Annotated in this window: 41 protein-coding genes and 3 tRNA genes; 21 read left to right on the top strand and 23 right to left on the bottom strand. The window is 69.9% G+C overall.

What is annotated here, in order from left to right:
- Positions 1–309 precede the first annotated feature (309 nt).
- From ACGFNV_RS41550 to ACGFNV_RS41540, 3 genes are all read left to right on the top strand, one after another.
- Positions 310–675: a hypothetical protein gene (locus tag ACGFNV_RS41550; RefSeq protein WP_393630197.1), complete on the top strand. Its 366-nt coding sequence runs from the start codon at positions 310–312 to the stop codon at positions 673–675.
- Positions 676–809: 134 nt separating this feature from the next.
- Positions 810–1,400, top strand: coding sequence for a bifunctional DNA primase/polymerase (locus ACGFNV_RS41545; protein ID WP_393630195.1), 591 nt, complete (start codon positions 810–812; stop codon positions 1,398–1,400).
- A tRNA-Lys gene (locus tag ACGFNV_RS41540) sits at positions 1,391–1,464 on the top strand. The genes ACGFNV_RS41545 and ACGFNV_RS41540 overlap by 10 nt, the downstream gene beginning before the upstream one ends.
- Before the next feature lie 59 nt (positions 1,465–1,523).
- Here the strand turns inward: ACGFNV_RS41540 and ACGFNV_RS41535 are convergent.
- The gene (locus ACGFNV_RS41535; protein WP_393630193.1) at positions 1,524–2,786 is read right to left on the bottom strand and encodes a M6 family metalloprotease domain-containing protein; all 1,263 of its coding nucleotides are present in this window, start codon (positions 2,784–2,786) and stop codon (positions 1,524–1,526) included.
- 325 nt (positions 2,787–3,111) lie between these two features.
- Here ACGFNV_RS41535 and ACGFNV_RS41530 point away from each other — a divergent pair, with 325 nt between their 5' ends.
- Positions 3,112–4,944 (top strand): putative bifunctional diguanylate cyclase/phosphodiesterase, encoded by a 1,833-nt coding sequence (locus ACGFNV_RS41530; RefSeq protein WP_393630191.1) that lies wholly within the window; start codon positions 3,112–3,114, stop codon positions 4,942–4,944.
- Here the strand turns inward: ACGFNV_RS41530 and ACGFNV_RS41525 are convergent.
- From ACGFNV_RS41525 to ACGFNV_RS41515, 3 genes are all read right to left on the bottom strand, one after another.
- Positions 4,923–6,017 carry an LLM class flavin-dependent oxidoreductase gene (locus ACGFNV_RS41525; RefSeq protein WP_393630189.1) on the bottom strand — a complete coding sequence of 365 codons (1,095 nt, stop codon included), beginning with the start codon at positions 6,015–6,017 and terminating at the stop codon, positions 4,923–4,925. The genes ACGFNV_RS41530 and ACGFNV_RS41525 overlap by 22 nt on opposite strands.
- An 88-nt stretch (positions 6,018–6,105) precedes the next feature.
- Complete coding sequence (locus ACGFNV_RS41520; RefSeq protein ID WP_393630187.1) at positions 6,106–6,837, bottom strand: aspartate/glutamate racemase family protein; 732 nt, start codon at positions 6,835–6,837, stop codon at positions 6,106–6,108.
- Complete coding sequence (locus ACGFNV_RS41515) at positions 6,834–7,619, bottom strand: aspartate/glutamate racemase family protein (RefSeq protein ID WP_393630185.1); 786 nt, start codon at positions 7,617–7,619, stop codon at positions 6,834–6,836. Before ACGFNV_RS41515 ends, ACGFNV_RS41520 begins: the two co-directional genes overlap by 4 nt.
- 142 nt (positions 7,620–7,761) lie before the next feature.
- Between ACGFNV_RS41515 and ACGFNV_RS41510 the strand changes: the two genes are divergently transcribed.
- Positions 7,762–8,709, top strand: coding sequence for a D-2-hydroxyacid dehydrogenase (locus ACGFNV_RS41510; protein ID WP_393630183.1), 948 nt, complete (start codon positions 7,762–7,764; stop codon positions 8,707–8,709).
- An 18-nt stretch (positions 8,710–8,727) separates the two neighbouring features.
- Complete coding sequence (locus tag ACGFNV_RS41505; RefSeq protein ID WP_393630181.1) at positions 8,728–10,119, top strand: amidase; 1,392 nt, start codon at positions 8,728–8,730, stop codon at positions 10,117–10,119.
- On the opposite strand, the gene ACGFNV_RS41500 is transcribed toward ACGFNV_RS41505, so the two are convergent.
- Entirely contained in the window at positions 10,100–10,594 is a 495-nt protein-coding gene (locus ACGFNV_RS41500; protein ID WP_393630179.1) for a DUF3830 family protein, read from the bottom strand. The two genes, ACGFNV_RS41505 and ACGFNV_RS41500, sit on opposite strands and share 20 nt — an antisense overlap.
- A 107-nt stretch (positions 10,595–10,701) precedes the next feature.
- On the opposite strand from ACGFNV_RS41500, the gene ehuB reads away from it, so the two are divergent.
- From ehuB to ACGFNV_RS41470, 6 genes are all read left to right on the top strand, one after another.
- On the top strand, positions 10,702–11,628 hold the full coding sequence (ehuB, locus tag ACGFNV_RS41495; protein WP_393630177.1) for an ectoine/hydroxyectoine ABC transporter substrate-binding protein EhuB: 927 nt from the start codon (positions 10,702–10,704) through the stop codon (positions 11,626–11,628).
- Positions 11,625–12,332: an ectoine/hydroxyectoine ABC transporter permease subunit EhuC gene (gene ehuC / locus ACGFNV_RS41490; RefSeq protein WP_393630175.1), complete on the top strand. Its 708-nt coding sequence runs from the start codon at positions 11,625–11,627 to the stop codon at positions 12,330–12,332. The genes ehuB and ehuC overlap by 4 nt, the downstream gene beginning before the upstream one ends.
- The gene (ehuD, locus tag ACGFNV_RS41485; protein WP_393630173.1) at positions 12,329–12,979 is read left to right on the top strand and encodes an ectoine/hydroxyectoine ABC transporter permease subunit EhuD; all 651 of its coding nucleotides are present in this window, start codon (positions 12,329–12,331) and stop codon (positions 12,977–12,979) included. The genes ehuC and ehuD overlap by 4 nt, the downstream gene beginning before the upstream one ends.
- Entirely contained in the window at positions 12,969–13,751 is a 783-nt protein-coding gene (gene ehuA / locus ACGFNV_RS41480) for an ectoine/hydroxyectoine ABC transporter ATP-binding protein EhuA (RefSeq protein ID WP_393630171.1), read from the top strand. Before ehuD ends, ehuA begins: the two co-directional genes overlap by 11 nt.
- 219 nt (positions 13,752–13,970) lie before the next feature.
- The gene (locus tag ACGFNV_RS41475; RefSeq protein ID WP_393630169.1) at positions 13,971–14,729 is read left to right on the top strand and encodes an IclR family transcriptional regulator C-terminal domain-containing protein; all 759 of its coding nucleotides are present in this window, start codon (positions 13,971–13,973) and stop codon (positions 14,727–14,729) included.
- Between the two features lie 88 nt (positions 14,730–14,817).
- Positions 14,818–14,891: transfer RNA gene (locus ACGFNV_RS41470), tRNA-Lys, on the top strand.
- Between the two features lie 106 nt (positions 14,892–14,997).
- Here the strand turns inward: ACGFNV_RS41470 and ACGFNV_RS41465 are convergent.
- The 6 genes from ACGFNV_RS41465 to ACGFNV_RS41440 form a co-directional block, all read right to left on the bottom strand.
- The gene (locus ACGFNV_RS41465) at positions 14,998–16,665 is read right to left on the bottom strand and encodes a long-chain-fatty-acid--CoA ligase (protein WP_393630167.1); all 1,668 of its coding nucleotides are present in this window, start codon (positions 16,663–16,665) and stop codon (positions 14,998–15,000) included.
- Between the two features lie 39 nt (positions 16,666–16,704).
- Positions 16,705–17,172: a DUF3592 domain-containing protein gene (locus ACGFNV_RS41460; RefSeq protein WP_393630165.1), complete on the bottom strand. Its 468-nt coding sequence runs from the start codon at positions 17,170–17,172 to the stop codon at positions 16,705–16,707.
- A gap of 88 nt (positions 17,173–17,260) precedes the next feature.
- The gene (locus ACGFNV_RS41455; protein WP_393630164.1) at positions 17,261–17,692 is read right to left on the bottom strand and encodes a DUF3592 domain-containing protein; all 432 of its coding nucleotides are present in this window, start codon (positions 17,690–17,692) and stop codon (positions 17,261–17,263) included.
- A 40-nt stretch (positions 17,693–17,732) separates the two neighbouring features.
- Positions 17,733–18,338: a lytic polysaccharide monooxygenase gene (locus tag ACGFNV_RS41450; protein WP_393630162.1), complete on the bottom strand. Its 606-nt coding sequence runs from the start codon at positions 18,336–18,338 to the stop codon at positions 17,733–17,735.
- A 157-nt stretch (positions 18,339–18,495) separates the two neighbouring features.
- Positions 18,496–19,608: an SPFH domain-containing protein gene (locus tag ACGFNV_RS41445; RefSeq protein ID WP_393630160.1), complete on the bottom strand. Its 1,113-nt coding sequence runs from the start codon at positions 19,606–19,608 to the stop codon at positions 18,496–18,498.
- Positions 19,609–19,694: 86 nt separating this feature from the next.
- The gene (locus ACGFNV_RS41440; RefSeq protein ID WP_393630159.1) at positions 19,695–21,026 is read right to left on the bottom strand and encodes a peptidoglycan-binding protein; all 1,332 of its coding nucleotides are present in this window, start codon (positions 21,024–21,026) and stop codon (positions 19,695–19,697) included.
- 185 nt (positions 21,027–21,211) lie between these two features.
- On the opposite strand from ACGFNV_RS41440, the gene ACGFNV_RS41435 reads away from it, so the two are divergent.
- From ACGFNV_RS41435 to ACGFNV_RS41420, 4 genes are all read left to right on the top strand, one after another.
- A tRNA-Lys gene (locus tag ACGFNV_RS41435) sits at positions 21,212–21,285 on the top strand.
- Between the two features lie 66 nt (positions 21,286–21,351).
- Positions 21,352–22,065, top strand: a complete 714-nt coding sequence (locus ACGFNV_RS41430) for a FadR/GntR family transcriptional regulator (protein ID WP_393630157.1) — start codon at positions 21,352–21,354, stop codon at positions 22,063–22,065.
- A gap of 330 nt (positions 22,066–22,395) precedes the next feature.
- The gene (locus ACGFNV_RS41425; RefSeq protein WP_393630155.1) at positions 22,396–24,402 is read left to right on the top strand and encodes a glycosyltransferase family 2 protein; all 2,007 of its coding nucleotides are present in this window, start codon (positions 22,396–22,398) and stop codon (positions 24,400–24,402) included.
- Positions 24,399–26,336, top strand: a complete 1,938-nt coding sequence (locus ACGFNV_RS41420) for a galactose oxidase-like domain-containing protein (protein ID WP_393630153.1) — start codon at positions 24,399–24,401, stop codon at positions 26,334–26,336. Before ACGFNV_RS41425 ends, ACGFNV_RS41420 begins: the two co-directional genes overlap by 4 nt.
- Positions 26,337–26,465: 129 nt before the next feature.
- Here ACGFNV_RS41420 and ACGFNV_RS41415 read toward each other — a convergent pair whose 3' ends face one another.
- From ACGFNV_RS41415 to ACGFNV_RS41405, 3 genes are all read right to left on the bottom strand, one after another.
- A complete protein-coding gene (locus ACGFNV_RS41415; RefSeq protein WP_393630151.1) occupies positions 26,466–27,893 on the bottom strand; it encodes a Yip1 family protein in 1,428 nt (475 codons plus the stop codon).
- Between the two features lie 253 nt (positions 27,894–28,146).
- Positions 28,147–28,911, bottom strand: a complete 765-nt coding sequence (locus ACGFNV_RS41410) for an IS5 family transposase (protein ID WP_393630149.1) — start codon at positions 28,909–28,911, stop codon at positions 28,147–28,149.
- 151 nt (positions 28,912–29,062) lie between these two features.
- Positions 29,063–29,419, bottom strand: a complete 357-nt coding sequence (locus ACGFNV_RS41405) for a MerR family transcriptional regulator (protein WP_329272090.1) — start codon at positions 29,417–29,419, stop codon at positions 29,063–29,065.
- Positions 29,420–29,580: 161 nt separating this feature from the next.
- On the opposite strand from ACGFNV_RS41405, the gene ACGFNV_RS41400 reads away from it, so the two are divergent.
- On the top strand, positions 29,581–30,000 hold the full coding sequence (locus tag ACGFNV_RS41400) for a hypothetical protein (protein WP_393630147.1): 420 nt from the start codon (positions 29,581–29,583) through the stop codon (positions 29,998–30,000).
- A 162-nt stretch (positions 30,001–30,162) separates the two neighbouring features.
- On the opposite strand, the gene ACGFNV_RS41395 is transcribed toward ACGFNV_RS41400, so the two are convergent.
- The 5 genes from ACGFNV_RS41395 to ACGFNV_RS41375 form a co-directional block, all read right to left on the bottom strand.
- Positions 30,163–31,179 carry a glycoside hydrolase family 6 protein gene (locus ACGFNV_RS41395; RefSeq protein ID WP_393630145.1) on the bottom strand — a complete coding sequence of 339 codons (1,017 nt, stop codon included), beginning with the start codon at positions 31,177–31,179 and terminating at the stop codon, positions 30,163–30,165.
- A gap of 114 nt (positions 31,180–31,293) precedes the next feature.
- On the bottom strand, positions 31,294–31,965 hold the full coding sequence (locus tag ACGFNV_RS41390) for a class F sortase (RefSeq protein ID WP_393630143.1): 672 nt from the start codon (positions 31,963–31,965) through the stop codon (positions 31,294–31,296).
- Between the two features lie 3 nt (positions 31,966–31,968).
- Complete coding sequence (locus tag ACGFNV_RS41385; protein ID WP_393630142.1) at positions 31,969–32,562, bottom strand: hypothetical protein; 594 nt, start codon at positions 32,560–32,562, stop codon at positions 31,969–31,971.
- 98 nt (positions 32,563–32,660) lie between these two features.
- Positions 32,661–33,440, bottom strand: coding sequence for an HAD-IIA family hydrolase (locus tag ACGFNV_RS41380; RefSeq protein ID WP_393630140.1), 780 nt, complete (start codon positions 33,438–33,440; stop codon positions 32,661–32,663).
- A 124-nt stretch (positions 33,441–33,564) separates the two neighbouring features.
- Positions 33,565–34,329 (bottom strand): hypothetical protein, encoded by a 765-nt coding sequence (locus ACGFNV_RS41375; RefSeq protein WP_393630138.1) that lies wholly within the window; start codon positions 34,327–34,329, stop codon positions 33,565–33,567.
- A 297-nt stretch (positions 34,330–34,626) separates the two neighbouring features.
- Between ACGFNV_RS41375 and ACGFNV_RS41370 the strand changes: the two genes are divergently transcribed.
- Positions 34,627–35,175 carry a DUF1062 domain-containing protein gene (locus ACGFNV_RS41370; protein ID WP_393630136.1) on the top strand — a complete coding sequence of 183 codons (549 nt, stop codon included), beginning with the start codon at positions 34,627–34,629 and terminating at the stop codon, positions 35,173–35,175.
- A gap of 113 nt (positions 35,176–35,288) precedes the next feature.
- Here ACGFNV_RS41370 and ACGFNV_RS41365 read toward each other — a convergent pair whose 3' ends face one another.
- Positions 35,289–36,479, bottom strand: a complete 1,191-nt coding sequence (locus ACGFNV_RS41365) for an ROK family protein (RefSeq protein ID WP_393630134.1) — start codon at positions 36,477–36,479, stop codon at positions 35,289–35,291.
- A 57-nt stretch (positions 36,480–36,536) separates the two neighbouring features.
- Here ACGFNV_RS41365 and ACGFNV_RS41360 point away from each other — a divergent pair, with 57 nt between their 5' ends.
- The 3 genes from ACGFNV_RS41360 (at position 36,537) to ACGFNV_RS41350 (ending at position 39,102) form a co-directional block, all read left to right on the top strand.
- Positions 36,537–37,625, top strand: coding sequence for a Gfo/Idh/MocA family oxidoreductase (locus tag ACGFNV_RS41360; protein WP_393630132.1), 1,089 nt, complete (start codon positions 36,537–36,539; stop codon positions 37,623–37,625).
- On the top strand, positions 37,622–38,125 hold the full coding sequence (locus ACGFNV_RS41355; RefSeq protein ID WP_393630130.1) for a heme-degrading domain-containing protein: 504 nt from the start codon (positions 37,622–37,624) through the stop codon (positions 38,123–38,125). The genes ACGFNV_RS41360 and ACGFNV_RS41355 overlap by 4 nt, the downstream gene beginning before the upstream one ends.
- Positions 38,126–38,235: 110 nt before the next feature.
- Positions 38,236–39,102: an LLM class F420-dependent oxidoreductase gene (locus ACGFNV_RS41350; RefSeq protein WP_393630128.1), complete on the top strand. Its 867-nt coding sequence runs from the start codon at positions 38,236–38,238 to the stop codon at positions 39,100–39,102.
- Between the two features lie 111 nt (positions 39,103–39,213).
- On the opposite strand, the gene ACGFNV_RS41345 is transcribed toward ACGFNV_RS41350, so the two are convergent.
- The 3 genes from ACGFNV_RS41345 to ACGFNV_RS41335 form a co-directional block, all read right to left on the bottom strand.
- Entirely contained in the window at positions 39,214–40,071 is an 858-nt protein-coding gene (locus tag ACGFNV_RS41345) for a fumarylacetoacetate hydrolase family protein (protein WP_393630126.1), read from the bottom strand.
- A gap of 113 nt (positions 40,072–40,184) precedes the next feature.
- Positions 40,185–40,949 carry a YidC/Oxa1 family membrane protein insertase gene (locus tag ACGFNV_RS41340; RefSeq protein WP_393630124.1) on the bottom strand — a complete coding sequence of 255 codons (765 nt, stop codon included), beginning with the start codon at positions 40,947–40,949 and terminating at the stop codon, positions 40,185–40,187.
- A gap of 99 nt (positions 40,950–41,048) precedes the next feature.
- Positions 41,049–41,360, bottom strand: coding sequence for a DUF6412 domain-containing protein (locus ACGFNV_RS41335; RefSeq protein WP_393630122.1), 312 nt, complete (start codon positions 41,358–41,360; stop codon positions 41,049–41,051).
- Positions 41,361–41,476: the final 116 nt, after the last annotated feature.

The raw sequence follows: 41,476 nt of genomic DNA, 5'->3' as shown, positions 1-41,476 counted from the left end.
GGGAACATCGGATCGCCTGGAAACCCTGAGGCAGACCGAGAGGACCGCCCATCGGCTCCGACCTCCCCGGCCCCACCGCCGGACGGAGTCCGGCACGCCGCCGGAGGCGGCCAATGAATACAGCCCCGACGGTTGGGAGGCGAATCACGCTGTGTTGGCGCACCTGGGGGAACATCGGGTGGGCTTCAGGCCTTGAAAGTGCGGGGCGGGTCTCGCTCAGCCATGCCCCCTTGCGCCCCCGGGCGACAATGGAAGACGGCCCAGCCACCCGGCGGCGCCGTCCGAACCGTATGAGGAGGAGATGAAGACATGGCGGAGCCCACGCCGCGTCGGAACGAACCGCGGCTACGCCCCGCGCCCCTGCTCTTCGAGCCCGCGGACGCCGCCGCCGACCCGGAGCACTTCTTCGATCTGGAGTCGATCGACGACCCGCGGGACCTGCTGGCCCGTGCGACGGAGCTGACGCACGCGTTCCGTGCCGCGACCGACCGGGCGATGGAGTTCCAGGCGATCGCCGCGGCCCAGCTCGCCGACCCCCGGCGCTTCGACCGGCTGACCGCGGCGGACATCGCCGAGCGGGCCGAGTGGACCGAGGACTACGCGAAGAAGATGGTCGAGTTCGGCCGGGAGCTGCTCACCGGTGGGGAAGGGACGGGGCACGCCGACCCCGTCTGAGCCCACTCCGCCCGAGCCGCCGCATCTCGCCCTGGCATATGCCGGGCGGGCAAGATACTCCCTCCGGCCCCACTCTGTCCGCGTTTCCCGCAACCCTCGGAGAGTGAACGCTCACGGCCGGTAGACCTGTCGACATGAGCAGTGCATGGGTCACCCCGGACGGCGCCGCCTGGCTCGCCTCGGCAGGAACGTACCCCCGCAGCACACTGGCCCTCTGGGACGAGCGCCCGGACGCCCCGGCCGTGCTGCCCTGCGGCGCCGTCTTCGACGTCGTCAACGCACCCGCGCTCTTCGGACGCAGGATGCTGGACCGGCTCTGGGACGAGGGCCCGGGCTCCGGCCCGGTGGCGGAGTACCGGGGCCGGATGCTGCTGTTCGCCGCCCCCGGTACGGCCCAGCGGCTGCCGACCCTGCTGGAGTGGGAGGAGTGGGGTTCCCGCGGCCGCTCCGGTCACTCCGGCGGCCGTACGGCGGACATCCCGCCCCTGTTGTGCCACGGCACCGGCGACGCGGTGACCGTGCCGCCTCCTTCACCGGCGGGCCCCGCCCCCCACACCCCGTCCACCCGCTGGCTCGTCGCCCCCGACACCCGTCACCCCTGGCTCCCGGGCCCCGAAATCCTGCTCTGGGCGGCCGTCCGCGCCGCCCGAGCGGCGGTGCGGATATCGATTTTTCCTCCCGCCGACCTGGATGCTAAGGTCTACGACGTCAGCAGGCGCCGCTAGCTCAGTTGGTTAGAGCAGCTGACTCTTAATCAGCGGGTCCGGGGTTCGAGTCCCTGGCGGCGCACGACAACGAGAAGGCCCTTCGCAAGAGCGAGGGGCCTTTTCACATGGATCCGGTCGGTGCTATCCGACAGCGATCCGCACCGTCCACGCCCCCGAAGCCGTGCGCCCCTCCACATCCACCCGTACGCCGTCCCCCGGCACCGTGAAACTCTCGCCGAGGCCGACCGGGGCGTCGGCGAGGGATGGATAGACCGAGTCCTCCCAGCAGGCCTCGGTGTGCGGGTGGGCGTCGATCACCTCGACGGGGCCGTGACCGGACTCGGTCTCACTGCGGACCCGGTACACGAGCACCCCGGCGCGACAGGCGGCCCGGTCGTTGCCCACCGGTCCACGTGCCTCGAAGGCGAGCGCGCTGTCCGCCCCCGTGCGCACCACCGCCAGCTTGGTTCCGGCGCCGAGGCCGAACACCGGGGCACCGGCGACGCCCGGCACCGGCACCCCAGGACCCGCGCCCAGCGGCTCCAGGGTCAGCCGGGCCGGCTCCGGCCCGCCGACGCACACCACCTGGCGCGGGTCCAGCCAGCCGAGCTTCCACTTGTGCCAGGCGAAGAGATCCGGGGCGAGCCCGAACTGGCTACCCATCAGGTCCCAGTCACCCACATGGGTGTCCCAGTCCCCCTTGCCGTCCGTGGGGCGACGGTAGAGGTCCGGCAGGTCGAAGACGTGCCCCGTCTCGTGGGCGAGGACCAGCCGGTCCGGCGGATGCTGCTCGAAGACGGTGACGACCCTGCGGATGTCCGTGCCGTCGGCGCGCAGCGGGCTGTCGAGGTTGACGACCTTGGTGGCGTCGGAGTCCACACCGGGCGCGTCCGGGTCGGCGACGAGGTAGACGATGTCGTAGCGGGAGAAGTCGACCTGGCCGTCGGCCGCGGCGAGGGCGTCGCGCAGGTAGGCGGTGCGGTGGTCGGGGCTCCAGTCGCGCCGTATGGCGTACGCGGTGGACGGCTTCGGCATCCGGATCCAGCGCTTCAGCTGATGCGGGCGCAGGGTGAACCTGCCGTAGGAGGCACGCGCGAAGAAGTCGCTGGTGGCCGGGAAGTGGTCGGCGGCGAGTTCGGCGGGGGTGGTCAGGGGGTCCCAGTCCGGGAAGGACAGGAAGACCATGACGGCGTCCAGCGCGCGCGCCGGACGCGGGTAGGCCGCGTTCCAGGTGTCGAGGCCCTCGGAGTGGTGGGCGTCGGTGCGTTGCAGGGCGCAGGGGGCGGTGGCGTAGGGTCCGGCGACCGAGGGGCCGGTGATGATGGAGGTCGCGGCGAGGGCCGAGAGGGTGGTGAACACGGCCGCGGTGCTGCGCAGTCGGGAGCGCGGGAGCTGACGCGGCACAGGGACCTCCGGGTGCGGTTCTCGGAACACCGCACCCAGCCTGTGTGACTTTGTTGTTGTATGCCCTGTTTGCCTGCCCCAGATGAGTGAGAGGACCGGGATACGGGTAAAACCGACACCCCGAATCACTCACGGAACGTCACAAGCGGTCGACTGCTTGAAGAAGCCCGTCCAGGCGCGGGCAGAAACGATCTGCCAGAAGGGTGGGTCACCCCGTAAGCGTTCCGGGACTCCGGTACACCGGCTGGAAGGGCCTGGGGACAGCCTCTATGATCGGCGCACTTTGCTGCACGGACAACGATCTACTGCACTGCGGGAGCGAGCGGTGAACGAAACGTCCGAAGGGCCCATGCCCGCGGCAGGCCTCGACCGGTCAGCCGTCACAGAGAGTGACAACGGCACGTCTCTTCGTGCCGAGCCCCCTTCCTACCGCTCCGCCTTCGCGGCCGCCCCGCTCGCCATGGCCGTGGTCGACCGGGAGGGCCTGGTGGTCAGCGGCAACAAGGCGCTGGGCACGCTGCTCGGTACGGAGCCCGACGCGCTCACCGGGTGCGTCGCCGCCGACCTGGTGGACCTGGCCTCCGACACGCGCACCTGGCACGCCTACCGCGAGGTGCTGCGCGGTCGTCAGGCACGGCTGCGCTGTACGCGCCGGCTCAAGCACCCCGACGGGCAGTCGCTGTGGGTACAGCTCACCGTGGCGCCGCTCGGGGAGGCGGAACCCGGAGTGCTGCTCTCCGTCACCGACATCAGCGCCCGCCGTGAACTCCAGGCGAGGCTGAGGCACTTGCAGATGCACGACCCGGTGACCCGGCTGCCCAACCGGACGCTGTTCTTCGAACGGCTCTCGGCGACGCTGGAGGCGGAGTCGTACGAGCAGGGCGGCACGGGCCGGATCGGGCTGTGCTATCTGGACCTGGACGGCTTCAAGGCGATCAACGACACCCTCGGCCACCGCGTCGGCGACCGTCTGCTGGCCGCCGTGGCCGAGCGGCTGACCCGCTGTGCCGACGAGGCCGGGTACGCCCGCGCGAGCACACCGCTGGTGGCGCGGCTCGGCGGTGACGAGTTCGCGCTGCTGGTCGAGGACTCCACGGGCACCGAGCAGCTCGCGGACCTCGCCGAGTCCGTGCTGAAGGCTCTTCAGGCGCCGTTCGACCTGGCCGGCCGGCAGCTGTCGCTGTCCGCGTCGATCGGGGTCGTGGAGCGGCACGCGGCGGGCACGACCGCGAACGGGCTGATGCAGGCGGCCGATACGACGCTGTACTGGGCGAAGGCGGACGGCAAGGACCGCTGGACGCTGTTCGACCCGGAGCGCAACGCGCACCTGGTGACCCGTCAGGCCCTGGCGGCGGCGCTGCGGCCGGCCATCGAGCGCGGGGAGTTCGTGCTGGAGTACCAGCCGCTGGTGGGCATGTCGGACGGGCGGCTGCGGGGTGTCGAGGCGCTGGTGCGCTGGAATCACCCGCAGTTCGGGCTGTTGACGCCGAATCGGTTCGTCGGACTGGCCGAGGAGGACGGCTCGATCGTGCCGCTGGGGCGCTGGGTGCTGGCCACGGCCTGCCGTCAGGCGCGCCGTTGGCAGCTGGACCATCCCGACGAGCCGCCGATCTTCGTCAGCGTCAACGTGGCCGTGCGGCAGGTCTGGGACTCGGATCTGGTCGCCGACGTGGCGGACATCCTCGCGGAGACCGGGCTCGCGCCGGAGCTGCTCCAGCTGGAGCTCACCGAGTCGGCGGTGATGGGCTCGGCGGGACGCCCCCTGCAGGCGCTCCAGGCCCTCAGCGACATGGGCGTGCACATCGCCATCGACGACTTCGGCACGGGCTACTCGAACCTCGCCTACCTCAGTCGGCTGCCGGTGTCGGTGCTGAAGCTGGACGGCTCCTTCGTGCGGGGCTTCCAGTTCGAGAGCGCCAAGGACGCGGCCGTACCGCCGAACCAGGCCGACGAGGTCATCGTCGAGGCCATGATCCAGCTCGCCCACCGCCTCGGCCTGACCGTCACCGCCGAATGCGTCGAGACCTCCGCCCAGGCCACCCGCCTGCGCGGCATCGGCTGCGACACCGGCCAGGGCTGGCTGTACTCCCGCCCGGTGTCGCCGGACCGTATCTCCGAGCTGCTGGGCAGCGAGACCTACGCCGTGGGCAACCCGTAGGCGTCCGCGACGAGTTCGTAGGAGCGCAGGCGGAGTGCGCCGCGGTGGGCGTGGCTGGTGAGCATCAGCTCGTCGGCGCCGGTGCGCTTGTGGAGGTCGTCGAGGCCGGTGCGGACCTCGTCGGCGGTGCCGTGGACGATGTTCGCGGTCCAGGAGTCGACGAACTCGCGCTCCATCGGGCTGAAGTCGTGGGCCTCGGCCTCCTCGGGGGAGGGCATCAGGCCGGGGCGGCCCATGCGCAGGCGGACCATGTTGAGGCCGGTGGCCAGGACCTGGCGGCGGGCCTCGCGCTCGTCGTCGGCGGCGAGCACGGAGACGCCGATGAGGGCGTACGGCTCGTCGAGGACCGCGGACGGCCGGAACGACTCGCGGTAGAGGTCGAGCGCCGGGATGGTGTTCTGCGCCGAGAAATGGTGCGCGAAGGCGAACGGCAGTCCGAGGACGCCGGCCAGGCGGGCGCTGAAGCCGGAGGAGCCGAGCAGCCAGACCGGCGGGCGGTGCGGGGACTGGACGCCACCGGGCGCGGTCGACTGGACGGGCCCGGGGATGGCGTGGATGCGGCGGTAGGGGTGGCCGTCGGGAAAGTCGTCGTCGAGGAAGCGGGTCAGCTCGGCGAGCTGCTCGGGGAAGTCGTCGGCGCCCTCGTTGAGCCGGTCCGTGCGGCGCAGGGCGGCCGCGGTGGCGCCGTCCGTGCCGGGCGCGCGGCCGAGGCCGAGGTCGATGCGGCCCGGGGCCATCGCCTCCAGCGTGCCGAACTGCTCCGCGATGACCAGCGGGGCGTGGTTCGGGAGCATCACACCGCCGGAGCCGAGGCGTATGCGGTCGGTGTGGGCGGCGAGGTGGGCGAGGATCACCGCCGGGGAGGAGGAGGCGACGCCCGGCATGGAGTGGTGTTCGGCGACCCAGTAGCGGTGGAAGCCCCGCGCCTCGGTGAGCCGCGCGAGGTCGACGCTGGTGCGCAGCGCGTCGGTGGCGGTGCTGCCGGTGCCGACGGTGACCAGGTCGAGCACGGAGAGGGGGGCGGGGGCGGTGCCGTGTGTCGTGCCCCGGATCTCGTCTGCGTCTGCCACCACGGTGCCTGCCTCCTGTTGTCCGGCCGTACGCTGTCCTCACAGAGGTAACAGGAGGCAGTCCCCGCTTATTCCCGGGAAGCCGACGAGGTCACACTTGCACCAGCGGCTCCCGTGAGAACAGTGCCCCCAGCGCCGGAGCGTTCACGCGGCGGTCGGCCAGGCGCAGGGCCTCCCACACGGTGACCTGGTTGGCGGTGAGGACGGGCTTGCCGAGGTCCTTCTCGAGGGTGGGGATGTGGGCGGCGGTGTGGAGGGCGGTGTCGGGCAGGAGGAGGGCCTGCGCGTCCGGGGTGTCGGCCGCGCGGGCCAGCTCCAGGATCTCCGTCTCGCCCCATGTGCCGACCTCCGCCGCGGTGATGATCCCGGCGCCGCGCACGGCGGTCACCTCCACTCCCCCGGCCCGCAGGAACTCCGAGAAGAGCCCGGCCACGTCCTCCGGATAGGTCGCGGCGACGGCGACCCGCCGCAGCCCGAGCTCGCTCGCCGCGTGCACGAAGGCGAAGGACGTCGAGGAGGCGGGCAGGCCCGCGGCGGTGGCCAGGTTCTGGACCTGCTCCCGGGCGCCGTCCCAGCCGTAGACGAAGCTGCCGCTGGTGCAGGCCCACACGACGGCCTCCGCGCCGGCCAGCCGCAGCTCCTCGACCCCGGCCGCGAGCCGTTCGGGCGCCCCCATCCGCAGCAGCGCGTCGACCCGGTGCGCGTCCTCTCCGATGTCCGTGTGGACCAGGTCCACCCGGATGTCACTGCCCAGGAGCTGCTCGATGCGCGGATAGTCGTCCTCGGCGGAGTGGCCCGGGTAGAGGAATCCGAGTGCGGTCATGTCCAGCCTTCCTGCTGTTCTTCCGGCAGTACGGGCCACGCCCGCGCCGACTCGTCGATCAGCGCCTGATACGGCCCCACGGCTCGGGTACCCAGCAGGCGCAGGGCCGCCCACATCGTTACCTGGTTGGCTGAGATCACCGGTATGCGCAGCTCGGCCTCCAGTTGGGGGATCACGTCGTACGTGGGCAGGTTGGTGCAGGAGATGAACAGGGCGTCGGCGCTTCCCGGCCGTACCGCCTGGCGCGCCATGGCCACCACGTCCTTGTAGGGGACCTTCCAGATGTGCCGGGTCAGCCCCATGAAGGCGCGGCCGGTGACCCGGACGCCCGCCTGGGCCACGTACGCCTCCAGGGCCCGGGTGACGGACTCCGTGTAGGGCGTCACCAGCGCCACCCGCCGTACGCGCAGCTCCGCCAGCGCCTCCAGGAGCGCCCCGGAGGTCGTCACCGCCGGTACGGCGCCCGCCCGGGTCATCGTCTCGCACATGGCCCGCTCCCCGGCCGTCCCGCCGACGAAGCTGCCCGACGCGCAGGCGTAGGCGACGGCCTCGGGTGTGACGGCGATCAGGGTGCGGACCGCCTCGCCGAGGGTCTCGTGCTCGCTGACCCGGCGGGCGAGGTCCAGACTCACCTCGACCGGCACGAACGGAGTGCGTGTGAGGTGCAGCGACACCTCGTCGGGCACCCAGCGCCACAGCTCGCGGTCGAGTGCGAAGTCGAAGGGAGCGACGACACCGACACCGCGCTGGGAGCGGGGTCCGCCGAGAAAAGTGATGTCCATGGCAGGCACCGGCCTCACCGTGAGAGACGGAAGGACAACGGACCGTACGCTCGCCCGTGTTGACGAAGGTAGGTTCGGGTGCGAGCGTGGTCAATCCGTGCATGTCAGACACTTGGTCACTCCGTGAGGAACGCCCGTCCCGATGACCGCACCCACCCTGCTCGTCCTCGACGCCGATCCCCTCCCCCGTCTCGGCCGCCTCACCGGACGCGCGCGCATCGTGCACGCGGATCCCGGCACGCTCGCCGAGCGGCTCCCGCAGGCCGACGTGCTGCTGGTGTGGGACTTCACCTCGCACGCCGTGCGTGAGGCGTGGCCGGGTGAGGGGCCGCGGCCGCGCTGGGTGCACACCGCGAGCGCCGGGGTGGACCATCTGATGTGTCCGGAACTCGCCGTTTCCGACACGGTGGTGACGAACGCGCGCGGCATCTTCGACGAACCCATCGCCGAGTACGTCGCGGCCCTCGTCCTCGCGATGGCGAAGGACCTGCCCCGGACGTGGGAGCTCCAGCGGCAGCACGAGTGGCGGCACCGCGAGACCCGGCGGGTCTCCGGCACCCGCGCCTGTGTGGTCGGCTCGGGGCCGATCGGCCGGGCGATCGCCCGCACGCTGAAGGCGCTCGGCGTGAACACGGCGATCGTGGGCCGGGTGCCGCGCACGGGCATCCACGGCCCGGACGATCTGGAGCGGCTGATGGCCCGCGCCGACTGGGTGATCGCGGCCGCGCCGCTCACCGACGACACGTACGGCATGTTCGACGCCCGCCGCTTCGGTGTGATGCAGCCGTCCGCCTGCTTCGTGAACGTCGGCCGCGGACAACTGGTCGTCGAGGACGCGCTCGCGGACGCGCTCGCCAAGCGGTGGATCGCGGGCGCGGCCCTGGATGTCTTCGCCGCCGAACCGCTCACTCCCGACAGCCCGTTGTGGCGGGTGCCGGGTCTGCTCGTGTCCCCGCACATGAGTGGCGACACGATCGGATGGAGGGACGAACTCGCCGCGCAGTTCGTGGAGTTGTACGAGCGTTGGGCGGCCGGGAAACCGCTCACGAACGTCGTCGACAAGAAGCGCGGGTACGTACCAGGCCACTGACCTTCCCGGGGAGAGCGCATGACGGAACTCACCGACCTCACCGCCGCACAGCTCGTCGACGGCTATCGCGCGGGCGCGTTCAGTCCCGTGGAGGCGGTCCGGGCGGCCCTGGAGCGGGCCGAGCGGATCCAGCCGGAGGTGAACGCGTTCGTCCGGCTCCTGCCCGAGGATGCGCTCGCGCAGGCGCACGCGTCGGCGGACCGGTGGCGGCGGGGCGAGCCGGCGGGCCTGCTGGACGGGGTGCCCGTCACCGTCAAGGACATCCTGCTGCTGCGCGGGCATCCGACCCTGCGCGGCTCGAAGGCGGTGTCGGAGAAGGGCCCCTGGGACGAGGACGCCCCCTCCGTCGCCCGCCTGCGCGAGCACGGCGCCGTCTTCGTGGGCAAGACGACGACGCCCGAGTACGGCTGGAAGGGCGTCACGGACTCGCCGCTGTCGGGCGTGACCCGCAACCCGCACGACCCCGCGCGCACCGCGGGCGGCTCCAGCGGGGGCAGCGCGGCCGCGGTGGCGCTCGGCGCGGGCCCGCTGTCCCTGGGCACGGACGGCGGGGGCAGTGTCCGCATCCCGGCGGCGTTCTGCGGGATCTTCGCCCTCAAGCCCACGTACGGCCGGGTGCCGCTCTATCCCGCCAGCGCCTTCGGCACCCTCGCGCACGTCGGCCCCATGACCCGCGACGCGGTCGACGCGGCCCTGCTCATGGATGTGATCGCCGCGCCGGACTCCCGTGACTGGTCGGCGCTGGAGCCGCCCGGGCGGCCGTACTCGGGCGTGCTGGGAGAGGGCGTGCACGGCCTGCGGGTCGCGTACTCGCCCTCACTCGGCGGTCAGGTCGCGGTGCAGCCGGCGGTCGCGGCGGCGGTACGGCGGGCCGTGGAGCGTCTCGCCGCGCTCGGCGCGTACGTCGAGGAGACCGACCCCGACTTCGCGGAGCCGGTCGACGCCTTCCACACCCTGTGGTTCAGCGGCGCCGCCCGCGTGGCCCAGCACCTCACCCCCGCCCAACGCCAGCTGCTGGACCCCGGCCTCCGCGACATCTGCGCCCAGGGCGCCCGCTACACCGCCCTCGACTACCTCGCGGCGGTCGACACCCGCATGGCCCTGGGCCGCCGCATGGGCCGCTTCCACGACACCTACGACCTCCTCGTCACACCGACCCTCCCCCTCACGGCGTTCGAGGCGGGCGCGGAGTTCCCCAAGTCCTCGGGCCTTCACCGCTGGACCGGCTGGACCCCCTTCACCTACCCCTTCAACCTGACCCAACAGCCCGCCGCCAGCGTCCCCGTGGGCGCCGACCCCGACGGCCTCCCCATCGGCCTCCAGCTGGTGGCCGCCCGTCACCGCGACGACCTGGTCCTGCGCGCGGCACATGCCCTGTACGAGGCCGGGGTCACCTCCGGCGGAAGCTGAGCGCCTCCCCCGCGGCACCGGATCGCCACAGGTCGTTGCAGGCGGCGGCCATCTCCTCCAGGCCTTCCACGACCTGGCCCCAGACGATGCCGGGCACCCAGCCCACGTCGCCGTTGAGGAGGAGGTTGTTGCGTTCGTAGAACAGGGCCAGGTCGACCAGGGTCGCGTTCGGGCGGACCTCGCGGTCGTAGCCGTAGGCCTTGGTGCCCAGCTCCGAACCGGCGAAGGAGAAGTAGCAGAGGTCTCCCGGGATGGGGGTGACGGTCGGGTTCTCGAGGGGCGGTTCGGATGTCGCGAAGGGTGTAAAAAGGGCGTAGATCTCATTGCGCGCGTATTTCGCGTGGTACACGTCCCCGGCGAGCGGGAGCGCGTCCCAGACCGTGGCGCAGGTGACGGGGGCACGGTCGTCGAGGAGTTTGGCCGTGCAGCGGACGTCACGTTTGACCAGCGAGACTTCGATGAAACGGTCAGCCATGCCCTCCATGGGAGTGCCCTGGGCCGTCGTGGTCAAGGGTGCCGGGGAGTCGTGCGGGGCTTGAAAAGATCGGCATAACTCGTAGCCCGTCGGGTAGCCGCGCGCCCATGGCTCCACCACGCAGAAGTCCCCAAAGTGCACAGAGAAGCCCTGAACACATACACGGGCCCACTCGCCGGTCGCTGCTCGCGGGGGTGGCGGCGCTCGGCGCGTTGGGCGCGGCCGGCTGTTCCCGGGTGGCCAACGCGTCCGGTGTGGAAGGCGGCGACCTGCTCGACCGGCTGCGGGCGCAGGGCGTCGTACGGCTCGGGATCGCCGGTGAGATCCCGTTCGGCTACATCGACACGGACGGTCAACTCACCGGTGAGGCGCCCGAACTGGCGAAGGCCATCTTCAAGCGGCTCGGGGTGGACAAGGTGCAGCCCGTGCCGACCGAGTTCGGCTCGCTCATCCCGGGTCTGAACTCGCAGCAGTTCGACGTGGTCGCGGCCGGGATGTACGTCAATCCCGAGCGCTGCGAGCAGGTCATCTTCGCGGACCCGGACTACCAGATGCTCGACTCCTTCATCGTGCGCAAGGGAAACCCCAAGGGGCTGCACAGCTACAAGGACGTCGTCGAGAAGAAGGCGAAGTTCGCGACCGGCACCGGATACGCCGAGATCCAGTACGCCGTCGACGCGGGCTACAAGCAGGGCGACATCCTGATCGTCCCCGACCAGGTCGCGGGGCTCAACGCCGTCGAGGCCGGACGCGTCGACGTGTTCGCCGGTACGGCGCTCACCACCCGCGAGGTGGTGAAGAAGTCGAGCAAGGCCGAGGCCACCAAGCCGTTCGCGCCGCTCGTGGACGGCAAACCGCACGTCGACGGGGGCGCCTTCGCCTTCCGCAAGACCGAGACCAAGCTGCGTGACGCCTTCAACGTCGAGCTGCGGAAGCTGAAGAAGAGCGGCGAGCTCTTCCGGATCCTCAAGCCCTTCGGCTTCACCAAGGCCGAGATGACCGATCTGACCGCGAAGGAGCTCTGCGGCGGATGACCTCGGGACTCTGGGAACTCGTACTCAAGGGCGTATGGACCACCGTCCAGTTGCTCGTCCTCAGCGCGCTGCTCGCCGCCGCCGTCTCCTTCGTCGTCGGCATCGCGCGCACCCACCGGCTGTGGATCGTCCGCTTCCTCGCGGGCTTCTACACGGAGGTGTTCCGCGGCACCTCGGCCCTGGTGATGATCTTCTGGGTGTTCTTCGTGCTGCCGCCCGCCTTCGGCTGGCAGCTGGTGCCCCTGTGGGCGGGCACGCTGGCACTCGGTCTGACCTACGGCGCGTACGGCGCGGAGATCGTGCGCGGCGCGCTGCTCGCCGTCGACCCGGCGCAGAAGGAGGGCGGGATCGCGCTCAGCTTCTCGCCCTGGCAGCGGCTGCGGCTGATCCTGCTGCCGCAGGCGGTGCCGGAGATGATCCCACCGTTCTCCAACCTGCTCGTCGAGCTGCTCAAGGGCACCGCGCTGGTGTCGATCATGGGTATGGGCGACCTGGCGTTCAGCGGCAACCTGGTGCGCCTGGCGCTTCAGGAGAGCGCGGAGATCTACACGTACGTCCTGCTCATCTACTTCGTGATCGCGTTCCTGCTCACCCGGGTCATGCGCGGTCTTGAGAAGCGGTTGAAGGCGAACGTCGGGAAGGCGCCGGAGCGCAAGATCGTCACGGAACCCGGGCCGATCGGCGTCGGAGGTGGTGTCGGATGAAGTGGGACTGGAGTGCCGTAGCCGACTTCATGCCGCAGTTCTGGGACGGTCTGCAGGTCACCCTGCAGGCGCTGGTCCTCGGCTCGCTGATCTCGTTCGTCCTCGGTCTGGTGTGGGCGCTGCTGATGCGCACGCCGACCCGCTGGGTGCGCTGGCCCGTCGGGGTCGTCACGGAGTTCGTGCGCAACACCCCGCTGCTGGTCCAGCTGTTCTTCCTGTTCTACGTGCTGCCCGAGTGGGGCGTGACCATCTCGGCGCTGACCACCGGTGTGATCGGGATCGGGCTGCACTACTCGACGTACACGATGCAGGTCTACCGGGCCGGCATCGAGGCGGTGCCCCCCGGCCAGTGGGAGGCCGCGACGGCGCTGAACCTGTCGCGCCGGCGGACGTGGACGGCGGTGATCCTGCCGCAGGCGATCCGCAGGGTCGTCCCGGCGCTGGGCAACTACGTCATCTCGATGCTCAAGGACACACCGATGCTGATGGTGATCACCGTCCTGGACATGCTCGGCCAGGCGCGGCTCTTCTCCCAGCAGCACTTCCAGTTCACCGAGCCCCTCACGGTGATCGGCGTGGCCTTCATCGTCATCTCCTATCTGGCCTCCCTTCTCCTGCGCACCCTGGAGCGACGCCTTGTCCGTTGACACCTCGAAGCAGCCGACCGACCTCCATACGACCCCGAACGAGCTGATCCGCCTGGAACAGGTGACCAAGCGGTTCGGGAGCAACACCGTCCTCGACCACCTGGACTTCTCGGTGCAGGCGGGCCGGCACGTCACCCTCATCGGGCCGTCCGGTTCGGGCAAGACCACGATCCTGCGCCTGCTGATGACGCTGACCAAGCCCGACGAGGGCACGATCACCGTCGACGGGCAGCGGCTCTTCCCGGCGTCGGAGAAGCAGTGCCGCGAGGTGCGCAAGCAGATCGGGATGGTGTTCCAGCAGTTCAACCTGTTCCCGAACATGACCGTCCTGCGCAACCTCACCGAGGCCCCGGTGACCGTGCTCGGCCTGTCCAAGGACGAGGCGGAGGCGCGGGCCCGCGAGCTGCTCGACCTGGTCGGCCTCGCCGACAAGTGCGACGCCCGCCCCTCCCAGCTCTCCGGCGGCCAGCAGCAGCGGGTGGCGATCGCGCGGGCGCTGGCGATGCGGCCGAAGGTGCTCCTCCTCGACGAGGTGACCTCGGCGCTGGACCCGGAGCTGGTCGCGGGCGTGCTCGACCTGCTCCGTGACATCGCCCGTACCACCGACATCACGATGCTCTGTGTGACCCACGAGATGAACTTCGCCCGGGACATCTCCGACCAGGTCCTGATGTTCGACTCGGGCCGGGTCATCGAGTCGGGTCCGCCCGAGCAGATCTTCAGCGATCCGGAGCAGGAGCGGACTCGGGAATTCTTGAGCGCGGTCCTGTGAACGTTCGTGTAATTACGTGACGCGTCGGTAGCGTCACTCCAGGTCTGACAGCCGGTCCATGACGGAGGCATATACCAAAGGGCCACTGCCGCAGTTGAGGCGGTCGCGCGAGGGCCACAATCTCGCCAACAACCACTCCACACAGGCTGTTTGACAGCTATCGTGGAGGGGATCCGCTGTCCGGATCACGGCCCAGAAAGCGACCGCAGGGGGACGACCGTGGCGCTGAAGCACGAGCCGACCGCGCCGTACCACTCGGCCCAGGACGCCCTGCGCGTCCTGGAGACAGTGGCACGACACTCCACCGGCGTCACCGACGCCGAACTCGCACGCCGCACCCGCCTCGGCAGCGAGAGGCTGACCACCCTCCTGCTGATGCTGCGCCGCGAGGGGTACGTGGTGCAGATCGCCGACGGGACGTACGTCACCGGTGACGCGCTCACCCGCCTGAGCTCCGCCCACGGCCATGACCAGGCCGTGCGCGAGCACCTCCAGCACACCCTCGACCGGCTGCGCGACTCCGTGGGCGCCGCGGTCTACATCAGCCGGTACGTCGACGGCGAGGTCAAGATCACCCAGTACGCCGACAGCCCGGCCACGCCCGCGGTCAACGAGTGGGTGGACTTCCGTTACTCCGCCCACGCCACCGCGGTCGGCAAGAGCCTGCTCGGACAGCTCGACCACAACGGCCGCCGCGACCATCTGTCCCGGCACAAGATGGCCCGCCTCACCTCGCGCACCATCACCAGTGACAAGCTCCTGCTCTCCCGCCTGGAGTCCCAGGCGCCCACCGTGCCCGTCCTCGACCTCCAGGAGTACGCGGTCGGCACGGTCTGCGCCGCGGTCCCGATCACCGCGGGATCGTCGGTCGGCTGCCTCGCCCTCTCCCTCCCCGTCGAGCACGCGCACCGCCTGCGCCGCGCGGCGGACCGGCTGAACCGGGGCGCGGCTCCGGTGCTGCTGTCGCTGGCCCTCTGAGCCCCCCGAAACGTGGTCGGAACCACCCCCGCGGACCAGGTAGTATTTTCCCTGTCGCCAGCCGCGCACAGCGGAGGGCGAGAGTCATGCGCCGCTAGCTCAGTTGGTTAGAGCAGCTGACTCTTAATCAGCGGGTCCGGGGTTCGAGTCCCTGGCGGCGCACGATGCCGATGGCGAGGCGTGTTCGCGGAAAGCGCGAACCACCTCGCCATCGCTGTTTCTGCGCGGCTGGCGCCGCGCGTTGTGGGGGCTCCGCCACCCACACCCCCTAGCTCCGCGCGCCCTCCGTCCCCAGCCGGCCGGTGAGCATCTCGCCCCGCCCGTGCCGGCGGTACTCCGCGGTGAGCCCGGCCCTCTCCTCGCTCGTCAGCCGTCGGTAGGCACCCGCACCCGGTGGCCGCCACCACACCGGGTCGGCGCAGTGGACGCCCTCCCGTCGCAGCAGTGCCCGGTTGATCTTGTTGGTCGCGGTGACCGGCATCCGCTCCAGCACCCGTACGAACCGGGGCGCCATCTTGGTGCCCAGATCCGGCTGGGCCCGCAGGAACGCGGCGAAGCCGTCCGGCTCGAAGTCACCGGCGACCGCCGCCATCACCTGGTCCCCGGTCACCGGATCCGGCACCGCGTACACCGCGACCGCCTCGGCGCCCGCATACCGGGCGAGGATGTTCTCGATCATCGCGGCGGCCAGGTTCTCGCTGTCGACGCGCAGCCGGTCGTCGGTGCGGCCCGCGAAGTACAGGAAGCCGTCGGCGTCCCGGAAGAAGAGGTCACCGGTCCAGTAGCCGCCCTCCCGTCGTCGCTCGGCGTCCGCCGCCGGATTGCGCCAGTACCCCTCGAAGGGGTTCGGCCCCCTGTTCACCAGCTCCCCGATGGCCTCGTCCCCGTTCAGCAGGCGCCCTGCCGCGTCGAAGGCGGCCGGCGGACACTCCTCACCCGTCTCCGGATCCAGCACCACGAGGCCCGGCGCCGCCGGTCCGACCGCCCCGGCCGGTGTTCCCGGCGTCCACTGGATCGCCGCCCCGCCCTCCGACGAGCCGTACCCCTCCACCAGCCGCACCCCGAACCGCCGCTCGAAGGCCGCCGCGTCCACCGCGCCGGCCTCGGTGCCGAAGCCGAGCCGCAGTGGATGGTCCCGGTCGTCGGGCCGTTCCTCGGTGGCCAGGAGGTACTGGACGGCTCGGCCCACGTAGGTGAAGTACGTGGCGCGAAACCGTCGTACGTCCGCGAGGAAGCCGGAGGCCGAAAACCGTCGGCGCAGGGCCACTCCCGCTCCGGCCGCCAGCGCGGGCGCCCAGTCGGCGATCACGGCGTTGCCGTGGAACATCGGCATGCAGACGTAGTGCACGTCGTCCGGGCGGACCCCGAACTGCCCGGCCAGGGAGCGGCCCGCGGCGGCGAGGCGGCCCTGGGAGCACAGGGCCGCCTTGGGGGCGCCGGTCGAGCCGGAGGTGAAGTACAGCAGGAGCCGGTCGGCCGGGGTGGCCCGGGAGGCGTCCGGGCGGGCGTCGGCGTAGGGGGCGAGCAGGTCGGCGTAGGACTCGGTGCCGGTGACGAGGAGGCGGACTCCGGGCAGGTCGAGGCCGGTGAGGAGGGGCAGGTGGGCCTGCTCGGTGACCAGGATCCGGCACTCGGTGTGGAGGACGTCCCGGGCGAGTTCGGGGCCCCGCCGGGTGGGGTTGATCCCGGCGACGGCGGCGCCGGCGAGGGCGGCGGCCGACAGCCACAGGGGAAACTCCGGGGTGTTGTCGAGCAGGACGCCGACGTGCGGCTCCGCGCCCGGCGGCAGCAGGTCGGCGAGCAGCGCGGCACGGGCGGCGGCGCCCGCGGTCACCTCGTGGTGGGTCAGCACCCGCTCCTCGAACCACAGCCCCGGCCGGTGGTCGCCCCACCCCGCGGCCACCAGCTCGGCGACGGTACCCCTGGTGGACTCCATGAGCGCGCACGGTAGTTGACGTACCGTCAGATGTGGAGGCTACGGCAACAGGAAGTCGCCCGTGGCCGCGAACATCAGGTGGGCGGTGACCATGAAGACGACACAGAAGGCGACGAGCACCCCGCACACCACCAGCGTGCACCCGGTGCTCACCGCGAGCTTTCCCCGCGCCGGGGCGTGGGCCGTGGCGCGCTCGGGGCGGTCGGGCGCATAGAACACGGTGACGATGTCGCCCTCGATGATCGTCCCCGGCCCGTTCTTCTCCTCGAACCGGACGGTGCGCCCTTCGCGGGTGACGAACTCGTAGACGTGGTGCAGGGTCGTGCGGACCGAGCTGTCGCCGCCTCCGCCGCTGGTCGTCGTGTACGACCGCAGACAGCGCGCCTCCGCCGTGATCCCGCTCCTCCAGGCCCGGCTGACCTGCCGCGAGCGCCTGGTCGCGGAGACGGCGGCGAGCACCGTGACGGTGCTGATGATCAAGGGCACGATGAAGAAGAAGACTTCCATGAACTCCCCCGAGGTCCGTGCGCCGGCCTGAGCGGCCGGTGTGCAGGGAACGTACCCGCCAGGCCCGGGGGGCGGCCTCAAGGGAAGCTCAGAGTTCTGGCGCGGTCGCCCACGCGTAGAGGATCGCGATGACGGCCGCGCCTATGAAGAACAGCCCGAACACCGTGCCCGCCGTGTCCTTGCCGGGCTGGGGCGCGGACGCGGTGGCCTTCTCCGGGTCGTTCGCCACGTAGTACACGAGCACCTCGTCGCCGGCCGCGCGGTCCCGCGGCCCGCCGCTCTCCTTGAAGCGGACCGCGAGGCCGTCGCCGGTCGTGTAGTCGTACTCGTGCCACTGCACGCGCCGGGCCACGTTGTTGACCATCTGGGTCGTGGCCCAGGCGCGCACCACTCTGGCCCGGGCGGTGAGCCCGCTCTCCCAGGCGGCCCGCCGCTCCCGGGTCCGCCGTACGAGCGCGAACCCGCCCCACACCAGCAGGGCGATCATGAGCGGCATGACGATGTTGAAGATGGCGTCCATGGGACGCGGACCCTACCCGAGGCGTGCCCCGAGACGCTGATCAGAAGGTGACGTCCGAGCAGGCGTAGAACGCGTTGCCCGTGTCGGCGATCGTCCAGACCGCGAGGATGACGTGGTGGCCGGTCAGGCCGGAGGGGAGGCGGCCGGTGTGGGAGAGGGTGGCGGGTGGGCGCTGGCCGCCGTAGGGGATGGTCAGGAAGGGAGTGAGGTTGAGGTCGGAGCGGGCCAGGTTGTGGTTCTGGTTCCAGCCCGGCTTGGTGACGTAGTACGTGAAGCCGGTCGTGGCGTGCATGGCCGTGAACTGCCAGCGGAAGGTGTAGCTCTGGCCGCCGGAGACCCGGGTGGTGGGCCAGGCGCCGCCGGACGGGGTGCGCGGGCTGTCGAGCTGGGCGAAGCGCGTGTTGTTGCCGGAGCAGAGCCGGCCGTCGGCCGCTCCGGAGGCGGGGAAGCCCTTGGGGCCCTCGACGCTCTGCGGCTCCCACTGGATGTCACCGCAGTTGGTCACCGAGCCGTTCTGGCACAGCTTCTGCCTGCTGACGGGGAGGTCGGTGTAGCCGTGGCCGCTCGCGCCCCCGGCGGAGAGCACGAAGGCCCCCGCCGTGGTGAGCCCGAGCACGGCGGCGTACCACTTGGTCTTTTTGCGCATGCTGCCGCTCCTGGAGAACGTGTGGGGAGTTCCGTGAGCCGTGCAGGTCTAGACCAAGTCTCAGATTATTGCCGGGGTATGGACATGTCCATACCAATCGAGGAGCCAATCAAGGGGGCATTCCAGGGGCCGATCAGGGGGTCGTTCAGGGGGCCGATCAAGGGGTGGCTTCCCCGCGGCCCGCGCAGAACGCCACCGTCAAGTCCTTCACCAGCACCTTGCGTTCGTAGTCGTCGAGCTCCACCAGCCCCCGTGTCGTCAGCCGCGTCACCGTGTCCTCCACCGAGTCGACCACCGACGTCAGCACACTCGCCCGGTGCTGCGCGTCCAGCGCAGCGATACGGCGACGGTGCATCGCCGCCGCCACCTCGGGCGCGTACTCCACCCGGACCGGCCGCACCGAGAACACCTCCACGCCGACCGCCCCCGCGTCCGCCACCACCAGCCGGGTCAGCGCCTCCCCCGTCGCGTCCACCGAGGCCCGAGCGCTCCCCGGCATCTCCACCGGCACCGAGGCCAACGCCGCCTCGACGCACTCCCGCAGATACGTCTCGTGGTCCTCGACCCCGAGCGTCGCCCGCGCCGTGTCCCGCACCCGCCACACCACGAGGACCACCACCCGCAGCGCCATCCCGTTGCCGTCGGCGGCCGGCATCGGCTCGCCGCGCCAGTGCCGCAGCCGCACGTCGACCCGCTGCCGCAGCAGCAGCGGGTTCACCCACAGCAGGCCGGTGCGCCGGACCGTCCCCCGGTAGCGGCCGAACAGATCGAGCACCCAGGCCCGCCCGGTACGCCCTCGCGCCAGCCCGCCGAACCCGAAGAGGCCGAGCGCCCCCGCCCCGGCGTACGCCGCCCACTGGGCCGGACCGAACCCGGCCCCGGCGCAGGCCGGCAGCCGCAGCGCCTCCGCCACCAGCGGCGGCAGCGCGCCCGCCCACCACGAGGTGGCCACGCCTCCGGCCACCCCGCAGGCCCCGGCGAACAGACCCACCACACCCGGCAACACCCGCGCGGGCCGCTCCACCAGCGCCGGATCGACCTCGGCCACCACCCGCGCCTTCGCCGGGACCGGCCGCCGGAGCCGCGGCTGCTCACCCGTGCCCAGTCGGCGCCCCACCACCGCGGGCCCGAGGGGCACCGGTTCCGGCCGCTCGGGGTCGTCGCGGAACAGCAGGTGGACGGGGATCTCGGTGGTCACCTCGTTGTGGATGAGCCGGCCCGGCCGGAACGGCCCCTCGGGCTCCGGTGTCGGTGAAGTGGTCGTACTCATGCGTGCCTCCAGCCTCCGCGCCAGATGCGTCAGACGCGTCGTACACGTCAGACGTGTCGTCAGATGCGTCAGGAGCGTCAGGTGTGTCAGGAAAAGAGCCGCCGCCAGGTCTCCGGGCCCGGGTAGCCGTCCGCCGCGCCGCCGCGCCAGCCCTGGGCGCGCTGGAACGCCTCGACGGCACGCCGGTCCGCTTCGTCCCAGCGCGGTCCCGGGCTCGTCGTGTAGTACCTGCCGAACCCCTTCTCCACCAACCGCCTCCCCAGCTGGATGACGTACGCGTTCCGGGCGCCCGGCCGGAACATGGCCCGGCCGGGGTACGCCGGGACCGCGCCGGGAGGCGCCGCCATTCCCGCCTCCCCCTCCCCGGTCGTGATGTCGCGCCCCTCGCCGGTGACCAGCAGCTCCCAGGTGCGCGGGCCCGGCAGCCCGTCCGCGTCGGAGCCCCGCCAGCCCTGGGCCAGCTGGAACGCCCGGGTGGCCCGCCGGTCCGCCTCCGACCAGCGCGGGTCGGGATCCTGCGGGTAGTAGGCGGCGGCACCGCGCGCGACGAGCATCCGGCCGAGCTGGGTGACGTGGGCGTTGTCCGCCCCGGGGCCGAAGGCCGCGGCCCCCGGGTACGGCGTGCTCGCGGTGTCGGTGGCCGGTTCGGCACCGCCGGCCGGCTGGGGATCGGGCTCGGACGGTTCCTGTGACGCCGTCTCCGCCGTGAGCCCCTTGTACCGGTACGGGACGTAGCGGCCCGAGTTGCTCCAGTAGGCGTAGGGAGTGGCCTTCGCGCGGGCGTGCGGGCGGATCTGCTCGTACGCCGTGTAGTACCTGTGCGTGTCGTCCGTCCAGCCGCCGAAAAGGACGACGTGCGAGCCGTTGTGGGGGTTCGCCGGATTGTGGAAGAGCAGTATGTCGCCGGGCTGGAGTTGCTCCTTGGAAATGCGGTCGCCGAACTTGTGGAGGCTGCCCGTCCATTCGTTTCCCGCCAGGCTCCACGCCATCGACACGAAGCCCGAGCAGTCCTGCCGGTAACCGTCGGACGTGTAGGCGCTCATGCTGTACGAGACCTTCCTCGTGACCCATTTCTTCGCCCGGGTGATGATCTCCGTACGGGTCGTCGGAGGCGTCTTCACCGGTCCCGTCGGGCGACCCTGCGCCCGGGCCGGGCCGTGCAGCGGGGCTTCGGGGCCCTGCGGGTTCTCGGGCCCGTCATCCGCGGGGACGCCGGGCGGGGCGGGGGCGTGCGGGGCGGCCAGTGCCGGTACGGCGTGACACACACCGAGTGCCGTGGCGGCGGCCGCGACGATCACCGTGCGGCGGACGGCGGTGCGGCCGGCCGGGGCAGCCGGCAGGGCGCGGCGCCGGAGCACGCATCCGGGGCAGTCGCAGTCGCTCGCGGGATCGATTTCCTCGAATACCGGAGACTCCATGCGATTCCCTTCACACTCCGGGCGGAAATGTCCATGCCTGTACACGTTCGCCAGTTTCGCAACTGTCTTCGCCACGCGCATGTTGACGGTCCGAATGATGTACGGGACCCCACGCGCGCCTGTCCGCCCGACGTCCGGTGGTCAAAGGCACCACCGGACGTCCGGTAGAGTTAGCACGTCAGCAGGCGCCGCTAGCTCAGTTGGTTAGAGCAGCTGACTCTTAATCAGCGGGTCCGGGGTTCGAGTCCCTGGCGGCGCACAGACAGGACGGGCTCCTCGTACGAACGAGGGGCCCGTTTCGCGTTTGGCCGGATACCCTCTCGCCATGGCAGCCCGTGACCTCCAGGAGCGCATCAAGAAGCTGATCGTCGACCGGCGGCTGGCCTCCGGGGCCCCACTGCCGACCGAGCCCGAGCTGATGGAGTTCCTCGGCGCGAGCAGGAACTCGGTGCGGGAGGCGCTGAAGGCGCTCCAGGCCATGGGCATCGTCGAGATCCGGCACGGCTTCGGCACGTACGTCGGCCCGATGACCTTCGCCCCCATGATCGAGGGCCTCGCGTTCCGTACGGTCGCCGGGCACTACCGGGGCGAGGACAGCCTGCTGCAGCTGCTCGAGCTGCGCGAGGCGGTGGAGACGGGGCTGATCTCCCGGCTCGCGGGGCGGATCCCGGCCGGCGACCTCGGCGAGCTGGACGCACTCGTCGACCGCATGGAGGAGCTGGCCGCCCGGGGGAACGGTTTCGCGGAGACCGACCGCGCGTTTCACGCCACGCTCTACCGGGGGCTGGACAACGCTCTGCTGAGCGAGGTCCTGGAGGCGTTCTGGGACGCCTTCCACCGCGTACGCACCGACCTCGTGGACGTACCACAGGATCCGAAGGTCACCTGCCGGCAGCACCGGGAGATCGTTGATGCCGTCAGGACGGGCGACTCTGTTCGGGCGGAGAACGCCATAAGGGACCACTTCGATCACATTCGTGCACGACTGTCCACTACCGTCCACAACGCAGCCACAAGGCCCCCACACGCGCAACAATGAGCGCGTATGACCGGTAAACACCGCGTTTCGCGTCTTGCGATCATGCCGGACACCGTAGAACCCTGGTGTCAAAGTGCTGCACATTCGCGGCAGTTGGGGGCATGCATCCGGTTGCGCGACTCGCGGGGAGAGGGGCCCTGTTCGCGAACAAGATGCCGAGGGGGCTATTCGCAACCGGTAGGTCGCCCTTCTGTGTCTTCAGGGAGGAATGACACGGAACACGCGACTTCTCCTTCACCGATGAGACGCCTGTGAAAGCCAAGGGGGGCTGTTGGCAGGCGCAGGAAGACAACGACGACACGCGCTGATCTGCGTGTGGGGGGATGACTCATGACGTCGACGCCGACGGGCGCCCGGCACAATTTCGACCCGTCACAAACCACGCCGCTCAGGCGGGACACGCACCGGACCGGGGGGACCGGGTCGTTCCGCCGGATAAGGAAGACGCTGCCGAGATACGACTACGAGCACTACAGCCGGCTGGCGGGACCCCTCACCCAGCCCGACCCGACCAAGCCCTACAAGGTCCGCTACCGCTCGCTGCTCTCCCAGGAGCCGCACCGCGTCCGGGCCGCGCTGATGCTGGGCGCCGCGCCACTGCTCTCCCTGGTCCTGCTCGCCTGGCTGCTGCAGCCGGAGCACTGGACGCGACGGGACTACCCGGCCTTCGACTGGCTGCCCGCGCTCGACATGGTGATGCTGGTCGCGATCGGCCTGATCGAGTTCTTCCGCTGCATGAACGTGCTGTCCAACGCGCACGCCACGCTGGTCGCCCGCGACCCGATCCCGGTGGTCCCGGAGACCGGCACGAGAGTCGCCTTCCTGACCTCCTTCGTGCCCGGCAAGGAGCCGCTGGAGATGGTGACGAAGACTCTGGAGGCGGCCGTCAAGCTGCGCCATCGGGGGCTTCTGCACGTCTGGCTCCTCGACGAGGGCGACGACCCCGAGGTCAAGGCGGTCTGCGAACGCCTCGGCGTGCACCACTTCTCCCGCAAGGGCATCGAGAAGTGGAACCGGCCCACGGGCCCGCACCGAGCCAAGACCAAGCACGGCAACTACAACGCCTGGCTCGACGCCCACGGCGACGACTACGACTACTTCGCCTCCGTCGACACCGACCACGTACCGCTGCCCAACTACCTGGAGCGGATGCTCGGCTTCTTCCGCGACCCGGACGTCGGCTTCGTGATCGGCCCGCAGGTCTACGGCAACTACGACACGTTCGTCACCAAGGCCGCCGAGTCCCAGCAGTTCCTCTTCCACGCCCTCATCCAGCGCGCGGGCAACTTCTACGGCGCCCCCATGTTCGTCGGCACCTCGAACGCCGTACGCATCAAGGCGCTCAAGCAGATCGGCGGGCTGTACGACTCGATCACCGAGGACATGGCGACCGGCTTCGAGATCCACCGGCACAGGAACCCGGCGACCGGCAGGAAGTGGCGGTCGGTCTATACCCCGGACGTCCTCGCCGTCGGTGAGGGCCCGAACGCCTGGACGGACTTCTTCACCCAGCAGCTGCGCTGGTCCCGGGGCACCTACGAGACCATCCTCAAGCAGTACTGGAAGGGCTGGTACTCACTGCCGCCCGGCAAGCTCTTCAACTACACGATGATGATCATCTTCTACCCGATGTCGGCCCTCAACTGGATCCTCGCGGCCCTGAGCTGCACCCTGTTCCTGGGCCTCGGCGCCTCCGGCGTCAACATCGACCCGACCGTGTGGCTGATGCTCTACGGCAACGCCTCCGCGCTCCAGATCGGCCTGTACATCTGGAACCGCCGGCACAACGTCTCCCCGCACGAGCCGGAGGGTTCGGGCGGTGTGGCGGGCATGGTGATGTCGGCCCTGTCGGCGCCCATCTACGCCCGCTCACTGATGGACGCGGTGCTGCGCCGCAAGAGCAGCTTCGTGGTGACGCCCAAGGGCGACTCCGCCTCCCCGGACACCCTGTTCGGGACCTTCCGGATCCACCTGTTCTTCATCATGGTATTCGGCGCGTCCATCGCCGCCGGAATCACGCTCGGGCACGCCCACCCCGCGATGGTCGTCTGGGCCTCCTTCGCCCTGCTGATCACCGCCTCGCCGATCTTCGCCTGGCAGTGGACGCTGCGGGAGGCGCGCAGGAAGCCCGCCGCGCCCCCACCGGCGCCGGAGCCCGAGCCGCAGGACGCGGTGCCGGTGGGCGCCGCCGCGGGCGCGGTGCCGTACGCGCCGCACGGCCACGCGCCGGCACGCAAGCCGAGCTGGGCCTCCTCGGGCGGCTCCGCCGACTCGCACGGCAGCGGTGACCAGACCATGCAGATCGCCCTGGGCGGACTCGGAGGGCGCAAGGAATGACGGAGGGAGCAAGCCGCCGCCGTGCCCGTCGACTCGCGATCGGCACGGCGGTGGTCCTCGCCCTGGCCGGAATGAACGGCCCGTGGGTCTACCGCTTCAGCACGGAGCAGTACCACCAGTACAAGATCAACAGACCGGAGTACAAGGCCGCCAACGGCCACTGGGAGATCGTGGAGTTCCCGAAGGAGTACCGCCAGAACACCATCCACGCGGCGCTCCTGCACACCGGGAAGATCCTTCTGGTCGCGGGCTCCGGCAACAACCAGGACAACTTCGACGCCAAGCGGTTCGACACCCGCATCTGGGACCCGGTCGCACGCACCATCAAGAAGGTGCGCACGCCGAACGACCTGTTCTGCACCGGCCACACCCAGCTCGCCAACGGCAACCTGCTGATCGCGGGCGGCACCAAGCGGTACGAGAAGCTGAAGGGCGACGTCACCAAGGCCGGCGGCCTGATGATCGTCCACAACGAGAACCCCGACAAGCCGATCACCCTGCCCGCGGGCACCAGGTTCCGGGGCAAGGAGAACGGCAAGACCTTCGTCTCCAAGGACCCGGTGGTCGTCGAGCGCGCGACGAAGAACTTCGACAAGAAGTCCGGCAAGTTCCTCGGCAACACCCCCGGTCTCGGCCGCATCTACGTCGAGGCGCAGAAGAGCGGCACCAAGTACGAGACCGGCACCCAGGACAACTACCGCATCCAGGGCCTGACCGGCGTCGACGCGCGCAACACGTACGGCATCGCGCAGAAGCTCGCGCTCGACAAGAAGGACTTCCAGGGGATCAGGGACGCGTACGAGTTCGATCCCGTCGCCGAGAAGTACATCAAGGTCGACCCGATGAAGGAGGCGCGCTGGTATCCGACGCTGACGACATTGAGCGACGGCAAGATTCTCAGTGTCTCCGGGCTCGACGACATCGGGCAGTTGGTACCCGGCAAGAACGAGGTCTTCGACCCGAAGACGAAGAAGTGGACTTACACACCGAAGGAGCGTCAGTTCCCCACGTATCCCGCGCTGTTCCTGATGCAGAACGGGAAGATCTTCTACTCGGGTTCCAACGCGGGATACGGGCCGGCCGACGTGGGACGCGAACCGGGGATCTGGGACGTGGCCACGAACAGGTTCACCAAGCTTCCCGGGCTGAGTGACGCGAAGCTGATGGAGACCTCCGGGACGGTGTTGCTCGCGCCGGCGCAGGACGAGCGGTACATGGTGATCGGGGGTGGCGGGGTCGGCGAGTCCCGGTTCTCGAGTGAGAAGACGCGGATCATCGACCTGAAGTCGGACGACCCCCGGTTCGCGGACGGGCCGTCCCTGGGCAAGGGGACGCGCTATCCGCAGGCGTCGGTGCTGCCCGACGACACCGTTCTGGTGTCCGGGGGCTCCGAGGACTATCGCGGGCGCGGGGACTCCAACATCCTCGAGGCGCGGATCTACCACCCGGACACCAATACGCTCGACCGGGTCGCCGATCCGCTGGTGGGGCGGAACTACCACTCCGGGTCGATTCTGCTGCCGGACGGGCGGGTGATGTTCTTCGGGTCGGACTCGTTGTACGGGGACGCGGCGAACACGAAGCCGGGGAAGTTCGAGCAGCGGATCGAGATCTATACGCCGCCGTATCTGTACCGGCATTCCCGGCCGTCGTTGGGAAGTGGGCCGAAGACCATTCCCCGGGGCGGGTCGGGGACGTTCACCTCACGGCATGCTTCCTCCATCAAGAAGGTGCGGTTGATCCGGCCCAGTGCGTCCACGCATGTGACGGATGTGGATCAGCGGTCCATCGCGTTGGATTTCACGGTGGCTGGGGACAAGGTGACGGTCACCGTGCCGAGGAATCGGAATCTGGTGCAGGGTGGGTGGTACATGCTGTTCGCGGATGATGAGCGCGGGACGCCCAGTAAGGCGCGGTGGGTTCGAGTGCCGTAGCGCTCCCGCGGGGTGCTGTTTGGGTGCGGGAGCGCTGTGGCTGGTCGCGCAACGCGGCGGATCCGCAGATCGATACAGCCCCGCACCCCTGGCACCGCATCGGAGAAAACTTCCGGGCACGCCTCGAGTTCAAGGCTTCAGCAACGCTGCGACCGGCACTACTGCATTGGTGGTCAAACTCATGAGCCCGTACCGGTCACGTTCTCGGGAAGTCTCCTCTTCGTCAAAATCTTCTTTTTTGCCGAAGTTGTACGACGACACGAAGTAATCGGTAGAATCCCAGCTCCACAGGGCCGCCACATAACGGGGCTTGCGCGTCACGTTGACGACGTTGTTATTGTGCTTCACCAGACCGCGATACAAGATGTATTCCCCGCAGTCTTTAGATCCACAGTAATACCGATCCTCCTTGTCCCACGAGAAATGCGCTGTCGAGAATTCATCATAGTCAATCTTCCCTCGATCCCTTCTCATCAGGTCAACGGACAGCACGGCTTCAATCATGTCATAGCTCGTATTTTGAGGGAGCTCTACTACATATTCCCAATGCGCTTGCTCGCCTGCGTCAAGCCAGTACCCCGGCTCCCAGGGCTGCCCTGTTTTTATGGTTACAAATTCAGGGTGTCGGGCGTAAATATCGTAATCCTCCCCGGCTTCGGCAATTTCTTTCCAGTCCTTCATCTTTTTGGTTGTCACAGATGAGTATTCGGCAGATCTCTCGTTGATCGAATAATCGGAGTTGATGAAATAAGCACCCACTGCCCCGACGTTCTTCACGTGGAACTTGACCGGGAGGTGAACAAAGGGGAGGTAAGGATCAGGCTGCGACTTTCCGAATTCCACTTTCATTTCCACAAGCGTGGGCACTGAAGATGGCTGATACATCGCAGAATACGCGAAATTGACGGTGGCGATCAGTGCCGTCGCAAACACGCCGGCCGCGAATCGTTTCGGATGCGGAATACCCGTCCATGGTTTATAGCGAATGATTACGTACAGTGCCCACAGAGACCAGGACCCAATGAGCAGAAACGCTCGTACATAAGGCACGTACTCCCTCTCCTGCAACCACATGAACAGGAAAAGGCCATTGGTCGAAATAGCAATTATGACACCGAGCGAGACCAATGCTCCAGAGAATCGCAGGCGCCGAATTCCCCAGTAATCGATTGCCGCGAATGCCGCTACGCCCTGTATCACGCCAGACAGGATGAACAGGCATCCTGTGATCCGTTGTGCGAATGTCAGCGCCCCGAAAGCATCAGGAATCCCGACGTCAATGAGAAGGGCCATGCAGCCGAGCAGCCCGACCATCATGAGTGTGATCGTTGTGCGCCTTCTCCAAGGGCGGTCGGGCCACGTTCCGCTGCCACCTCCGCGCCAACATATGGATGTCTGGTCTTCTAGATCCATTCCCTCGGGGTAGCCGAGACGCTTGAGGATCTTTCGCATCCCTCGCAATGACCAGGCGTAGCCCACCGTTTTCTCATGAATGGTGACGGCCCGAAGGCCGCGTTCGTCCGGCGGCTCAACAATCACCCATGGCTGAGTTCTCATGCGGTTAGTCTTGGATCCGAGTGAGCAATCCGCACGCCACGCTACTCCATTCGCATGTGCGCGACGCCGCTAAGGGCTGTCCCGTAATCCCTGGTGGATCAGCGTGCGGCGTCAGATGCGGTGCATCGCAAGGCGGAGGGACGTCCGCATACTGGATGTATGCGGACGTCCCGACAACGCGGCGAGGTGCCGTAGCTGTCGTCGCACGCCCGCCAGGGATTACGGGACAGCCCTTAGTGAGCCTTTTCCAACCTCAGCCTGAGCTGGTCAGGTGGAGGGTGAGGACGGCTTGGACGAGGCTCGTGATCCAGGTCGTCGAGCGGCGGAGCTTGCGGAGAAGTCGCCAGGACTTGAGGGTGGCGACGGCCTGTTCGACCAGCGCCCGGATCTTCGCGTGGGATCGGTTGACGGCCTGCTGGCCGGTGGACAGGCGGTCCCATCGGCCGCGGTAAGGGACGCGTACCGCGCCGCCTGCGCCCTGGTAGCCCTTGTCTGCCCAGCAGGTGATGCCGGCCTCGGTGAGAGCGGCGATGATGCCGTGCTCGCGAGCGGCCCTGACGTCATGGAGGGCACCGGGAAGGGCCGGTGAAGCCCACAGGAGACGGCCCTTCGGGTCGGCGATGACCTGCACATTCATGCCGTGCTTCTTGTGCTTGCCCGAGTAGAATGGCCGGTCGACAGCGATCCGGTCGATCGGCAGGAGCGTGCCGTCCAGGATCACGAACGCCTTCCTGCGCGCTGTGATCATCGCTGAGGCCAGGGGCGGGGCAATGGCGGCCAAGACGTCAACGGCCTCGTGTATGTAGCGATACACGGTCGCGATACCGACGCCGAACCCGGCGGCGAGTTGGGCGTAGGTGTCCCCGCACCGCAGGTGGGCAAGCACAAGCAGAGCCTGCCGGCCGACGGGAAGCCGCCGCCAGCGCGTCCCGACCTTGTGTCGCCGAGCCCACAGTTGCTCACTCAGGTAGCGCAGGGCGCGGCTGGACAGATCGATCGACGACGGGTAGGCAAGCAAACGGAGCTCCTGGCCAGCATGTGATTTTGGTCGTGACCCCAACTACCAGGAGCTTCGTCGCGTTGTACAGCTGGCCAACTCGCCTACGGCGCGATCAGGTTGGAAAAATGCCTTGAGAGAGGTCGAGGCCGGTTAGCGATGCTCACCCGGCTCAGCCAGCCGCCCGCAGCGGGCATCCGGTGCCAACACGTGCGTCGAGCTCGGCCCGCAGGGCGGCAAGCTGCGCCATACGCGCATCGATAACCTTGATCTTGTCCTTGAACAGCGCGGACAACGCCTCGGCGGTGTCGGGCGCGTTCCGCAGTTCCTCGCCGGTCTGTGCGATCTCGGCCAGCGAGAAGCCGAGCGTCTGTGCGGTGCGGACGTACTGCAGCCAGGGCACTGCTTCCGGCGGGAAGTCGCGATAACCGTTGGCCAGACGCCGCCCCGTGACGAGACCGATCTTCTCGTAGAAGCGGATGGTGTCCCTGGTCAGTCCCGCTTGCGCGGCCAGCTCCCCGATACGCACGGCTCTCCCTGAACTGCGGACTTGACCTTGGACAGTACTCCACTGTTTACCGTCGTGGCGTCCGTGCAGGAGACCAGCAGGAGCCTCGCCTTGTACCGTCTTTTCGCCCTTCCCACCCCGCCTATCTTCGCGTCGTACGCACAAGTGCTTGGTACGACCTCGTGGTCACAGCCGGTTTCGCCACGCCGTGGACCTACGCCCTGGTGCACGACGCGCTGTCGAAGATCGGTGACGCGCTCGGGCTGGGCGCCCTGCCTGCCCTCGACCCGATAGAGATCCTTTACGCGAATCTGATGGGTTCAGTGGTGGTTGTCTGGGCGCTGCTCCGGATCATCAGCCTGCTGCCAGTGCACGGACTGTTCGACGGCATCGCGCGCACGCTTTTCGCCGCGTGGCAGGCGTATGCGCTGGCACACGGTGCCCCGCGCTGGCTGTGGCTGTTCTTCGTTGCCGAGGTGGCGTTCGGCGTCGTCCAGCTTGTGCCGTGGTGGCGGGCTCGACGCACCGACCTTATGGACCCCTCTGCCGGACAACCGCTCGGCGACGCGGGCCGGCAATACCCAGACGAGTCTCTTGGCTGAAAACCTCAGTGGCCTCGTCACTCCGTCAGAAGCAACTGCCCTGCCAGCGCACCAGGTTGGAAAAGGCTCAGTGGCTTCAGTAGACGCCGGCGCAGTGCCGTTGCCGCCTCGCTCCCGCCCTGCCTGCAACAGAGACCAGCTCAGAGCCTTGTGCAGCATCCTTCAGGGGCGTGACTCTTCCGCGAGTTTCAAGGCGTAGGAGGGCCACCATTGGCCCGCCTTCGGGCCGCCCTTGCACTCGCCGTCCGACTCGCCTGGGCGCTTGATCCACAGGTAGGCGTCCACCAAGGGGTCTGCCGTGTGGGTTGTGGGGGTTTCGCCCAGGGCTCGGCCCGGGGGGTTGCACCAGCGTTCGTTCTGGTCGCCCCCCGTGTACGGGCCGTTGCCGTTGCGGCCGGTGTCGATGACGAAGTGTTTGTTGCCGACCTTGGCGGAGAGTTCCTTGCCGTAGGCGATGGAGTCCTCGGTGGAGTAGAAGTTGGAGACGTTGACGGAGAATCCGTCGGCGTGTTCGATGCCCGCGCGTCGCAGGGGGTCGTGGATGCGGGCGGGGTCGTCCCAGCCGGCGTTTCCGGCGTCGAGGTAGACCTTCGTGTTCTTCAGGGCCTTGAGTGTGGTGACGGCGCCGTCCAGGAGGTTGTAACGCTCCTCGTGGAACGCGTCCTGGGTGCAGCCGTCGACCAGGTGCAGCACGGCGTCCGGTTCCAGGATCACCGTGGCGGGGCGGTCGCCGATGCCCTTGGCCACGCCGTCGATCCAGGCGCGGTAGGCGTTGCCGTCGGCGGCGCCGCCCTGTGAGTACTGGCCGCAGTCGCGGTGCGGGATGTTGTAGAGGACGAGGAGCGCGGTGCGGCCGGCCTGGTCGGCGGCCTCGGTGAAGCCGCGGGCCTGTTGCTCCGGGTTCTCCGGGAGGATCCACTCGCCGGTCGGCTGCTCGGCGATCTTGCGGATCTGCTCGGCGTCCGTCTTCTCGCCTCTCTTCTCGTACGCGGCGACCTGCCGTGCCGCGTTGCCGTCCGGGTTGACCCAGAACGGGTTGGTGCCCTTGGGCTGCTGGGTGATCCGGGCCCCCTGTTCGGGCCGCTCGGGTTTCCCGTCCTCGCCCTCTCCCGACGACGAACATCCGGTGATCAGCAGCGCCGCCCCCAGCGCAGCCATGACCCCCCTGCTGACGTACATCCAACTCCCCCTTGGCTCACGCCAGTTCACGTACCAATCCTGACATACACCCAATCATGCCCACGAGGTGCCCGAGGCGTTGTCGGAGAGCTGTTACGCGCCAGGGGGCTGGGCTCACACACCCGTTCCCGTCAGGTACGCCGACACGATCACGTTGGCCGTGTAGCCACCGCTCGCGCGGTCGAAGGTGCCGCCGCAGGTGATCAGCCGCAGTTCGGCGCGGCCCGGCCGGTGGGGGCCGTAGGCACGGTCGGCGTCGAAGTGGTCGCTGCCGACGACCTCGACGTCGTCGACGGTGAACTCGGCGATCCTGCCGTCGTCCCGGACCACACGGACCCTGTTCCCCGGGTGCAGGGTGCCGATCTTGTAGAAGACGGCGGGCCGGGTCTCCGTGTCGACGTGGCCCACCATCAGCGCGGTGCCGGCCGCCCCCGGCTTCGCTCCGGCCGCGTACCAGGCCACGACGCCCGCCTGGTCGTAGGGCGGCGGATCGATCGCGCCCCGCGCGTCCAGGCCGCGGCCCACGACCGGTGCCTGCACGTTCAGGTCGGGGATGTCGATGCGCTGTGGGAGGGCGTCTCGCAGGGGCTTGGCGGCGGGCGGCAGATCGGCCTCGGCCTTCGGGGGGCGGCCGACCGCGGCCAGGTCCCCCGTGGTCGACCCCGACGCCCCCCGCCGTACGTCGGTCACCTCGCGGCCCCACAGCCACAGCCCGAGCAGCACCAGGGTCCAGGTCAGGAGCGTGAGCAGCCGTCCGGCACCGGAGGAGCGTTCACCGTCGGACATGGGTCAGTCCGTTCCGCGGCTCCGCCGGACGCTGCGGAGGGCGACGGCCACCGCGGCGACTCCGGCGAGGACGAGGCCGGTCACCGCCTGGGCGGCGCCGGGGCCGGCCGCGCGGGCGTCGTCGACGTCGACGGAGGAGTCGGCCACGGAGGAGTCGGCCACGGAGGAGGAGAGGTGGGCGGTGCCGCCGCCGCCCGCGTGGACCGGGGCGACGGGAGAGGTGTGCGGTGACGGGGTGGAGCGGTGGGGGCCGTGTCCGACGGGCCTGGTCACGACGGTGAGGGCGCCCTTGAGGTCGGACCCGGCGCAGGAGACCCTGACGTCGTACGAGCCGGCCCGCACCGAGGACCGGACGCGGGTCTCGCCGACGAGGGTGCCCTCCCCGCCGGAGAGGTGTGCGTCGGTGACGAACGCGGCCGACGCCGCCGTGGCCGTCGTACCGGTGCATCCGCTGACCCGCACGCCGATGTCGGTGCCGGGGGCGGGGGTCGAGGGGGTCACCGAGAGGCCGGGTCCGTCCGCCGCGTACGCGGTCGGGGCGAGGGCGGCGACGGTGACGGCGGCACCCGCACAGAGTGTGACTTTCAGTGAGCGCATCGTGAAACCTCCAGCTCTCTGGAGACTCCCCCGCGCGGCCCGCCCACGCATCCGCTGGGCGGAACCACTGCTCCGTACGGGTTACCTGTGCGCTGCTCTCAGATCCGGTCCACCAGGTCCGCGATCGAGTCGACGACCTTCGACGGCCGGTACGGGAAGTTCTCGACCTGCGCCGGCGTGGTCAGGCCGGTGAGCACCAGGAAGGTCTGCATCCCGGCCTCCATGCCGGCCAGGACGTCGGTGTCCATGCGGTCGCCGATCATCGCGCTGGTCTCGGAGTGCGCGCCGATGGCGTTGAGCCCGGTGCGCATCATCAGCGGGTTCGGCTTGCCCGCGAAGTACGGCTTCTTGCCGGTGGCCTTGGTGATCAGCGCGGCGACCGCGCCGGTCGCGGGGAGCGGGCCCTCGGTGGAGGGGCCGGTCTCGTCCGGGTTGGTGCAGATGAACCGGGCGCCGGCGTTGATGAGCCGTACGGCCTTGGTCATGGCCTCGAAGGAGTAGGTGCGGGTCTCTCCGAGGACCACGTAGTCGGGCTCGTGGTCGGTGAGGATGTAGCCGATGTCGTGCAGCGCGGTGGTCAGACCGGCCTCGCCGATGACGTACGCCGAACCGCACGGCCGCTGGTCGTCCAGGAACTTGGCGGTGGCCAGGGCGGAGGTCCAGATGTTCTCGATCGGCACGTCCAGGCCCATGCGACGCAGCCGTGCGTGCAGGTCGCGCGGGGTGTAGATCGAGTTGTTGGTCAGCACCAGGAACGGCTTGCCGGACTCCCGCAGCTTCTTCAGGAAGGCGTCGGCGCCGGGGATCGGGATGCCCTCGTGGATGAGCACACCGTCCATGTCGGTGAGCCACGACTCGATGGGCCTGCGGTCTGCCATGTGCGGGATCTCCTGCCGGACGCCGTACTGCGTGAGCCCCAGCCTAGACACAGGCCGGATCTTGAGGGAACGCGGGGATGGCGGTGAATGCAGGGATTACGGGATTTGTAAGGCTTGCAGGGAATCAGCGCCGTCTGCGCACCAGCAGCAGCGCACCTCCTACGAGGAGCAGGGCGACGGTCGCGGCGATGGCCCCGCCGGGCGAGGTGAGGCCGGTGCTGGCGAGCTCGTCGGCGAAGGGCAGCCGGTCGATCCGTTCGGGGGGTGAGGACTCGGGCGAGGGGTCGGAGTCGGGGTCGCGATTGGGGTCGGGATCGGCTGCTCCCCTCTCGACCGTGAACCGATAGTCGTTGGACTGTCCCACCCAGTCCCCGTCCTCCTCGTGCCGCTGTACGACCGCCGCGTTGACGGTCACCTCGTTCGGCACGGCGTCCGAGGTGAGCGCCAGCCGCACCTTCACACTGAGCGTCGCTCCGGGCCCGACGGTGAACCCGGGGAAACCGTCGTCGAAGGCCCCGACCAGCTCGTCCTGGTCCGTCGTCACGAAGTGGACGGGGTGGGGCCGCTCCCCGTCGTAGAACTCCAGCCGCGGCTGCGAGGCCACGAGCGCGCGCTTCGCGTCGACCAGCACGACGACGGGGTGAATGGCGGCGCAGGTGCGGGAGGTGGTGTTGGTGAGATCCACATACCAGGTGCCGTACCCGCCCCCGGCCTCGTAGGAGTCCTGCCCACCCTGAATGCGTGTGGTGAGCGGGAACTGCCCTTCCTCACCACCGGCTCCGCAGACAGGCTCTCGCACCGCGTGCGCGGGTGTCGCGGCCACGGGGAGCAGGAGGGCGGCGGCGGCCAGGCAGAGAGGGGCGGCGGGAGTGCACAGTCGCATGAACACATGAGCTTGGTGGATGGGGAGGGGAGTGGGGAGCCGGCGGGCCGGTAGGTACCTCGAACGGCCCCGGTATTCCGCCCGTTCAGCGGCGCCCGTCGGCACCCGCCGCGGCGAGGCCCTCGAAAACCAGTGGATCAGCGCCGCTGTGCGCCATTACCGTGCTGCCGAACCGAGTCGTCTGGGTAAGGACGTGCCGTTGTACACCGTGTGAGACCTCCCGAGTGCTGATTTGTCGCGCGTCGCGCCTGTGCGCCGCGCTCCTTTCTGCTGCGGACTTCTCACTGAAATCGGTGTATTTCTGTGCTCAATAGCTGGGTGGTCATGCCCACCTGCCTGCCTCTCGTTCTCCGTCGATGCCACGCGTGCGCGTCCGAGCGCTTCCGGGCCAACGGCAAGTTCCGCGTCAACGCCAACCACAAACTCATCGACGCCTGGCTCCTCGCGCTCTGTACCGGTTGCGGGGAAACCACGAAGCTCACGGTCCTGGAGCGGATGAACGTGCGCTCCGTTCGACCTGAGCTGCTGGACCGGATGCATGACAACGACCTGGGGCTGGCAGCCGAGCTGCTCCAGGATCCGGTCGTGCGGCGCCGTAACCGCATCGCCCTCGACTGGGACGACGCCTGGCGTCTCGACACCGGCGGATCGGATCACCTGGACCGCGAGGTGATCGACATCTCGGTCCGTTTCGCGGCGCGGATTCCCGTCCGGCCGGTGCGACTGATCGCCGAAGGCTGCGGTCTCTCCCGGGCCGAGGTCGAGAGACTGATCACGGAGGGGAACCTCGTCTCAGCAGTCCGGCTGACCGGCAAGCTCTCGGGCGACTTCACCTTCACGCTCAAGCGCTAGTCCCGCGATATCGCGGGCAGTCGTGCCGCTGGGGCGGCACGGGTGGGCGCGCGGCACCCTGTCAACGCCGGGCTGCGCGACCCACCCGCGCCGACCCGCAAGCACAGCGTCCCTCAGACGTCCCCCCGCCCGAACAACGGCCCCAGCAACAACTGAGCCGCGCCCACCGCAACCCCCCACACCCCGCCGGAGGCAACCCGCACGGGCACCGCGCTCCCCGTCGCCCCCTCCCGCCGAGCCAGTTCCTCCAGCACCCCCGCGACCCCCCGTACGAACCGCTCCGGCGCCTCCTCCACCGTCCGCCCACCCAGCAACACCAGATCGATGTCCAGCAGGGCCACCAGATTCGCCGTCCCCGCCCCCAGCACCCGCGCCGCCTCCTCCGCGTCCCCCCGCCTCATGGCCTCCAGACACAGCACCTCGATGCAGCCCCGGTTCCCGCACGAACACACCGGCCCGTCCAGCTGGATCACCTGGTGCCCGAACTCCCCCGCCCCGGTCCGCGCCCCCCGGTGCAGCAGCCCGCCTATCACCAGCCCGGCCCCCAGCCCCGTACCGAGGTGCAGATAGGCGAAGGATCCGCTCTCGCCCGCCACGGCCAGCCCCAACGCCGCCGCGTTCGTGTCCTTGTCGACCACCACCGGCACCCCCAGCCGCGGCGCCAGCGCGTCCCGCAGCGGAAATCCGTCCCACTCGGGAAACCCGGTGACCCGGTGCAGCACTCCGCGCGCGTGGTCGAGCGGCCCGGGGAGCGCGACGCCGAGCCCGAGAAGTGATCCGTAGGCGGCCAGTGAGCCGGAGCCCGAGCCCACGCCCCAGCCCGATCCGAGGCTCCAGCCAGTGCCCTCCGAGCCCGGCTCCGGTTCCGCGGTGGGCCCGAGCACCTCCGCCACCAGCCCCTCCGCGTCCCGGGCCACGGCCGAGACGACCGCGTCCGCTCCCGCCCCGAGGTCCAGCGCGGCGCGCCGCTCCCCGACCACCGCCCCGGCGAGGTCGACGAGCACCGTCCGCAACTCGTCCCGGTCGAGATGCACGCCCACCGCGTGCCCGGCCTCCGGCACCAGCCGCAACGTCGTGGGCGGCTTGCCCCCCGTGGAGGCCCCGCGGCCCGCCTCCGCCACCAGCCCGTCCTCCCGAAGCCGGGCCGTGATCTTGCTGACCGCCTGCGGGGTGAGTCCGGTGCGCTCGGCGAGGTCGAGCCGGCTGATGCCCCCCGGTCCCGCCGTACGCAGCAGATCGAGGACGAGCGCGGTGTTGTGACTGCGCAGGGCGAACAGGTTCGCACCGACGGAAGAGCCCTTCATGCCCCCTATTGTCCTCCCTGCTTGCACTTTGGCAACAGCGTTGCGAAAGTGGAGGTCATGACTGGACGCAAGACTGGTGACACCGCCCTCCGCGTGGGCCTCGTCGGCTACGGCCTCGCCGGCTCCGTGTTCCACGCCCCGCTGATCGCCGCCACCGAGGGCCTCGTCCTCGACACGGTGGTCACCTCGAACCCGGAGCGGCAGCAGCAGGCCCGCGCGGAGTTCCCGGACGTGCGCACGGTGGCCGGTCCGGACGAGTTGTTCGAGCGGGCCGGGGACCTGGACCTCGTCGTCGTCGCGTCCCCGAACAAGACCCACGTCCCGCTCGCGACCACCGCCCTCGAGGCCGGTCTGCCGGTCGTCGTCGACAAGCCCGTCGCCGGTACGGCGGCCGAGGCGCGCACCCTCGCGGCCCTCGCCGAGGAGCGCGGCCTGCTGCTCTCGGTCTTCCAGAACCGCCGCTGGGACAACGACTTCCTGACTCTGCGAAGGCTGCTCGACGCGGGCGAGCTGGGTGACGTGTGGCGCTTCGAGTCGCGTTTCGAGCGCTGGCGCCCGCAGCTGAAGGGCGGCTGGCGCGAGTCCGGCGACCCCGCAGAGATCGGAGGTCTGCTCTACGACCTCGGCAGCCATGTCGTCGACCAGGCACTGGCCCTCTTCGGTCCCGTCACCCAGGTCTACGCCGAGTCGGACATCCGCCGACCCGGCGCCCAGACGGACGACGACACCTTCATCGCGCTCACCCACGCCGGCGGCGTCCGCTCCCACCTGTACGTCTCCGCGACGACCGCCCAACTCGGCCCCCGCTTCCGGGTGCTGGGCTCGCGGGCGGGCTACGTGAAGTACGGCCTGGACCCGCAGGAGGCGGCGCTGCGGGAGGGGCAGCGACCCGGCACCACCCCCGACTGGGGCACGGAGCCCGAAGAAATGTGGGGCCGAGTCGGCGCCGGAGAGTCCCCGCTGACCGGCGGCGGCCGCCCGGAACCCACCCTCCCCGGCGACTACCCGGCCTACTATGCGGCCGTGGCCAAGGCACTGCTGGACGGCGGCCCCAACCCGGTGACCGCCCTGGAGGCGGCCGCCGCCCTCGACGTACTGAAGGCGGCCCGCCGTTCGGCACAGGAGAAGGTGGCGGTGACGCTGTGACGCACAACCAGGAAATCACCCCGAAGTTCCACCCCGAGCTCACCCCGCCGCTGGAGGAGCTCGAGGCCCAGGAACGCCGTCTGGTCTTCCGGCAGTTCACCCACGACGACGCCTGGGAGCTCGGCTCCCTCCTCGTCGACCTGGCCCGGGAGCGGCAGGCCCCCCTCGCCATCGACATCCACCGCGCCGGCCAGCAGCTCTTCCACGCCGCCCTGCCGGGCTCGACCCCCGACAACGACGCCTGGATCGCCCGCAAGCGCCGGGTCGTGGAACGCTACGGCCACGCGTCGTACCTGGTCGGCGCCCGTTTCCGGGCGAAGGGCACGACGTTCGAGGAGTCCTCCCGCCTGGACCCTGACGTGTACGCGGCCCACGGCGGCTCCTTCCCGATCCATGTCGAGGGCGTGGGCGTGATCGGCGCGGTCACGGTCTCCGGGCTGCCGCAGTTGCAGGACCACCGGTTCGTGGTGGAGGCGCTGGAGCAGTTCCTGAAGATGTAGAGCCCGCAGGGCCTGTCGGGAATGCCGACCGAGGTCCCTCCCGTTGGCACGTGCTGTACGCGTGATGATCAACGGGCACAGCGCCCCCTTCCGGAGGGACCGGTCAACCGATGAGCAACGCACTGAGGGAAACCGTCGGACGGTACGGCATCTGGAGCGTCGGTCTGCGCTCCGAGGACCCGGACCGCCGCGGCGAACTCGCCGAGGCCACCGCGGAGCTGGAGGAACTCGGTTACGGAGCGCTCTGGCTGGGCGGCAACAGCTCCGCCCAGCACGCCGCCCCGCTCATCGAGGCCACCTCGCGAATCGCCGTCGGCACCAGCATCCAGAGCATCTGGCAGCACGAGCCCGCCGACAGCGCGGCCGCCCTCGCCGACCTGGAGGCGGCCCACCCCGGCCGCTTCGTCCTGGGCCTCGGGGTGAGCCACGCCCGGCTGGCGGAGCAGTACCGCCGCCCCTACTCGGCCCTGGTCTCCTACCTCGACGACCTGGACGCGGCGGGCGCACCGGCGGACCGCCGCGTCCTGGCCGCCCTCGGCCCCAAGTCCCTGGAGCTGACCCGGGACCGGGCCGCCGGCGCGATCCCGTACCTGGTCACCCCCGAACACACCGCCTACGCCCGCGAGATCCTCGGCGAGACCCCGCTCCTCGCCCCCGAGCTGGCGGTCGTCCTGGAAACGGACCCGACCCGCGCCCGCGCACTGGCCCGCGAGTTCCTCGCCATCTACCTCCCCCTCCCCAACTACACCAACAACTTCCTCCGCCACGGCTTCACCGAGGAAGACCTGACCGACGGCGGCAGCGACCGCCTGGTCGACGCCCTGGTCGCCTGGGGCGACGAGACCCGGATCCACGAACGGATCAAGGCTTTCGAGCAGGCAGGCGCCGACCACTTGGCGTTGCAGGTGGTCGACGGGGGTTCACGGGACAACCTCCCGAGGGAAGCCTGGCGCGCGCTCGCTTCCCTGCTGGCGTAAGCGGAAGCACCGCTGAGGGGCGCGGGGCTGTATCGATGTGCGGCTCCGCCGCGTGGGCGCGACAAGCCACCCCCAACCCGCAGCCGCCAACGCACCGCAGCTCCCGCCCCCTCACGCGTCCTTGAACACCTGCCTCTGCCGCCCGAGCCCGTCAATCTCCAGCTCAACAACATCCCCCGCCCGCAGATAAGGCTTCGGCTCGGGCCGCCCCAACGCCACCCCCGCCGGCGTCCCCGTATTGATCACATCACCGGGATACAGCGTCATGAACTGACTGACGTACCGAACAACCTCCCCCACGGCAAAGATCTGCTCCGCCGTCGTCCCGTCCTGCTTCAACTCCCCGTTCACCCACAACCGCAGCCCCAGCTTCTGCGGATCCGGCACCTCGTCCGCCGTCACCAGCCACGGCCCGAGCGGGTTGAACGTCTCGCAGTTCTTGCCCTTGTCCCAGGTCCCGCCGCGCTCGATCTGGAACTCCCGCTCGGACACGTCGTGCGCCACGGCGTACCCGGCGACATGCGCGAGCGCCTCCCCCGCGGACTCCACATAGCGGGCGGTACGTCCGATGACGACCGCGAGCTCGACCTCCCAGTCGGTCTTCACCGACCCGCGGGGGACCAGCACCGTGTCGTACGGCCCGACGACCGTGTCCGCCGCCTTGAAGAAGACGACCGGCTCGGCGGGCGGCTCGGCGCCGGTCTCACGGGCGTGGTCGTGGTAGTTGAGCCCGATGCACACGATCTTGCCGATGCGGGCCAGCGGCGGCCCGATCCGCAGCCCGGTCGCGTCCAGCGCGGGCAGCTCACCGGCGTCGGCCGCGGCCCGGATCCGGCCGAGCGCGGTGTCGTCGGAGAGCAGCGCCCCGTCGATGTCCGTCACGACGCCGGACAGGTCCCGCAGGGTCCCCTCGGCGTCGAGCAGCGCGGGCCGCTCCGCTCCCGGCGTACCGACTCTCAGCAGCTTCATGATCACATCTCCTCGATCGCGGGCACCCGGCCGACGGGTGCGGCCGGAGTGCGGCCGGAGGTGCAGCCGGGGCGCAGCCATCGGAGGTCTGGCTGATCCTCCAAGCTCCGTGGTCAGTCCGCAAGAGCCGGTTCACGGACTGGACCGGTCCGGTGGAGGGCGGCCCGCTCGACGGCGCTCCAGGTCGTACTGGTCACCACGTACAGGGCGGCGGCCAGCGGTACGACCGCCACGGTGATCAGGGTGAAGAAGGACATGAACGGCATGAGCTTGCTGACCGCGCCGAGCCCGGGCAGCTGCTGCGCCTGCTCACCGGTGTCGGCCACCGGTAGCGCCCCGGGGCCGCCCGTGGCCATCATCCGCTTGGTCCGCCCGTAGTTGAACCAGGCGACGGCGGCGACGACCGCGAACAGCGCGAGGTAGACGACCCCCGCCTCTCCGAACACGCCCCCGCCGGACAGCGCGTCCGCCCAGCGGTCGCCGAGGGGTGCGGCGAACAGCTCGTGGGAGAGCAGCCCGTTGGCCTCACCGCCGATCGTCGTGCTGGAGAAGAGGTGGTAGAGCAGGAAGAACGCGGGCAGCTGGAACAGGCTCGGCAGACAGCCCGCCACCGGCGACACCTTCTCCTCCCTGTGCAGTTCGAGGACCGCCTTCTGCAGTTTCTCGGGGTCCTTCGCGTGCTTCTTGCGCAGCTCGGCGATCCGCGGCCGCAGCACGGCCTGGGCTCGCTGTCCGCGCGCGGCGGCCCGGGACAGGGGGTGCACGAGCAGTCGTACGAGCGCGGTGAACAGGACGATCGCGGCGGCGGCCGCGGAGGCGCCGAAGAGAGGTCGGAGCAGCTCGGCGAGCTGCTCGACGAGGTGGGCGAAGACGGACATGGGTGAGCCCTCCGAGGGGTCTCGTCGTGCCGAAGAAAGTGGGATACGGCATGACGACCCGCGCGGGGTCACGGGACTGCTGGTGGTGCGAGTTCGTGCCTACGCGGTGGTCGCCGGGAGGGCGTGTCCGGGCGCCCGGGGCCGTATGCGCCCCTTGGCGTCGGGATCGCGCTGGGGCAGGAACGCCGTACGGCGGGCACGGTCTCGTATCGCCGTGCGCACGCGGGTGGGCGGCACGGTGGGAGCGCTGCGGGAGGCGAGGAGGGAGCAGACGAGGAGCGCGGAGCTCGCCGCGGCGGTCGCGGCGAGCGCGACGGTGGCGGTGAGGCTGCCGGTGTCGAGCAGCGCGGTCTGCAGGACCAGGAACAGCAGCACGGCGGCGGGACGCAGCCTCGCCCAGCTCTGGATCATCGACGCCCCCCTCTCGTACACGCGTGCCACCCCTGGTCGGTCGTCATCGGTTATACCGGATCCGGTCCGAAGGACCGCAAGAGCCCCTTCAGCCGAAACGCGACCGGATGCGGGAC

Source organism: Streptomyces sp. NPDC048751 (assembly GCF_043198595.1).
Classification (GTDB): domain Bacteria; phylum Actinomycetota; class Actinomycetes; order Streptomycetales; family Streptomycetaceae; genus Streptomyces.
Note: the sequence above shows the minus strand (reverse complement) of the source record. Positions and strands in the feature narration are given on the sequence as shown.

Coding starts and splice junctions, on each gene's coding strand:
- ACGFNV_RS41550 (WP_393630197.1), top strand. CDS start 310: ATGGCGGAGCCCACGCCGCGTCGGAACGAACCGCGGCTACGCCCCGCG.
- ACGFNV_RS41545 (WP_393630195.1), top strand. CDS start 810: ATGAGCAGTGCATGGGTCACCCCGGACGGCGCCGCCTGGCTCGCCTCG.
- ACGFNV_RS41520 (WP_393630187.1), bottom strand. CDS start 6,837: ATGACCGCACTCGGATTCCTCTACCCGGGCCACTCCGCCGAGGACGAC.
- ACGFNV_RS41515 (WP_393630185.1), bottom strand. CDS start 7,619: ATGGACATCACTTTTCTCGGCGGACCCCGCTCCCAGCGCGGTGTCGGT.
- ACGFNV_RS41510 (WP_393630183.1), top strand. CDS start 7,762: ATGACCGCACCCACCCTGCTCGTCCTCGACGCCGATCCCCTCCCCCGT.
- ACGFNV_RS41505 (WP_393630181.1), top strand. CDS start 8,728: ATGACGGAACTCACCGACCTCACCGCCGCACAGCTCGTCGACGGCTAT.
- ACGFNV_RS41500 (WP_393630179.1), bottom strand. CDS start 10,594: ATGGCTGACCGTTTCATCGAAGTCTCGCTGGTCAAACGTGACGTCCGC.
- ehuB (WP_393630177.1), top strand. CDS start 10,702: ATGGCTCCACCACGCAGAAGTCCCCAAAGTGCACAGAGAAGCCCTGAA.
- ehuC (WP_393630175.1), top strand. CDS start 11,625: ATGACCTCGGGACTCTGGGAACTCGTACTCAAGGGCGTATGGACCACC.
- ehuD (WP_393630173.1), top strand. CDS start 12,329: ATGAAGTGGGACTGGAGTGCCGTAGCCGACTTCATGCCGCAGTTCTGG.
- ACGFNV_RS41465 (WP_393630167.1), bottom strand. CDS start 16,665: ATGGAGTCCACCAGGGGTACCGTCGCCGAGCTGGTGGCCGCGGGGTGG.
- ACGFNV_RS41460 (WP_393630165.1), bottom strand. CDS start 17,172: ATGGAAGTCTTCTTCTTCATCGTGCCCTTGATCATCAGCACCGTCACG.
- ACGFNV_RS41455 (WP_393630164.1), bottom strand. CDS start 17,692: ATGGACGCCATCTTCAACATCGTCATGCCGCTCATGATCGCCCTGCTG.
- ACGFNV_RS41450 (WP_393630162.1), bottom strand. CDS start 18,338: ATGCGCAAAAAGACCAAGTGGTACGCCGCCGTGCTCGGGCTCACCACG.
- ACGFNV_RS41445 (WP_393630160.1), bottom strand. CDS start 19,608: ATGAGTACGACCACTTCACCGACACCGGAGCCCGAGGGGCCGTTCCGG.
- ACGFNV_RS41440 (WP_393630159.1), bottom strand. CDS start 21,026: ATGGAGTCTCCGGTATTCGAGGAAATCGATCCCGCGAGCGACTGCGAC.
- ACGFNV_RS41430 (WP_393630157.1), top strand. CDS start 21,352: ATGGCAGCCCGTGACCTCCAGGAGCGCATCAAGAAGCTGATCGTCGAC.
- ACGFNV_RS41425 (WP_393630155.1), top strand. CDS start 22,396: ATGACGTCGACGCCGACGGGCGCCCGGCACAATTTCGACCCGTCACAA.
- ACGFNV_RS41420 (WP_393630153.1), top strand. CDS start 24,399: ATGACGGAGGGAGCAAGCCGCCGCCGTGCCCGTCGACTCGCGATCGGC.
- ACGFNV_RS41415 (WP_393630151.1), bottom strand. CDS start 27,893: ATGAGAACTCAGCCATGGGTGATTGTTGAGCCGCCGGACGAACGCGGC.
- ACGFNV_RS41395 (WP_393630145.1), bottom strand. CDS start 31,179: ATGTACGTCAGCAGGGGGGTCATGGCTGCGCTGGGGGCGGCGCTGCTG.
- ACGFNV_RS41390 (WP_393630143.1), bottom strand. CDS start 31,965: ATGTCCGACGGTGAACGCTCCTCCGGTGCCGGACGGCTGCTCACGCTC.
- ACGFNV_RS41385 (WP_393630142.1), bottom strand. CDS start 32,562: ATGCGCTCACTGAAAGTCACACTCTGTGCGGGTGCCGCCGTCACCGTC.
- ACGFNV_RS41380 (WP_393630140.1), bottom strand. CDS start 33,440: ATGGCAGACCGCAGGCCCATCGAGTCGTGGCTCACCGACATGGACGGT.
- ACGFNV_RS41365 (WP_393630134.1), bottom strand. CDS start 36,479: ATGAAGGGCTCTTCCGTCGGTGCGAACCTGTTCGCCCTGCGCAGTCAC.
- ACGFNV_RS41360 (WP_393630132.1), top strand. CDS start 36,537: ATGACTGGACGCAAGACTGGTGACACCGCCCTCCGCGTGGGCCTCGTC.
- ACGFNV_RS41350 (WP_393630128.1), top strand. CDS start 38,236: ATGAGCAACGCACTGAGGGAAACCGTCGGACGGTACGGCATCTGGAGC.
- ACGFNV_RS41345 (WP_393630126.1), bottom strand. CDS start 40,071: ATGAAGCTGCTGAGAGTCGGTACGCCGGGAGCGGAGCGGCCCGCGCTG.
- ACGFNV_RS41340 (WP_393630124.1), bottom strand. CDS start 40,949: ATGTCCGTCTTCGCCCACCTCGTCGAGCAGCTCGCCGAGCTGCTCCGA.
- ACGFNV_RS41335 (WP_393630122.1), bottom strand. CDS start 41,360: ATGATCCAGAGCTGGGCGAGGCTGCGTCCCGCCGCCGTGCTGCTGTTC.